Origin of the sequence: Blautia acetica, assembly GCF_038739805.1 — a bacterium.
Classification (GTDB): Bacteria; Bacillota; Clostridia; order Lachnospirales; family Lachnospiraceae; genus Blautia.
The window spans coordinates 1-56,739 of the sequence record NZ_JBBEWO010000013.1 but is presented as its reverse complement, the minus strand read 5'-3'; the positions used below and the strand labels follow the sequence as shown (position 1 = coordinate 56,739).

Annotated in this window: 63 protein-coding genes and 4 pseudogenes (1 of these 67 only partly in view); 7 read left to right on the top strand and 60 right to left on the bottom strand. The window is 44.7% G+C overall.

Annotation, left to right across the window (positions count from 1 at the left end):
• The 46 genes and pseudogenes from WBS51_RS09935 to WBS51_RS09710 form a co-directional block, all read right to left on the bottom strand.
• On the bottom strand, positions 1-148 hold the 5' end (the start) of the coding sequence (locus WBS51_RS09935; RefSeq protein WP_173699557.1) for an MmcQ/YjbR family DNA-binding protein. It extends 212 nt beyond the left edge of the window; 148 of the gene's 360 nt are visible here — the first part of the coding sequence; it begins with the start codon at positions 146-148; the stop codon falls past the left edge of the window.
• A gap of 149 nt (positions 149-297) precedes the next feature.
• The gene (locus tag WBS51_RS09930) at positions 298-1,992 is read right to left on the bottom strand and encodes a lysozyme family protein (RefSeq protein WP_101880119.1); all 1,695 of its coding nucleotides are present in this window, start codon (positions 1,990-1,992) and stop codon (positions 298-300) included.
• Positions 1,993-2,014: 22 nt separating this feature from the next.
• Entirely contained in the window at positions 2,015-2,362 is a 348-nt protein-coding gene (locus WBS51_RS09925; protein ID WP_009247997.1) for a hypothetical protein, read from the bottom strand.
• A gap of 16 nt (positions 2,363-2,378) precedes the next feature.
• Positions 2,379-3,176 carry a DUF6674 family protein gene (locus tag WBS51_RS09920; RefSeq protein WP_187007468.1) on the bottom strand — a complete coding sequence of 266 codons (798 nt, stop codon included), beginning with the start codon at positions 3,174-3,176 and terminating at the stop codon, positions 2,379-2,381.
• Between the two features lie 71 nt (positions 3,177-3,247).
• Positions 3,248-5,578: a VirB4-like conjugal transfer ATPase, CD1110 family gene (locus WBS51_RS09915; RefSeq protein ID WP_207726551.1), complete on the bottom strand. Its 2,331-nt coding sequence runs from the start codon at positions 5,576-5,578 to the stop codon at positions 3,248-3,250.
• Positions 5,571-6,017: a PrgI family protein gene (locus tag WBS51_RS09910; protein WP_187007467.1), complete on the bottom strand. Its 447-nt coding sequence runs from the start codon at positions 6,015-6,017 to the stop codon at positions 5,571-5,573. Before WBS51_RS09910 ends, WBS51_RS09915 begins: the two co-directional genes overlap by 8 nt.
• A gap of 36 nt (positions 6,018-6,053) precedes the next feature.
• On the bottom strand, positions 6,054-6,893 hold the full coding sequence (locus WBS51_RS09905; RefSeq protein ID WP_009243204.1) for a hypothetical protein: 840 nt from the start codon (positions 6,891-6,893) through the stop codon (positions 6,054-6,056).
• A 63-nt stretch (positions 6,894-6,956) separates the two neighbouring features.
• On the bottom strand, positions 6,957-7,325 hold the full coding sequence (locus WBS51_RS09900; protein ID WP_187007501.1) for a glutamyl-tRNA amidotransferase: 369 nt from the start codon (positions 7,323-7,325) through the stop codon (positions 6,957-6,959).
• 8 nt (positions 7,326-7,333) lie between these two features.
• Positions 7,334-9,070 (bottom strand): VirD4-like conjugal transfer protein, CD1115 family, encoded by a 1,737-nt coding sequence (locus WBS51_RS09895; RefSeq protein WP_442327277.1) that lies wholly within the window; start codon positions 9,068-9,070, stop codon positions 7,334-7,336.
• A 23-nt stretch (positions 9,071-9,093) separates the two neighbouring features.
• A complete protein-coding gene (locus tag WBS51_RS09890) occupies positions 9,094-9,372 on the bottom strand; it encodes a DUF4314 domain-containing protein (RefSeq protein WP_187007466.1) in 279 nt (92 codons plus the stop codon).
• 18 nt (positions 9,373-9,390) lie between these two features.
• Entirely contained in the window at positions 9,391-9,702 is a 312-nt protein-coding gene (locus WBS51_RS09885; RefSeq protein WP_187007465.1) for a hypothetical protein, read from the bottom strand.
• Between the two features lie 85 nt (positions 9,703-9,787).
• Complete coding sequence (locus WBS51_RS09880; RefSeq protein ID WP_342694077.1) at positions 9,788-10,738, bottom strand: ArdC-like ssDNA-binding domain-containing protein; 951 nt, start codon at positions 10,736-10,738, stop codon at positions 9,788-9,790.
• 4 nt (positions 10,739-10,742) lie between these two features.
• Positions 10,743-11,546, bottom strand: a complete 804-nt coding sequence (locus WBS51_RS09875) for a PcfB family protein (RefSeq protein ID WP_120092967.1) — start codon at positions 11,544-11,546, stop codon at positions 10,743-10,745.
• A gap of 14 nt (positions 11,547-11,560) precedes the next feature.
• Entirely contained in the window at positions 11,561-12,835 is a 1,275-nt protein-coding gene (locus WBS51_RS09870; RefSeq protein ID WP_187007463.1) for a relaxase/mobilization nuclease domain-containing protein, read from the bottom strand.
• Positions 12,836-13,144 carry a plasmid mobilization protein gene (locus tag WBS51_RS09865; RefSeq protein ID WP_064786699.1) on the bottom strand — a complete coding sequence of 103 codons (309 nt, stop codon included), beginning with the start codon at positions 13,142-13,144 and terminating at the stop codon, positions 12,836-12,838.
• Between the two features lie 21 nt (positions 13,145-13,165).
• The gene (locus WBS51_RS09860; RefSeq protein ID WP_187007462.1) at positions 13,166-13,528 is read right to left on the bottom strand and encodes a DUF3789 domain-containing protein; all 363 of its coding nucleotides are present in this window, start codon (positions 13,526-13,528) and stop codon (positions 13,166-13,168) included.
• A 126-nt stretch (positions 13,529-13,654) separates the two neighbouring features.
• Positions 13,655-13,981 (bottom strand): DUF7768 domain-containing protein, encoded by a 327-nt coding sequence (locus WBS51_RS09855; protein WP_009248017.1) that lies wholly within the window; start codon positions 13,979-13,981, stop codon positions 13,655-13,657.
• 81 nt (positions 13,982-14,062) lie between these two features.
• A complete protein-coding gene (locus WBS51_RS09850; RefSeq protein ID WP_009248018.1) occupies positions 14,063-14,869 on the bottom strand; it encodes a DNA-methyltransferase in 807 nt (268 codons plus the stop codon).
• A gap of 18 nt (positions 14,870-14,887) precedes the next feature.
• On the bottom strand, positions 14,888-15,922 hold the full coding sequence (locus WBS51_RS09845) for a hypothetical protein (protein WP_291681178.1): 1,035 nt from the start codon (positions 15,920-15,922) through the stop codon (positions 14,888-14,890).
• Between the two features lie 99 nt (positions 15,923-16,021).
• A complete protein-coding gene (locus WBS51_RS09840) occupies positions 16,022-16,819 on the bottom strand; it encodes a hypothetical protein (protein WP_342694076.1) in 798 nt (265 codons plus the stop codon).
• Between the two features lie 5 nt (positions 16,820-16,824).
• Positions 16,825-17,796 carry a DUF3991 and TOPRIM domain-containing protein gene (locus WBS51_RS09835; protein ID WP_009248021.1) on the bottom strand — a complete coding sequence of 324 codons (972 nt, stop codon included), beginning with the start codon at positions 17,794-17,796 and terminating at the stop codon, positions 16,825-16,827.
• On the bottom strand, positions 17,796-18,956 hold the full coding sequence (metK, locus tag WBS51_RS09830; protein WP_009248022.1) for a methionine adenosyltransferase: 1,161 nt from the start codon (positions 18,954-18,956) through the stop codon (positions 17,796-17,798). Before metK ends, WBS51_RS09835 begins: the two co-directional genes overlap by 1 nt.
• A 96-nt stretch (positions 18,957-19,052) precedes the next feature.
• A complete protein-coding gene (locus tag WBS51_RS09825; protein ID WP_009248023.1) occupies positions 19,053-19,367 on the bottom strand; it encodes a type II toxin-antitoxin system RelE/ParE family toxin in 315 nt (104 codons plus the stop codon).
• Position 19,368: 1 nt separating this feature from the next.
• A complete protein-coding gene (locus tag WBS51_RS09820; RefSeq protein WP_009248024.1) occupies positions 19,369-19,671 on the bottom strand; it encodes a type II toxin-antitoxin system RelB/DinJ family antitoxin in 303 nt (100 codons plus the stop codon).
• A gap of 603 nt (positions 19,672-20,274) precedes the next feature.
• On the bottom strand, positions 20,275-21,057 hold the full coding sequence (locus WBS51_RS09815) for a class B sortase (RefSeq protein ID WP_031476124.1): 783 nt from the start codon (positions 21,055-21,057) through the stop codon (positions 20,275-20,277).
• Positions 21,035-25,426, bottom strand: a pseudogene (locus tag WBS51_RS09810) (SpaA isopeptide-forming pilin-related protein). The gene WBS51_RS09815 and the pseudogene WBS51_RS09810 overlap by 23 nt, the downstream one beginning before the upstream one ends.
• Positions 25,427-25,480: 54 nt before the next feature.
• Positions 25,481-25,978: a gamma-glutamylcyclotransferase family protein gene (locus tag WBS51_RS09805; protein ID WP_009248027.1), complete on the bottom strand. Its 498-nt coding sequence runs from the start codon at positions 25,976-25,978 to the stop codon at positions 25,481-25,483.
• A gap of 10 nt (positions 25,979-25,988) precedes the next feature.
• The gene (locus tag WBS51_RS09800; RefSeq protein WP_114002307.1) at positions 25,989-26,948 is read right to left on the bottom strand and encodes an amidoligase family protein; all 960 of its coding nucleotides are present in this window, start codon (positions 26,946-26,948) and stop codon (positions 25,989-25,991) included.
• Positions 26,949-26,954: 6 nt separating this feature from the next.
• Entirely contained in the window at positions 26,955-28,940 is a 1,986-nt protein-coding gene (locus tag WBS51_RS09795; protein WP_342694075.1) for a recombinase family protein, read from the bottom strand.
• A gap of 54 nt (positions 28,941-28,994) precedes the next feature.
• On the bottom strand, positions 28,995-29,186 hold the full coding sequence (locus WBS51_RS09790; protein WP_002596259.1) for a hypothetical protein: 192 nt from the start codon (positions 29,184-29,186) through the stop codon (positions 28,995-28,997).
• A gap of 70 nt (positions 29,187-29,256) precedes the next feature.
• Complete coding sequence (locus tag WBS51_RS09785) at positions 29,257-29,487, bottom strand: YdbC family protein (RefSeq protein WP_002596258.1); 231 nt, start codon at positions 29,485-29,487, stop codon at positions 29,257-29,259.
• A gap of 45 nt (positions 29,488-29,532) precedes the next feature.
• A complete protein-coding gene (locus WBS51_RS09780) occupies positions 29,533-30,387 on the bottom strand; it encodes a ParB/RepB/Spo0J family partition protein (protein WP_002596257.1) in 855 nt (284 codons plus the stop codon).
• Positions 30,388-30,395: 8 nt separating this feature from the next.
• Entirely contained in the window at positions 30,396-31,361 is a 966-nt protein-coding gene (gene mobV, locus WBS51_RS09775) for a MobV family relaxase (RefSeq protein ID WP_002596256.1), read from the bottom strand.
• 517 nt (positions 31,362-31,878) lie between these two features.
• A pseudogene (locus WBS51_RS09770) lies at positions 31,879-32,911 on the bottom strand (AAA family ATPase).
• 154 nt (positions 32,912-33,065) lie between these two features.
• A pseudogene (locus tag WBS51_RS09765) lies at positions 33,066-33,540 on the bottom strand (RNA polymerase sigma factor).
• 83 nt (positions 33,541-33,623) lie between these two features.
• Positions 33,624-34,049: an RNA polymerase sigma factor gene (locus tag WBS51_RS09760; RefSeq protein WP_000323895.1), complete on the bottom strand. Its 426-nt coding sequence runs from the start codon at positions 34,047-34,049 to the stop codon at positions 33,624-33,626.
• Positions 34,050-34,143: 94 nt separating this feature from the next.
• Positions 34,144-34,653 carry a sigma-70 family RNA polymerase sigma factor gene (locus WBS51_RS09755; protein ID WP_105116765.1) on the bottom strand — a complete coding sequence of 170 codons (510 nt, stop codon included), beginning with the start codon at positions 34,651-34,653 and terminating at the stop codon, positions 34,144-34,146.
• Positions 34,654-35,143: 490 nt separating this feature from the next.
• On the bottom strand, positions 35,144-35,314 hold the full coding sequence (locus WBS51_RS09750) for a cysteine-rich KTR domain-containing protein (RefSeq protein ID WP_004614788.1): 171 nt from the start codon (positions 35,312-35,314) through the stop codon (positions 35,144-35,146).
• Between the two features lie 54 nt (positions 35,315-35,368).
• Entirely contained in the window at positions 35,369-37,288 is a 1,920-nt protein-coding gene (gene tet(O) / locus WBS51_RS09745; RefSeq protein WP_000691758.1) for a tetracycline resistance ribosomal protection protein Tet(O), read from the bottom strand.
• 366 nt (positions 37,289-37,654) lie between these two features.
• On the bottom strand, positions 37,655-38,029 hold the full coding sequence (locus WBS51_RS09740) for a TnpV protein (RefSeq protein ID WP_342694074.1): 375 nt from the start codon (positions 38,027-38,029) through the stop codon (positions 37,655-37,657).
• A gap of 51 nt (positions 38,030-38,080) precedes the next feature.
• The gene (gene dcm / locus WBS51_RS09735) at positions 38,081-39,280 is read right to left on the bottom strand and encodes a DNA (cytosine-5-)-methyltransferase (protein WP_342694073.1); all 1,200 of its coding nucleotides are present in this window, start codon (positions 39,278-39,280) and stop codon (positions 38,081-38,083) included.
• Between the two features lie 50 nt (positions 39,281-39,330).
• Entirely contained in the window at positions 39,331-39,840 is a 510-nt protein-coding gene (locus WBS51_RS09730; RefSeq protein WP_009248030.1) for a hypothetical protein, read from the bottom strand.
• Between the two features lie 156 nt (positions 39,841-39,996).
• Entirely contained in the window at positions 39,997-40,272 is a 276-nt protein-coding gene (locus WBS51_RS09725; protein WP_021651985.1) for a hypothetical protein, read from the bottom strand.
• A complete protein-coding gene (locus WBS51_RS09720) occupies positions 40,269-41,177 on the bottom strand; it encodes a ParM/StbA family protein (protein ID WP_021651984.1) in 909 nt (302 codons plus the stop codon). Before WBS51_RS09720 ends, WBS51_RS09725 begins: the two co-directional genes overlap by 4 nt.
• Before the next feature lie 110 nt (positions 41,178-41,287).
• A complete protein-coding gene (locus WBS51_RS09715) occupies positions 41,288-41,605 on the bottom strand; it encodes a DUF5720 family protein (RefSeq protein ID WP_044961788.1) in 318 nt (105 codons plus the stop codon).
• Positions 41,606-41,666: 61 nt separating this feature from the next.
• A complete protein-coding gene (locus tag WBS51_RS09710; protein ID WP_044961786.1) occupies positions 41,667-42,068 on the bottom strand; it encodes a hypothetical protein in 402 nt (133 codons plus the stop codon).
• Between the two features lie 118 nt (positions 42,069-42,186).
• Between WBS51_RS09710 and WBS51_RS09705 the strand changes: the two genes are divergently transcribed.
• Both WBS51_RS09705 and WBS51_RS09700 read left to right on the top strand, forming a co-directional pair.
• Positions 42,187-42,423, top strand: coding sequence for a helix-turn-helix domain-containing protein (locus WBS51_RS09705; protein ID WP_044961784.1), 237 nt, complete (start codon positions 42,187-42,189; stop codon positions 42,421-42,423).
• 212 nt (positions 42,424-42,635) lie between these two features.
• The gene (locus tag WBS51_RS09700; RefSeq protein WP_021651980.1) at positions 42,636-42,890 is read left to right on the top strand and encodes a helix-turn-helix domain-containing protein; all 255 of its coding nucleotides are present in this window, start codon (positions 42,636-42,638) and stop codon (positions 42,888-42,890) included.
• 149 nt (positions 42,891-43,039) lie between these two features.
• On the opposite strand, the gene WBS51_RS09695 is transcribed toward WBS51_RS09700, so the two are convergent.
• The 6 genes from WBS51_RS09695 to WBS51_RS09670 all read right to left on the bottom strand — a co-directional run bounded on the left by WBS51_RS09695 (position 43,040) and on the right by WBS51_RS09670 (position 47,636).
• Positions 43,040-43,897 carry a macro domain-containing protein gene (locus WBS51_RS09695; protein WP_021651979.1) on the bottom strand — a complete coding sequence of 286 codons (858 nt, stop codon included), beginning with the start codon at positions 43,895-43,897 and terminating at the stop codon, positions 43,040-43,042.
• The gene (locus tag WBS51_RS09690; protein ID WP_024852766.1) at positions 43,894-44,502 is read right to left on the bottom strand and encodes a hypothetical protein; all 609 of its coding nucleotides are present in this window, start codon (positions 44,500-44,502) and stop codon (positions 43,894-43,896) included. The genes WBS51_RS09695 and WBS51_RS09690 overlap by 4 nt, the downstream gene beginning before the upstream one ends.
• A 391-nt stretch (positions 44,503-44,893) precedes the next feature.
• Entirely contained in the window at positions 44,894-45,403 is a 510-nt protein-coding gene (locus WBS51_RS09685; protein WP_302702677.1) for an ABC transporter ATP-binding protein, read from the bottom strand.
• A gap of 7 nt (positions 45,404-45,410) precedes the next feature.
• The gene (locus tag WBS51_RS09680) at positions 45,411-45,989 is read right to left on the bottom strand and encodes a sensor histidine kinase (RefSeq protein WP_173750121.1); all 579 of its coding nucleotides are present in this window, start codon (positions 45,987-45,989) and stop codon (positions 45,411-45,413) included.
• A gap of 100 nt (positions 45,990-46,089) precedes the next feature.
• Complete coding sequence (locus WBS51_RS09675) at positions 46,090-46,695, bottom strand: M48 family metallopeptidase (RefSeq protein ID WP_302702678.1); 606 nt, start codon at positions 46,693-46,695, stop codon at positions 46,090-46,092.
• A 194-nt stretch (positions 46,696-46,889) separates the two neighbouring features.
• Complete coding sequence (locus WBS51_RS09670; protein ID WP_291683739.1) at positions 46,890-47,636, bottom strand: N-acetyltransferase; 747 nt, start codon at positions 47,634-47,636, stop codon at positions 46,890-46,892.
• A gap of 108 nt (positions 47,637-47,744) precedes the next feature.
• Between WBS51_RS09670 and WBS51_RS09665 the strand changes: the two are divergent.
• The 3 genes and pseudogenes from WBS51_RS09665 to WBS51_RS09655 form a co-directional block, all read left to right on the top strand.
• Positions 47,745-47,921, top strand: a pseudogene (locus WBS51_RS09665) (recombinase family protein); the annotation flags it as partial.
• Between the two features lie 97 nt (positions 47,922-48,018).
• Positions 48,019-48,747: a hypothetical protein gene (locus WBS51_RS09660; RefSeq protein WP_173750119.1), complete on the top strand. Its 729-nt coding sequence runs from the start codon at positions 48,019-48,021 to the stop codon at positions 48,745-48,747.
• A gap of 155 nt (positions 48,748-48,902) precedes the next feature.
• The gene (locus WBS51_RS09655; protein WP_226853448.1) at positions 48,903-49,286 is read left to right on the top strand and encodes a CHC2 zinc finger domain-containing protein; all 384 of its coding nucleotides are present in this window, start codon (positions 48,903-48,905) and stop codon (positions 49,284-49,286) included.
• A gap of 84 nt (positions 49,287-49,370) precedes the next feature.
• Here WBS51_RS09655 and WBS51_RS09650 read toward each other — a convergent pair whose 3' ends face one another.
• The 4 genes from WBS51_RS09650 to WBS51_RS09635 form a co-directional block, all read right to left on the bottom strand.
• Positions 49,371-50,369, bottom strand: coding sequence for a zf-HC2 domain-containing protein (locus WBS51_RS09650; RefSeq protein ID WP_173750118.1), 999 nt, complete (start codon positions 50,367-50,369; stop codon positions 49,371-49,373).
• Entirely contained in the window at positions 50,362-50,787 is a 426-nt protein-coding gene (locus WBS51_RS09645) for an RNA polymerase sigma factor (RefSeq protein ID WP_244092066.1), read from the bottom strand. The genes WBS51_RS09650 and WBS51_RS09645 overlap by 8 nt, the downstream gene beginning before the upstream one ends.
• A gap of 199 nt (positions 50,788-50,986) precedes the next feature.
• A complete protein-coding gene (locus tag WBS51_RS09640) occupies positions 50,987-51,286 on the bottom strand; it encodes a carcinine hydrolase/isopenicillin-N N-acyltransferase family protein (protein ID WP_226853446.1) in 300 nt (99 codons plus the stop codon).
• 117 nt (positions 51,287-51,403) lie between these two features.
• Positions 51,404-51,931 carry a PadR family transcriptional regulator gene (locus WBS51_RS09635; RefSeq protein WP_173750116.1) on the bottom strand — a complete coding sequence of 176 codons (528 nt, stop codon included), beginning with the start codon at positions 51,929-51,931 and terminating at the stop codon, positions 51,404-51,406.
• Between the two features lie 125 nt (positions 51,932-52,056).
• On the opposite strand from WBS51_RS09635, the gene WBS51_RS09630 reads away from it, so the two are divergent.
• Positions 52,057-53,418: an MATE family efflux transporter gene (locus tag WBS51_RS09630; RefSeq protein ID WP_173750115.1), complete on the top strand. Its 1,362-nt coding sequence runs from the start codon at positions 52,057-52,059 to the stop codon at positions 53,416-53,418.
• 325 nt (positions 53,419-53,743) lie between these two features.
• Here WBS51_RS09630 and WBS51_RS09625 read toward each other — a convergent pair whose 3' ends face one another.
• Complete coding sequence (locus WBS51_RS09625; protein ID WP_004611575.1) at positions 53,744-53,959, bottom strand: helix-turn-helix domain-containing protein; 216 nt, start codon at positions 53,957-53,959, stop codon at positions 53,744-53,746.
• A gap of 78 nt (positions 53,960-54,037) precedes the next feature.
• Between WBS51_RS09625 and WBS51_RS09620 the strand changes: the two genes are divergently transcribed.
• Positions 54,038-54,346, top strand: a complete 309-nt coding sequence (locus tag WBS51_RS09620; protein ID WP_226853444.1) for a hypothetical protein — start codon at positions 54,038-54,040, stop codon at positions 54,344-54,346.
• A gap of 56 nt (positions 54,347-54,402) precedes the next feature.
• On the opposite strand, the gene WBS51_RS09615 is transcribed toward WBS51_RS09620, so the two are convergent.
• From WBS51_RS09615 to WBS51_RS09605, 3 genes are all read right to left on the bottom strand, one after another.
• Positions 54,403-54,777: a DUF3795 domain-containing protein gene (locus WBS51_RS09615; protein ID WP_291681933.1), complete on the bottom strand. Its 375-nt coding sequence runs from the start codon at positions 54,775-54,777 to the stop codon at positions 54,403-54,405.
• Positions 54,778-54,815: 38 nt separating this feature from the next.
• Complete coding sequence (locus WBS51_RS09610; protein WP_016439130.1) at positions 54,816-54,959, bottom strand: hypothetical protein; 144 nt, start codon at positions 54,957-54,959, stop codon at positions 54,816-54,818.
• A 218-nt stretch (positions 54,960-55,177) separates the two neighbouring features.
• Positions 55,178-56,509, bottom strand: coding sequence for an IS4 family transposase (locus tag WBS51_RS09605; RefSeq protein WP_302702681.1), 1,332 nt, complete (start codon positions 56,507-56,509; stop codon positions 55,178-55,180).
• Positions 56,510-56,739 lie beyond the last annotated feature (230 nt).

Sequence of the window (56,739 nt, the reverse complement as noted above, 5' to 3'; positions counted from 1 at the left end):
GTCTGGATTTTTCAACCTGCATTAACACCGCATACCATTTTCCATTCTTATGCCGAAGCACTGCACTTTCCGGTGATTCCTTCCATAGATATTCCGGAACGGTTCCGTATTGTTTCTTCACATATTCATAAATCTCTTCCCGTTTCAAACATTCCACTCCCCAGTTCTTCTATTTTATCAATCTTACGATTGTACTTTTCAGATTTTAACAGGCAGGACATCTGCCCTGCCTTCCTTTCCTATTATAGCATTGTTATTCAAACTCTACAATTCCATCTATCATTCATTTTCCTGTTTCTAATAAACTACCATTCCATATCCCATAATGGAATCGGAATTGATCGCATAGTTTCTCTCTCTTACCGCATCCCCTGAGTTTCCTTCTATGGTATAGACGGTTGTTCCGTCACAGCGTTCCACGATTCCTACATGGTCGCACGTTCCATCGTGATCCCAATCAAAAAAAATGATCGCACCGGGACTTGGCATACTTCCAGCCCCCTGCCATCTTCCTTGGTTCTGAAACCAATTCTTTCCATCTGTACAAAGGGAGAACTTGGGTACAGCGCCGCTTTGAATGAGTCCTGCCTGGTCTGCACACCAGGACACAAAACAGGCACACCATTCCTCCCTGCTGTCAAATCCATACCACGACCAGAACTTCTGGCCGCCTTCGTTCCCCAACTGGCTTTTCGCAATGGTTACGAGCTGCCCATTTCCAAAAAGTCCGGCAAACAATCCCCCGCCAGAATAATACCGAAGCACATGGGGGACATACTCCGGATCGCCATACCTTGGCCAACCATGGGCGGCTGCCTGTTCCTGGGAAAACTGCAGCGCATTGGCTTCACTATAACCGCCATGGTTCCGGATTGCCCATGAGATGTACCCATTCCCATAATTATAGCCCTGTAAACTAAGTTTTAGCTTGTCCATATCCTGTGGACTTTCACATCCGGCTTCCCGGACACAATCTGCATAATACTGTACACCCACCTTGATAGAATAGTCTGCATCCTGAATCGCACCGGGCGTATTGGGATACTGGGTATTATACGGACACTCGCTGGCCTGCATGGGATCCGTTCCCCTGCCTCCGCTTTCCTGCATCATGATGGCTTGAATGACAGGCACATATTCCGGGATTCCAAATTCACTGGCATACCGCTGGATCGCCGGGGTATGGGCCAGGACTTCCGCACTCAGCGGCTCGCTGCTCTGGGAACTCCCGATAAACGCAGTACCGCCAATGATCCCCACAATGAGGATCAAGATCACAAATACCGTACCGCCTCCTGCCATCAACGCTGCAAACGCTGCCTTTACTGCATGGGCCGCTGCTTCCGCCATGGCTTTCAATCCCTTGGCAGTTGTTTTTGCAGTCTTGGCACTTTGCTTGGCTGTCTGGACAGATCGCATGGCAGCCCGTTTCGCTTCCCTGGCTGCCCTCATGGATTGGAAAGCCTGCTTTTTTTGTAAGAGTGCCTGGGTTTTCACCTTTTGGGAAGAAACCGGGGAAGCTTTCACCATACGGGGCGCTGTTTTTACTGTCCGGTTTCCGGCCTCCTTGACTGTTTTCTCTGCTTCAGGTTTGATCTTGATGCTCCTTCCGGCTCCTGTGCGCCCTTTCTTTGCCCTTGTCTGTCCAGATGTTCCACCGCTTCCTGTTTCGCTGTCCAACGTGGCTGTAACGGATTCTCTTTGCCTCTGCTCTTTTATCTTCTCATAAGTTTTCACTGCCAACTTCTTTCCACCACGATAGGCAGCCGAAGCGCTTTCCTTTCCAGCCCGCTGTTCTGCCCGTTCTATCCGGTTTCCGGCGTATTCCACCGGAGATTCCTCTCCGGTTTCTCTTCCCACCTTGTCTGCCGCCATCCGGGATTTCTCTTTCGTTTCCAGCATGGCAGAACGCACCAGTTCTTTGGGAAGCCGGGAGGCAGGATTGCGGATCTTCGGGTTCTTATCCCGTACCTTCTCTTTGATGTCTTTCAAACACACACCTCCCTGTATCGCATTACCGTTCCCTACTCTGTTTCTTTTGTCTCTTCTGCTGTTCTTCCAGCTTTTCCAGTTCCCTTACCGCTTCCTGAACCAGCGGATGATTGGCATAATAGGGAACATAGGACAATAACTCTTTTCCCTTCTCCCCGGTTGCTAATGGATATTCTCCCTCGTTATACAGCGGATCGTCTGCATGGTGGAGAGAGAACTCCAAAGACGGAACCATCTGAGGGGAACGCTTGCAAAATCTCTGGTAATGCCGGAACGCCTCTTTTAAAGAAGTACATTCGATGCATTCTCCCATCCCATGGAACTCCCCGCACTCCGAAGCAAGAAAGGTAATGGTTGTTTCTTCTTTCATAGCTTTCACCTCCCCTTTACCGGATCGCTGCCTTCTGTTTTTCTTCTTTTCCAAGCTGACGGGGTGCTGTTTCCTGCCGAAGCTCCTGCAAGGTATCTTTTAAAGATGCCTGTTTTCCTTGTCTTTCTTCCAGCTTCCCGATCTGCTGCTGCAATCGTTCCGTTTTCTGTTCCAGCTTATGGATGCTCCGCATGGATTGAAATAACACCTTCTGGGTTTGAAAGATGATCCCCTGTTCCGGATTTCTCTCTGTGATCTTTGCGGTATCTTTTCCGTTCATTTCCAAAAATGCGTTTTTCAGATGCCCTTTGGCAGCGTGCAGTTCCTCCGCCATACTCCCCAGACGGTCAATCTTCTGATCCATCGACAGCATGACCGTATGTAAGGAAGACTGTAGCTTTTGCAAGCCTTGGGTAAGGTGCATTCCTTTTACCGCAGAAGCAAGGGCATCTTTTCCCTTTTCTTTAAAATCAAACACTGCCTGTTCTGCCCGTTCCACAAACTTTCGTTTCCATTCTCCCACCTGAAAGTGAAGTGTTTGCACCTGATGTTCCGCCTTCTGGATCGTGTTCACCGCAAAGAGCTTGACCTTGCTTTCCTGCATCACGCCCAGCTGCTTCTTCACCTCTCCCAGTTCCTTCAAGACGGTTCCGAGCTGTATTTCCATAGTGTCGATATGATCTGCCATGCGGATCACATCCCCTTTTTCCTGTTCCATGCCCTGTTGTTCCAAAAGCTCCAACAACGCCCGGATACTGTCCTGCTCCCGAAGCGGTCCTTGTATTTTTGGAATCTCTACGCTTTTTTCTTCCATCTACATTCCCTCCTTCCCAAAAGGATGCTGCCGAAAAACGTTCAGCAGCACCCGAAAAGATATCTTTTTTACTAGCATTCACCGGGCTTCGTTGTCATCAAGCGGTACAGCTTCGTGTTCTTCGGGAAACTGTTTTCAAATGGCACCAGATTTCCAGAACAGCGGATCAGACCTTTCCCTGCGCCTACATTGGTGATATAGGATAACTGGTTCTCGGAAATATTCAAAAGGGAGGCCAGTTCGTCCCTGTCTGTGGTCGCCTGGTTTAAAAGGATCAAAAACTCACTGTTTGCCAGCATCAGTCTTGCCGTATCCGACTTCAAAAGTTCCTCTACATTCTGCGTTAAACCTGTGACAAATCCATGGTATTTACGGATCCTCTTGTAGAGACGGTAGAAAAAATCTGCACTATACTGGTACCGGAACAACAGGTAAAACTCATCGGCAAAGATCCAGGTGGTCTTTCCTTTCTTCCAGTTCTGGATCACCCGGTTGAAGATGCTGTCCAAGGTGACCAGCATTCCCAGGGGCATGAGCTGCTCTCCCAGTTCCCGGATATCATAGGCAATGATACGGTTCTTCGTATTTACATTGGTTTTCTGGGCGAAGGTATTTAGACTTCCGTTGATAAACAACTCCGAAGACAAGGCAAGCCCCCTGGCTTCCTCTTCCGGCTGGAGCATGAGCTGTCGGTACAGATCTTTCAAGGTCGGCACTTCGCTTTTATAACCGCTTCGGATATATTCCCGGTACACATCTGCGGTACAGCGGTCCAGGATGGATTTTTCCTTGGCGGACAGATTTCCTGCCCCTACTAACTGCTCAAACAAAGACAGGATAAATTCCGACTTCTCGATCAGCGGATTCTTGTCATTGCCATAGGCGGAGTCCATATCCAGTGCGTTCAGATGGGTATGGGACGTTGCAGAAATGGAGATCACTTCCCCATTCAGCGCTTCCACCAAAGAACCGAATTCCGACTCCGGATCTAAGATCAGGATGTCATCTTCCGTAGACAGGGCAAGGTCCACGATCTCTTCTTTTGCGGAGAAACTCTTTCCCGAACCGCTGACACCCAATCGGAAGGAGTTTCCATTCAATAACTTCCTCCGGTCTGCCACCAGCATATTTTTGCTCACCGCATTCTGCCCATAATAAATACCGCCCGGCTGCATGATCTCCTGAGTATGGAAGGGAATCAGCACTGCGGTGGATTCTGTTGTCAAGGTACGAAGGGCATTGATCTTGCGGATGCCATAAGGCAGTACCGTATTGAGTCCATCCACTTGCTGCCATTTCAAGGTTGCCATCTGACATAAATGCTTTCTTGCCACCGACAGGATGCTCTCCGTATCCGAATCCAACTGTTTCTTGCTGTCTGCCATATGCACCATGGTGAGGATACCGAACATCATCCGCTGATCTCTGGTGGTCAGGTCATCCAGCATCTCTTTGGTTTCCTTCCTTTGCAGTTCCATATCATAAGGCACAATGGCAGAAAAGTTATTGTTGGCATTCTGGCGTCTCTGCCAGTTGGTCACATTGGTCTCCACGCCAAGCAGAAGGTTCTGGATCTCACGCACCGCTTCGTCTGTGGGTACCGGGAGGATATCGATGGACAGCATCAAGTCCCGGCTTAGATCGCACAGCTCCGAGATCATGTCATCCTTGACATAACTGGCATAATCCTGCATATACAAAACCCGCCCGAACCGTTCATTGATCTTGAAGCAGTCTTTGGAAAATTCCATGGACTGGGGACAGATCCAGTCCTTAAAGCTGCTCCCCTTTTTGGCAAAAGCCTTCATATCGAAAGGAAAGCACTGGGGTTCATCTGCCCGGAAGAAATCCCGGAAGATCTGTAACCTCTGTTCCGCATCCAGTTCTTCCCCAATGGAGGACAGCTTGCTCAGATGGGTGATGATATCCGTTCCCACACGCGCAAAATAGGTTCTTGCCTCATCGATGTTCTTTTTATGGACACTGACCGTCAGATACCGTTCCTGATAGATGCTGTTGTTGGTGCCACTGACCTTGGATAGCAGCATTTCGTTGTATTCCTTTCGGTATTCATCCAGCCCGTCCTCTTTCATCGGCAACAACAGAGAGGCTTCAAATTCTTCTTTATTGATCCTTCTGTTATTTAAAGTGATCTTTGCCGCCGCACCGGAATCTAAGGCATTTAACAGTTCACTGTAATCCAAGAACATTTCTGTCTTATCCTCTTTGCTTGCGATGGCATAGTTGATATCGGAAAACCGGAAGGTCTTGGAAAACTTTGTCCCAGACTGGAATACCCCATCCGGCCAGATCCGCTGGATCGGGATCGCCTGTTGGACAGACCTTGGGACTTTGAACTTCTCCCGATCCATTTTCAATGCCTGTTGTAAGGTTTTAATCAAACGCACCACTCCTTCCCGTTTTCTTTTTCTGTTTCATCCGTTTCTTCCTTGCCCGCTGTTCTCTTTTTTTCATAAGGGCTGCGCCATCCCCCTGGCTCTTTTCTCCCAAAACCAGCGTTTCTTCCATGCAGGCATGGTACAGATCTTCACTTTGAAACAGCAGGCGCTTGGGGTATAAAAATTCGGACTTGATATACGCCCAGGCAAACTGCTCCGCATTCATGCCATGGTACTGGAAGAAACCACAGGCTGCGAATGGGGCAGCCCCTAAGATGCACAGCCACCCGGTCATTTCCTGTCCCACATACTTTCCCAGGCCAAAATAAATCCCTACCGCCACAGCGATGGCAAGCAGGGAGAAAATACACTGCCGCAGGTTCAGTCCCATAAACATGGATTCCTGATAGTTGCGGATCTCTTTATTCATTTTTACTTCCATATACTTCTATCTCTCTTTCTTTTATTTGTTTTGTTCCTACAATCCCATCATTTCTTTTACGATCCGGTCAGATGCTTTCACCGCACCCACCAGCACCAGCAGGTTGAACACCAATTCCCCTACATAGTTCCACACAATGGTCACTGCACTTAAGGACGTATCCCCAATGGCCGGCGGACTGGCAGAATAGACGGAGAAAATGATACAGGCCAGTGCAATGATCGCCCCTTCCAGACACACCCCTGCATAGGACTTGATGAAGTTCTTTCCCACCGACTGGGAGGGTTCTCCCGCAAAGGTGGAAATGGGGATGGGCGCAATGGCAGTATACATGTACAGCTTGAACATCCTTCCATATACCGTAAGGATCATGATAAAAGACAGCACTGTGATCAAAAGGCTTCCCAGCAGCGTCACGATCCACAAGGGGATGGATTCCAGCATCCCTACCGCTTCGATCTTTTCCACGATCTCTGCCGGAAGCTCTGTCACACCCCCGTCTGCCATTCCCGACTGTGCCATGATGGTCGATACGATCCCCTGTACAATGGAAAACAGGGCGGTCATCAATTCCATGCCATACATGATGGCGCCTTGTGCCAGTGCAAACCGGATAAAGGCTTTGAGGGCATGTTCCGGCTTTTTCATGTCTGTAAAGCTGCCACAGGTCTTGACGATCCCGGCTGCAAAAAACAGTACCAAAAGTCCATACCCAATGGCAGTCAGCGCCCCGTTGATCCCGGTGATGACACTCCAGATCGTCCCGCCCTTAAAGGATTCCGGGCTTTGGGTAAGGAGCGTCCAGATTTCTGCCAGCTTCTCATTCCAGGTGTTCAGTGCAGAGTTTAAGTTCTGCACGATCCAGTTATCACTCAAACAGTCTCACCTCCTTTGCCGGGGCAGGAAGATGTCCTCCCTGCCCGCTTCTGTCTCTTCCCGCTACCCAACGATCAGATCCAGGATCTCTTTTGCAAAGGTGATGATGACACCGCCTGCCAGCGTCAGAAACCCGTTGGCTCTCTGGCTGGGATCATGGCTCTTTAAGCTCAAACCTACCTGCACCACACCAAATCCCAGTAAGATCAAGCCGATAGCTCGGATCAGGGAGAAGATAAAGGTGGACAGGTTATTGATGACTGACAGGGGATCTCCAGCTGCAAGCACCGGGATGCCTCCTACCGTCATAAACAGCACCAGCGCTGCATACGCAGCAAGGGTACGCTTTGGTCCTCTGCCCATAGGCATCGGTGCAGTGGCATGGTTTGTTGTCTGTCTCTTTTTCATTTCATTTCTTTTCTTCAATGGCATTCCTCCAATCAAAAAGACTGCTCCCTGCCGAGGATCTCCTCAGCTGAGAGCAGTTCATAATCATCCAGTCTCCTGGTATCAATGGTTACATCTTCATGGGACAGGGGAGCCTTCGCATAATCATAAGGCGGCGCCCCTCCGTCCTCCGTATATTTCACATTCACATGTTTATGCAGATCATATTTCTCATCCAGAATGGGGCGTTCCCCACGCACCAGAAGCACTGCCTTCCGGTTATCTAAAAGGCGTACTTCATCGGGGGTTAAAAGTTCCCTTCCGGACTGCTGGAAATTCACAGAATAGCTTCCACTCCTTCCCTTGGTCTGCCCATAGGTATTGGTATCCAGTGTTTCTTTCCCCAATAGTTCCGAGACATATTTATGCCCTTCTTTTTCATTGCCGCCCAGATATAAAAATTCATCGCAATTCCCTATGAGACTTTCCCAACTATCCTTAAACAAGGCTTTCATCTGCGCAATGTTCTGGATGATGATGCTGCAGGAAATTGCGCGCGACCTCATGGTTGCCAGAAGCTTGTCAAAATCATCCGGCAGCGCCACGTTTGGCCACTCATCCATGATGCAGTGTACCGGGATAGGAAGTTTTCCATGGTATTTCCGGTCCGCCACATAGTAAAGGGTTTGAAAGAGGTTACTATAAATCATGCCCACCAGATAATTGAGGCTGGTATCCGCATCCGGGATACAGCAAAACAGCGCCACCTTTTTCTCCCCGATGCTGTAAAGATCCAGTTCATCGGTACAGGTCAGATTGGCGATCTGTTTTAAATTGAACGCAGCCAGACGGACGCCTACGGAGATCAGGATGGACTTTGCGGTCTTTCCTGCCGCCTGCTTGTAAATGGCATACTGCTTGACTGCAATGCTTTCCGGATTGCGCATCTCCAAACGTTCAAACAGGATATCCAGCGGAGACTGGTATTCCTCATCGTCCTCTTTCACCTGGGCAGAACCTAACATTTCCATGATTATGGAGAAGTTCTGTTCCTCCGGCGGCGCTTCATGCAGAAGATACAGCATGAGCGCCTGCAGCAAGGCAGTCTCACTTTTCTCCCAAAACGGATCTGAACTCTGCGCCCCCTTCGGGGTAGTATTTCGGATCAGGTTATTGATGAGCTTTAACACATCCTTATCATCCCGCACATAGGCAAAGGGATTGTAGCAAAAAGATGTCTCCGGATTGATCAGGTCAAACACCCGGACTTCATATCCTTCCCTCTCCAGCAGTCCTCCGGTTTTCCGAAGAAGCTCTCCCTTAGGATCGGTGACCACCATGGAACAGTTGCACTGCATGATGTTGACGACGGCGTATGCCCGGCTTTTTCCCGCACCGGAACCGCCCACCACCAAAACATTTAAGTTTCGTTTGTGCTGATAGCAGTCCAATCCCATGCGGAAGTTCTGGGTTAAAATGAGATTCTGGGTGTACCGCTTGTCCCGGTAACGCTTGCAGATGGAAGCTGCATCGCCCCATTTGGCAGAGCCATGCTCCACCCCTCTTCGATAATTTCTCTTCTGGGAATAATAAATACCGATGCCTAACACATAGGCGATTGTGAATGTGAACATACACCGCAGCGTGTACGGTGTATAAGAAATAGAAAAAGGCTGATCCAGTTTTTCGGTCAGCACTTGTAAGATCTGTAACAGATTGGTATCCGGTTTTATGGCACAGGCAGTGATGGCGCCTGCCCACCAGACAACGGGCAGAAACAGCAGCCACACCCAAAGGTCCACACGTTTCCATGCTACCTCTGCCGGCTTCTCTCCTTCTTCGCTTTTTCACTCTTTGGCACTTCGTTTGCTGGTCCGTCTATCCTATGAAAAGAATCCTCTCCGGGGATCAAGGCAAGGCTTCGCCCATTCTCCCAATGCATGTGAATCTGCCCGGCATCATCAATATATGCTACCGTTCCTTGTAATCCCGGCGGCATCCCCGGCTCGTCCATAAAGTCCAGGCAGAGCCTTGTTCCTTTCGGATACCGCTTTCGTAATTGTTCCACTTGTTTTTGATCGTATATACTCATAGACATCCCTCCCTTCTGTTACCAGAAGAAGCGCCTGCTGGTGTGTGGTTTCATGACCTTTAAGATCACGCTGTCAATGCCGTCGCTGTACCTGCCCATGGCAAGATACTTGTCCCGCAGCCGGTTGAGGGCATTGCGAAGTTCCCGCTGTTCCTCACTTGTAATGGGAAGCCTTTTCTCGGAAAGCTCATAGGCTCGGACTTTCTGCAGCATGGCTTCTGTCTCTGGGTGAACCGTTCCCCTTTGGCTCTGAGCTACCAGCTCATCTTTGAGTGCCACCACAAACATATTTTTCATGATGTTATCCGTTTTTAAATAGTAATCTGCCATCCCCGTTCCCTCCTATCTTTGTTACACCCAACATACCACAAGAACCCTGCAATAGCTATCCCAACGGCGGAACTTTTTTAAGAACCTATCGCTCCGGCTGCTTCTCTTTTTTCCCCTTCTTCAGTGTCTGCTTTGGCGGTTCCTCAAAGGAAAAATCATCCTTAGCAAAAGCCTGTTCCTGTTCCCCGAAGTTCCGTTCCATATGGTTGCGGATGGTATAGGCTGCCTGCCGCACATCATTTAAAAAGCCACGCAGTTCTTGGGAATCTTTCTGCCCATTCGCCTGCATTTCTGCCACTTTTCCAAACTGGAAGCCGGACACGTCCGCCCCATACCGCTTGCCTACCACATAGGCTGCACAATAGGCTTGTGCATTCACTTTCTTTCTCATATAATTTCCATCATGCTGATCCAGGGCGGCACAGGCCAGTTCCCGGTTCACTGCATGGAATGTTGTATTCGCCTCCATTCCGTTTCGCACATAGACGGTACGCTGTTTCGGGATATACTGTGCCGGAATGCCCTCCGGCAGATTGTCTGCGATCTGCATCCGCACTGGCTGATCCTTTAAGACTGCATGGATCAGTTCTTCCATGGAACGCTGTGGACGTTCCTCCAGCGGTTTTCCACTCATCTGGCTGATGTCAAATCCTTTACCGATGGCATAGCCTGTCCGCATCTCCCCATCTTTTTCATATTCCGTACTGACCATATAGGTGTAGCCATGCACCCCGGATTTCGGAGAACGGTGTTCTTTTTTCCAGTAATCATAGGATTTTACCACCGTTGCCTCTGGATTCTGTCCGTAGATGAGCAGAAGGTTGGGTGTTTTCTGCGTATTGCACTGCGCCATAAAATCTAAAAATCCCTTTAAAGAATCCCCGTTTTGGAACACCGCCTGTGCCTGGGCATCTACCTCTGCCCACACCTCTTCCCTCTGCTGTTTTTTCATGGCTGCATATTCTTCTTTTGATAACTGCTGTTGTGGAGTTTTTTCTTCCCCTGCCCCACCAGGGATCATGTTCGTTAAATCCATAGCCTTACCTGCCTTTCACTTTCTTCTGTTTCTTTCTCTGCTGATTTCTCGGTTTTCTCCGGCTCTGCTGTTGCTTCTGCCGCTGTTTCTGTTCCGTTTCAATCTTTTTTAATTCCTGCCGGACAGATGGTTTCTCCCCTTTCCAGCTAGTTTCCTGCCCGGAAAAAGAACCGCTGCTGTGCGAGGAAGGTCCGGACAGATTCCCTGCCTTCTCCGCCTGGGTAAAATTTCCCTCCGAAGGAGAGACTTCCCCTACATCAAACAGATGCTCTTCTTCATCCAGTTCAAACTCAATGGTCCCTTCCGGCAGCACCACCTTTTCGGTCTTTACCGGAAGTTCTTCTTTTGCTTCGGTTTTCTCGGTAAACTCTGCATCGATCACACGCTCTCCTTCCCGGACTGACGCTTGTTCCACAACCGCTTCCCCGGCTTCGGATTTTACAAAGTCCAGGTTCATCTTGTCCAGCACCCGGTTCACCTTTGCCGCATCATCGGCAAACACCATGATCTCGGAAAACTGGGGGTTCTTCTTATCCCGGATGACCACATACAAAAGTCCCCTGGATTTGGCTTCCCCTGCAAACTCCCGCAGCCTGTCATGGGGAATGGTGAAAAATTTCATTGCCCGCTGTTCCTTTAACATCCGAAGCAGGTTGGTCTTTCCCCTGGTCTTTTTCTGGTCCTTCATTACTGCAACGATCAGCACCGCCAGATTCTTTGCAATGCTCCCGCTGATCCGTAAGGTATGTTCCATGCCTTCCATGGAATACCGGACGATCTGATCTGCCGCATCACCACCATAGTTCATACGCTCTCACCTCCTTACCGCTTCCGTTCTTCTTCCCTTCGCTGTTTCCCGGACGATTCCTGTACCTGCTCTTGTTCCTTTGCCCGTTTTAACCTCTCTTCCATCTCTTTCGACTGGATCTCGATCTGCTGGCTCAAACGGATCTTTTTCCGAAGTTCTTTTAATTCCCCGTTGATCTCCTGAATCCGCATACCGCCCGGTTCTTTTCGATATAGCGTTCTTCTCTCCTTCATCAAGGAAAGCACCTGTTCCTCCAAAGGTTTCCGGTATGCTGCCAGCTCTTCCCTGGTGTTGATCCCTTCTTTTTGCAAAAACTCCATCTGCCGGATGCGCAGATCCAGTTTTCGGATATCGGAACGGACCGCATAAGAAATCCGTTTCGGCTTCTGCTGAAGCACTCCCATCCGATACAGATAAGAAAAATACAGCTTTTGAAGTCCGGTAAGTTTCCTCTTTGGAAACTGCACCTGTGTTTTTCCATACACCTGTTGGATCTTTGGACGCAGGATCTTCTCCCGGATCTCTGCCTCCCCATAGCCATTTCCCAAGGAACGCAGACGGACATACCTCTCCATATCCGGCGTCTTTAATGCCGGATACTTCCGGTTCAGCTTCCAGGTATAGCCCCGCTTCTCCATTTCTTTTACAAACTGACTCCAGGAAAAGCTCACGCCAATGGCATCCCGGATATCCATGCGGATGGCAGTCCTCCAGGTAGGTTTCCCTTCTGCTTCTGCTTTCCACTGGGCATAGTGCATGGCTTTCCCCTGGTTCGTCTGGATCACAGAAAGACCGTATTTCCTGCATAAGTCATCCGAAATCCGGCGCACTTCGGTAAAATAACTTTTGGCATTGCTGTGGTATTTCTTCCCATCCGCCATGCTCACCGAATTCCATACCAGATGATTGTGGTAATGACTGGTATTCAAATGGGTGGTGATCACCACTTCAAACTGCCCTTTCAATAACTGCTCTGCCAGTTCCTGTCCGATCAGATGTGCCAGTTCGGGGGATACTTCCCCTTCTGCAAAACTCTGCACCAGATGATAGCCCTGTACCCCGCCTTTCTTATGAAAGCGTTCTTTGGTCTTTACCATGTCCGCATAGGCATTTTCACAGGTACACCCCATGGCATCCTCAAAAATGGTCTCTTCTGTTTTTTCCCGGTTTAATGCATAATCAATGGCTTCTTCCAAAGAGCCGGCGCTCTTGGTGGTCTTCGTCCGGTCCTTCACATAGTCGATGGAACGCTCCAGGCGGTGGACGGGGAGGACGCTGGTATATGCCATCTACCATTCCTCTTTCACCAGACGCCAGGTCTCTTTGGAAATCCGGAGCATTTCCTGTACGCTGGCTTCCCCTGCCATCCCGGTACCATTGGCAACATGGGCAAGCTGGTTGGCATTGTTGCAAAGCCCCGCAATCTTTCGAAGAAGTTCTGTATGATGCTCACAGGGCTTTGTCTGAAGCTGTGCGCCTAAGATCAGGGAACGTAAAAATTCCTCCCTGCTTAGTCCACTCTTTGCCACCTGTCCGTCCAGATGCCGAAGTTCCTTTGCATTCAACCGTACCGGAACCACATGGTTTCGTTTTCTCATTTGACCACCTCCCTTTTTCTTTTATGCTATCTGTAAGGGATACACCTGGATTCCTCTGCGCTCCATCTGCCAGAGGAATTCCCCGATCTCCCAGACCTGCCCATTCACATCCACCAGCTTTTCGTCCACGAAGCGGCAAAGTCCAATCTCTTTTGTTCCGTCCTCTGCCATCATGCAAAGGCTTTCCTCATCCAAAAGGGAGAACCGCTCCAACCCTTCCATATCTCGGAAATGGATTGTTTTCCGTTCTCCCTGTTTCTGTCTGCGTATCCGCATCTGTTCCATCTGCTGATCTTCCCGCTTTCCGGCAACCACACAGCACATCAGTCCAATACCAAAGGCTGCGCCTGCCATTGCCCCAAGCGCCATTCCTGCAAAAAACATGTTTCTTCTCTCCTTTCTCGACTGCCGGGGGATTGGGGTTCTCCCCAAAGTGCGTTTGGATATCCAAACGCTATGCTTGCAAAACCAGTTCCACCGATTTCCATCGACTCCCCCATGCAGAATCGATTATGCTTCCTTTTCTTTGATCTTGATCAATCCATCTAATGTGGTACAAATGATATGCAATCGGTCTGCGGTACTAATATCTGTGTTCATCGTTCCGGTGACTTCTTTTCCACAGACCACCACCATCCGACACCGCTTTAAGATCAAGTGGGACATCCGGTTGTATGCCTGCAAATCCTCAGCTTCCCCTTCATCCAGAAAAGGAAGAAATCCAAACCTCGGACAAATGGGAACATATCCCAACTCATAAATCTTCCGGCAATATCGCTGCACCTTCACTCTGCTTTCTTCTGCCGGACAACACACATAGGCCATCGCCTGTTCCATCGCCTCACCCCTTTCCTGCATCCAGGTGGATGCACTTTTCTTCTTCTGAAACAAAGTTGGACATCCATGTGGATGCCCTTGCTATTTCTCGCTCTCTTCTTTTTCCTTTGCTTCCAATGCAAACTTTACACGGTCACTGCCCAGCTTATAATAAGCATCGGTCACTTCAATGCCTACTGTCTCATAGCCTTCTTCCACCGCCGCAAGGATGGTTGTTCCTGCTCCGGCAAAGGGATCTAAGATTCTACCACCCGGCTCACAAATCTGAATGACATCTTTCATCAGCTGCAACGGTTTCTCTGTCACATGAATACGGTTCTGGGGATTTCCATAACGGAACACACCGGGAAGACAGGAAACCGGGCGGTTGATTGGCATCGGGCCATTACTGCCCCACACAATATACTCAGCCTGCTGGCGAAAACGTCCTTTCTGCGGACGAGAGTTTCCCTTATCCCAAACCGCAGTTCCTCTCCAGATCCAGCCTGCCCACTGGAGTGCATCGGTAATAGAGGGATATTGTCTCCAGTCAATAAACAGGCAGATTGGCGCACCAACTTTACAGGCTTTCCGCGCATCGTAGAGCCACTCTGCCATCCAATGGGTCCAGGAACGCTGATCCTTGTTATCCCCATCAAAATCCGGCAGTGCATTCTCTGCCTTCATACTGCTGTATTTCTGATTAGTCGTGCGGTTTCGCTCATTCTGTTTTGTTCCCCCAGACGCATAAGGCGGATCGGTAATCACTGCATCAAAGATCCCCGGCTGAAATGCTTTCACCAGTTTCAGCGTATCTCCATGTAAAATTGTCCAGTTTTTCCCTCCGGTATATTCCTCCGGGTATGTTCCTTCTTTCAATAAGTTCCCTAACTGCAGGGTATTTTCCATAGGCATCATCCTTTCTTATCAGCGCTCCGGCTGTTTTTTACTTTTTGTTTTTTTCTTGCTTTCATTCACTTTATGAATTGAATCACCTCCCCTGAAAACTAACAGCTCCTGTGTCTGATTCTCCACACTCCGGCTTGGCAGAACATTTCCTCTCACCAATACTTTCCCGCATACATTTCCAAAAACCAAGCTATTTCCGAGAATCAAAGGTGCATCTCCTGTTTCCTTTGCCGCAGTAATCTTGGCAAATCCTCGAATGTGTGCCATATTCCAAACCTCTCCAGCTAGAATACGGCAGGATTCCTCTGCAATACTCGTTTGATACATCACTGCAGTTCCCGTAAGAAGGGCATCACCCTTGGCAATCGCTTCTTGGAACAGTCCTGCACTCCTTTCCACTACCGCACGTTCACAGCAGATAGCCTGGTCATAAATCCAGCATGATCCTTCCTGGGAAAGATTTTGCTCATATTCTACAAAGCCACCCAAGGTTCCTTTGGGAACCGCTTCATTTACGTCTACCAATGCTCGGATTCTATGCAGCCATGGAAATTGTGGATGGGCTATGGAAGTGATTTCATATTTCTTCTGCGTTTCGCATTGGACTTCTTTTTGAGAGAACTTTTCTTTTGTATCTACTGAAAAATCAAAAACGACTTCTCCTTCCTCTACGGAATAGGTACGAATACGTGAGGTATCAAAAATTCCCCCTTCGTACTGCCTGCTGAGAAAGTTCTGGATCGCTTCCAGTTCCTGCTGTGTAAGAGGCTCTATTAATGCAAGGCTGGCACAAACATACAAACCATCTTGTTCTTTTTTCACCTGGATATCGAGGTTCTGCACTTTCTCCTTTACAGAATCATCCGCATCATAGTAATCCATCAGATTGAATGATGCCGACTTTTTTCTGTAATACAATTTTTCCTGCTCCAGTGCCTCTTGGATGGCAGTTTCATAAAGAACAAGATCCTGTCCCTTCAAATCTACAGATTCCCCTTCTTTTGTGGCAAGCCATCCCCACACAGGACTCCATAATTGCAATCTGTTTTCCATAAGACCTCCCTTGTCAGTGTTCTGGCTGTTTATTCTCTTTTCAATCTGTTTCTGCTATTTTTTCTTCCCACATCTCCTTTGATGTGACAAAAGATAACTTCATCGGCATTCTTCCTTCCCACGTTTCTTTGGGGGCTTGGTATCATTCTGAGAAGATGCACTCAGTTCTGTTTCCACATATTCACTGATGATATGAAGTGCCTGAGAATAGTTCTCTGATTTCTGGACACGTGCAATCATTTCTTTTGCCTCTTGTCCCTGCCCATTTTCCTGAAGCAGTTTACTTGCCCTGGCCATAACCGCAAACACATTTCCATCCATTCCCAAAAGCTGCATTTTCAGGCGTTTCGGAACATTTACCGGATTTTCTTGTTTCTCCGACTTTTCTTTTGAGACTTCTGATTTTGCCTGTTGAAATTCAAAATCTATGGGGCGCCAAAAGTGTATACACAGTTCACCACCCTCTACCGGAATCTCCTGCTGTTCAAAGCCTTCTCCCCATCCATCACTATATTGTCCGGTGAGATATTCACACAGTTCCGATAATTCTTCCGCCTCCAGATACTCTTTCAATTCTAAAGTTGTACAGCCATATAACACACCATCCGATTCTTTCACCGATGGAACTGCGGACACTACTTTTTCTTTAATGGCAGCACTTCCGTCAAAATAATCCATCAGATTATCGGTCCTATCATCGTCATGTCCGACACGGTTGTATTCTGCAATCTTTTCCTGAATCACAGAAGCATACTCCGTTAAATCATCTCCTTCAAAAAATACCTGCTCTTCTTCAAAGTCATTGTAATCCTCTTCTTCCCAATCTTGTTCCATCTCATTGGGAAGAAAGGTTCCTGTCAGCGGTGTCAATAATTCTATTTTGATCGTATCTTCCATTTGCCTCACCTGCCTCTTTCCTTTTGCTGTTTCTTCTGTTTTTCCACCGCCTGTTTTGCCAGGTCTCCATAGTCTGCACCTTCCATCTGTGGTAAGTTACAAACTACGGTATATTTTTCCTCATACTGCTCTTTTAACTGCGCACATGCCCATCGCCCGGCAAAATCGTTATCGGTGCAGAGCTCAATTTCTGTTACCTCCGGATGCTCTTTCAGAAAATATTCCAATGCATCCGGGCGCTTCATCTTTTTTGTTGCTCGTTCCGCGCCTTCTTTCGGCGCTGCGATTCCACCCAGAGACAGGCGATACTTATCGGTTCGTCCATCTTCCAGCGTCATATGGGCAAGGGCATCAATACAGGCTTCATACACCGCTACCCGATGGCTTTTCCCCAAAGGCGGAACACAAAAGCTATACTGTTTGTTGCTTCCTTCCTGTTCCATTCGAAAGCTCTTTCCCCGGCTGTCATAAATCCCACGCAGAAACGCATACTTTGCTTCTCCCTGTTCATCCATGCCAACAAAAACAGCGTTATGGTAGGGGGCGCTCTCATACAGGATTCCCAGCTGCACACAATAATCCAGTACCTCATCCCGGATTCCCCTTTGGTTCAAATATCTCCGTACCCGGTAAAAACTGTCGTTGGGGAAAGGCAGGGAAAAGGGCTTCTTCCTGGGGGCTGGTTCTGCTCTGGAAACATACACAGGCGTCTGCTCACACAAGATTTTTACTGCTTCCGTATATCCCATGCCATCTACCTGCATCAAAAACCGGAGAGCCGACATTCCACCAATACCCCTGGACTTCCAATGCCATTTGCTGGTAATCTCATTGATTTTGAAACTGTCATGGTCCTGAAGCTGCCATTCATTTCTTGTCCGTGTTTTTTTCAATCTCCCCGGCTGGTATGTCTGCAGATACTCGTAGGCTCTCACCTGCTTGGCTGCCTGATATTCTTCTTCAGTAACCCAAGCCATCAGATCACTGCATTGCGAAGAGCCTCGACCTTATCGGTGCGCTCCCACGGAAACTCTTTTCTTCCGAAATGCCCGAAGGCTGCAGTCTGTCGGAAAATAGGACGGGTAAGGCGCAGGGTATCCACGATCTGCTTCGGAGTCAGCCCAAACACCAGCGGGATTGCCAGCTCCAGACAGTCATCCGCACACACGTTTCCCGTACCAAACGTGTCCACCTGCACCATAACTGGCTGTGCCACTCCGATTGCATAAGCCAAAGACACTTGACACTTGCTGGCAAGCCCCGCAGCTACGATATTCTTGGCGATATATCTAGCCATATAGGCTGCTGAACGATCCACTTTTGAACAATCCTTTCCGGAAAATGCACCACCGCCATGGGGAACCATGCTTCCATAACTGTCTACCATCAGCTTCCTTCCAGTCAGCCCCGTATCTGCATCCAGTCCTCCACAGACAAAACGCCCCGATGGATTGATATAAATCTTGGTTTCCTCATCCGGTGGCAGGGGACGAAGCGCCGGCAATAACACCTTCTTTCGGATCTCCGCTTCCAGCTTTTTCAAATCTTTTTCTTCCGTATGCTGGCAGGACACTACCACACTATCCAGTCGGACAGGCTTCCCATTTTCATATTCTACGGTCACCTGGGCTTTCCCATCCGGTAAGATCCCCTGAATATAAGAGCTTTGTCTGCAGGCAGATAATTCCCGGACAATCCGATTGGCCAGCACCACAGGCATAGGCATGAGCTGCTTCGTTTCATCACAGGCATATCCGATCATCACACCCTGATCCCCTGCCCCTTGGAACCAGTCTATCTGATTGTCAGACACTCCTTCCCTTCGTTCTTTTGAAGTATCGACTGCCCCTGCAATATCGGGACTCTGTCGATGGACAAAAGTGTCCATTGCAATCCCTTCACTGGAATAACCCACGTCAGACAGTACTTTTCGCACAACTGCAAACACATCCGGTTCATAGGTGCTGGTGATTTCCCCTGCCACAATGATCGTTCCTTTCGTAGCAAGCACCTCACATGCTACTCTGGACTGTTCATCCTGTTTCAGACACACATCCAAGATTGCATCTGCAATCTGGTCACACAATTTGTCCGGGTGTCCTTCTGTTACTGCTTCTGCTGTATAAAATTTTCTCATATGAATTCCCTCTCTTTCATGCAAAAAGGCAGGACACCTTCCTTTTTACGGGAACATATCCTGCCTGATGTTTTATATATTGTTTAATTTTCTCATTTAACCTTTTAATCGGCTTTCAATATCTGATGCACTATACAGTACATCTGTTACAATCACCTTATCTCCCTGGATTACAAAAAAGACCGAATAATTGTCTACCAACAATCTTCTCATCTCTTTGCTTCGTTCCGGCTCTGATTCCATAATACGGATTCTCTCAGCCATAGTATCCAATGTTAAAATAGCGTCTGCAATCCGGTTGTATTGATCCATCGCATTTTCTGGTGCCTGAAGAACATAAGCGATGTGATTATATAACTGCTCCATATCAGCCAATGCTTCATTTGTAATCTCAACCGTATAGTGTTTCATATCAATGATTCTCCCTGAATTTTGCGAACGCTTCTGCTGCATTTTGCACTCTTCCTGCAGCTATATCATTGTAACCTTTTTCCAATTTCTGATGGATTTCTTCTGTTGTCATGGCATCTGCATGAATCGATACTGGTGCTTTTGGTAAAGAAACAGAAAATGGAATTCCACCTGTAAGAGAAATTTGATTCAAGTACATATCAATCGCTGTTGACATAGGAACACCTAACTGAGACAATACTTTTTCTGCCCGCTCTTTGACAGTTGGGTTTACTCTTAAGTTTAATGTTGCTGTTTTTTCCATGATCACACCTCCTTGTTTCTTATATTGTAACGCTTTTGTCGTTACAATTCAAGCACTATTTCTCACATTTTCTAAGTTTTATATCCGATTTTACATTTTCATTATACTCTCAGATTTTCGCTTAAAAAACACATTCCAGATAGATGGCAGATACATCCAGATAGCTGCAAAAGTCCCAGTCTTTAAACACTTTCTGACACTACATCACGCCACATTTCGTTGTACATCCTACATCCTCGAACACTTTTGTGTATGATGGTACTGTCCTTTTCATGCAGCCCTGTCTCATATTCTGCACTTTTCGGGTGCTTTCAAACACTTCCCGGCAACTTCAGTTCCAAAAAGCCACCAAAGAGCTGGAAAAGCGCCCATCTTCGAACACTTTCCCAACACTACAAGACTACACAAGCCGCCACGATCCGTTGCACATCCATTAACTTCGAACACTTTTTGTTCCGTAGTGCCACTTCTTACCTGCAGCTTGTCTCATATTCTGCACTTTTGGGGTACTTTTGAACACTTTCTGACATTACTGACTCCGAAGCGTACTGGAGATATCCAGAGACCGGAAGAAAGTTCCCACTGTTGAACACTTTTTCCCCTTTAAGCTCCTGTTTTTACTGCCACAAGGATGTTCCGGGCTTGTTTCCACTCATAAGAGCAGGTCACCAGCGTCAGAGTTTTCTCACAACCTATGCCATCTACCCCTGTTTCAAACAACGACAGCGCTTTTGCCTGCGCTACATAAGCCTCCAATTCCTGTGGACTCTGAAAAGATGTCCTCTGGAAGTCGAACATGGACACATCGGCTTTCAAAACTGCCGCTATCCGGTACTCCTCCATCCCTCCCGGTGTCTGAAAGAACACCCTGGGATGTGCTTTCCAGTAATCATAGGAGGCGTACTGATCCAGATTCCCGAACATTGCCCCGCTGTTCATGTTGTGACCGTAGATGGTCAGATTTCCCGATTCTCCCAGAATACAGTCTGCCTGGAGGAACAAACTTCCATTGATGTCGTAGTTTCCCCGGTAATCCCTCGGCAGATAATACTCCGGTTCTTCCGGGCTGCTCTGCAGTACCGGATAATCGATGCCACTCTCCTGGATCGTAAGCCAGCCCCGAACATCCGGATACTGACTCTGGAGGGAGCGAAAGTCAACGGCAGGCACTTCCAGTTCTCTTCCAGCCTGTTCTTCTTTTTGTGTTGGAGAGCCCCCGCCCGGAGGAAATTCCTCCGGGAAGTGGGATTTTAAGTCCTCCACCAGTTCCCGGTTCTGCCGGGGGATGATAACAAAATCATAATAAAGCAACGCTGCACTCATTATGCAGATGACACACAACATCACCTGCAGAATCCACAGCCTACTCTTCTTTTTTCGTTTCATCTGCTTTTTCTGTCTTTCCATGTTTCTTCTTATAAATCATGGTTGCCATGAGTCCGGCTGCTGATGCTCCCAGGAGAACAAACAGCAGGATTGGTTTCCAGTGGTCATCCCCTGTCTGCGGTACACCCGGTGTTTCCGGTGTTCTTGCATCTTTCATTTCCACCTTCTGGATTTCCATGGTATCTTCCAATGTGAATTTCACATCTTCTGCAATCTCATAGCCTTCCGGCGCTGTGATCTCACGCAGAGTCAGCTCTTCCCCTACCGGAAGTTTCTCTGCCAGATGAGGCTTTCCATCCGTTACCCACTCTTCCAGAATCTCACCCTCTTTATTTAAGATCTGCAGCTTGGCACCTTCCAGTTCCTCGCCTGTGGTAATATCCGTCTTGGAAATTTCCACTTTGGAATAATCATCCTTCATCTCCACCTTGGTCACACTGCCATCTTCTTTTACTTCAAACTCGATATCTTCTGCAGATACATAGCCCTCTGCATAAGGCGGCAGTTCTTCGTGAAGGATATACGTTCCTTCTGGCAGTCCATAAACTACGTGTGGTTCTTTTGCACTGATCCACTCTTCTACGATGTTGCCCTCTTTATCGATGATCTGAAGCTTCGCGCCTTCCAGTTCTTCCCCGGTTGTTGCATCGGTTTTCGTAAATTGGCTCTCAGTCGGCTGGTTTTCCACTTCTTTTGTCAGCTTGATTTCTGCAAGGTTCTGGTCTGTGTAAGAGGCATCCATCTCCCAGATTTCTTCATTTGGAAGATATCCCGGTTTTCTCACTTCCTCTTTTACATAATATTTCCCATGATAGAGGTCGCTGTCAAAGGTAAGCTGTCCCTTCTCATCCGTTGCTTTCTTCTCCAGCAGAGTGTCCTTTTCCACAAGAACCTCACCCTGCTGGGAGAGGATATCTTCTTTGGCATACAATCCAAAGATCACGCCTTCCAGCTTCTCTTCTGTGACTGCATCCTTCTTTTCTACAGAAATGGAAATCTTCTGTCGCTCATTTTTATAAGCAACCCCTTCATAAACAACTGCCTGAGTATCATCCTCTACGGTCAGGGTAAATTCTTTCTGTTCCGGGTTCAATACGAAATGGTCACCTGCCACCGTTTCTTTCAGATAATAAGAACCCAATGGAAGATTATTTACCACTGCCTTTCCTTCTGAATCGGTCACTAAAGTTGCCACCAGATCGTCTTTTTCATAACGGATGACCGGATTGCCTTGCTCATCCTTTGCTCCGTCCGGGGAATAAATGGTGTCCTTGGCATACAGTTCAAAGGCTGCCCCTTCCACACCGGATTCTTCATATACAAAGTCATGGAACACCCCAGTATCGGTATCCTCTCCGGTCACTGCATCTTTGATCTTTCCTGCCAGTCTCTTTGCCTTTGCAAGCAGGGAATCCCCCTTCACTTCCACTGGCTGTTCCCCGGTTTTGGTCAGTGTCAGGCTTCCCACCTGCTCATCGTTTGGCTGCTCGACTTCCACGATGACTGCCCCGGTATCGGGATCGATCTGATGGGCGGTATCGGAAGAAACCGTGATCACGATTCCCTCTTTCGGGTTCTCTTTGTAACTGCCTTTTCCGGTCACTTCCAATGGAGAAATTACTTTTTCCCCTTCATACAAGGAACTCTCATATCCCTGTCTTACAAACCCTTCCGGTGCTTTCACTTCTTCGATCCGGTAAGTAGAACATTTCAATTCTTCCGGTGTTACCAGATAGCCTTCCTCATTGGTCTTAAAAACGCTGATGGTCTCTTTCTTCGGATAGAATACCGTCTGCTCTACATATTCCTCTTTTTCCATGTCAAAGATTTTATAGGAAGCTCCTGCTTTTAAAACCGGATTGCCTGTCTGTGCATCCTTTTTCACGATTTTTAACAAAAACTCAAACGGACGGTCATCGAACACACGCCATACCATCGGTTCTCTGCTGTCCTCATCAACCTTCACCAAAAACGGATCGATGGCTTTCAAGTTCTCCGGTACGGTGCTTTCCTCTACCACATAAAGACCATACGGAAGCTCCGGACTGAGAGCATATCCTTTTTTATCTGTAATAAGCTCCTGTACTGGGACAGCCTTGCCATCCACATAGGTCACTGCCACCTCTTCCTTACTGAAATCATAACCTCGGAAATCTTCCGCAGTAAACTGATCCCCATTGGATGGCTGTAATTCCCCACTCTCTACTTTGGAAAGGCTGCTGATCAGATACACCTTAAAACCTGCTCCTTCCACAAGGTCTGTTTCTGTCTGGTCTCCATCTTCGCTGATCTTGATCAGCTGGAACGCCTGCTTTTTCACCTGTTCCTGTACCGTCAGGTCCCTGGTTACCTCTGCCACTTCCTGTCCTTCGTAAGCAAGGTCCACCTCATACTCTGTTGGATCTACCGTATAGCCTTCCGGCGGAGTGATCTCTTTCACATACATTTTCCCCAGATACAATTTGGAAAAATCTAAGGTACCATCCTCCTTGATCACGCCCTGTGCGATGAGGCTGTCTTTTTTGAACAGAACCCCCGTCTTTCCATCCGGGTGGACGATATCCTCTCTGGCATACAGACCATACACAGCCCCGGCAAGGGAACTATCTCCCTGGGGAAGAAAAGCCTGTGTCTCCTTATCGATCTTTTGGATATGGACAGCACCTTTCACCCTCTCATCGGTTGCTGAGATGGTGACCGTCTTTCCGGCTTCCACATCCACCTTATGGATCACATCACTCTGTGCATACTTGTCTGGAGCCTTGATCTCCTTCACATATACTGTTTTGATGGCTGCCTCAAAATAATCACTGACTGCTTTTCCCTCTTCCCCGGTGACTGGCATTTCCATCAAAAGATGCTCACACTTGCTGTCTGTATAAATGCCATACACTGCACCGTCTAAAGGATTCTTGGTATCCGCATCCTGTTTGAAAAGCTCGATCCTTGTCATCTCCAGCCAGTCTACCGTAAAACTTACCGGATTGGCTTTCTCCGATTCAAAGACTCCAATGTCCTGATTGCTGTTTCCTGTGGATAATACCAGCGTTCTCCAGGTTTCCCCTACAGAACCATGCAGTTCCCCGGAGGAATAGTTTCCGGTATGAAGCATTGGGGCAGTCAAATAAAAGGTATCCCCGCCATAGATCTTCAGCGCACCATTCTCTGCGGAAGTTCCCTTTGTCTTGTTATAAATGGTGATGTCTTTTGGTACATTGACTGAAATGTAGTTTCGGTGATCCCCGGACAATGTGATATCCGGTGTTTTCTATACATTTCCATTTCGGACTGCTTTTACAGAAGTCTTGGAAAGGGAGATTTCCCCCTTCGGCGGCTCTTCCATAGCAAACAGGTGGTCAATATAGGCGATCACGCCTGCGTTTACCAGATCTTCATACTTACATCCTGTAAATCCTGCCTCACCTGCATAGGCATAGCTGGCTGCGATGTGGGTATATACATATTTCTCTTCTGCACTTTTCCCGGACAGATAACTGCCTGTAATATCCCCGGCGCCGCCATAACCATAATACAGCACCTTCTGCAAGTTCTTATTGCTGTCCAGTACCTGTGCCACATAGTCTCCACTCGGCGGTGAGGAACGATGGGATTCCAGACAGTAAGCGATCTTTCCATTGACCGTAAACCAGCAGGTTAAGTAATTTCCAATATAACTTGGATAGTAGATGGTCTCCCCTTTTTCCAGATGTACGGTTTCCTTTGCTCGGAACGTGTTTTCCGCACCGGAAAGCATCATCACTTCCCCATCCTCAATCTTTTCTTCCAGTTCCCTTGCTGCCTGTGCATCCGCATCTTCCCCGGATACCGTCACTTCCACATCCGGGATCTCCTGCACAGGCGTCTCCGAATCTTCTTCAGAATTCGTATCCTCCTTCTGTTTCTGACCGCCATTTTCTTCTGTATGAGCCTGCCCTTCCGTATCCGTCAGGATGATCTTTCTGCTCACAGAATAGCTGTCACGCGCATCCTTTGGCACAACCCAGTAGGTTGCAATATAGGTTCCTGCCTGGTCAGGGTGGTAGCTCCCTCCATCTTCCGCTTCGATACGTTCCAAGGTAACATCCTCTTGTTCTGAATTGTAATGGATACCTTCCATACAAGTCTCTGCCATAAAATCCTTGTCGGAAATATCTTTCGTGATATCTTCTGCTGTTACCAAATGTTTCGCAGCTTCTGAAGCTTCCTCTGTCTGTTCCGTTTCAGATATTTCTACGCTCTCCGTCACTGGCTCTGACGGATTTTTTGTTTCTGCCGCATGGACATCCGCTAAGTTCCCAAGCGGACTAAGACCCATGAGCAGTGCGAGCCCAAAGGCTGCAAGTCTTGTTTTGATATTCCTGCTCTTCATTGCATTCTCCTTTTTTCGTTAAAAATACCGCAGAGGATTTCCCCTGCGGCGTTGTTATCTACTGACTTCTGTTTTCTTGTGACTGGCTTTTTTCTTTCCCACTTCCTGTCTTGTACGCTTTAGCGCATCGGTCACAGATCGGCTGGAAATCCCATTCTGATGGCAGCCTTCCACGATTCCCATAAAATAAAGATCCGAGGGGATGGCAGGCTGATCCTTATAGGGTGCATTCATGGTATATGCCATGACTTCCCGTTTCACACCATCCTTTCCCTGAACAAGAACAGTCTCCTTCCCATACAGGTGGGGATACCCTTCATAAAAGTCCAGGCTTTTTTCACACTCCGGTGTGATCTTCCAAAGCACCCCTTCCACCCGGCTGCCCTCTTCCGGCAAAATAGTGGCAACACCGCATCCTTTCCCCCTGCCACAGAAGGTCAGGCGGTATCCCTCCAGCTTGACCTTCTCCACTACGGAAGCTGCCGGACAGCGGTACGCCATCTGGTCTAAGTTCATGTTGCTGCCATAGGCAAAATAATAGGATTCTTTCATCTCTTACCTCCTAACGGGCATCCTCCGCCCGATGATTTCGATTCAAACATTCATAGGTACTGCGGTCATATCTCCATGCCCTGTCACCCTCCAGATTGGCAAGCAGATGTTCCCGGACATTCTTATATTCCGGTCCAATGAGCCCCAGCCGCAATAAAAAGGTACGGAAGGTAAATGCCGGATTCTCTGTGATCTCCGTTTTCCGCATCTGGGTGCATTTCTGATTGATGGCCTGGGCAGAGATGGCAAGAGCCAAAGTGATATTTGCCCGCACTTTTCCTGCATGGAGGGTACTCTCAAAACATCTCCACTCCAAAGTTCCTTTGGAAAACACTGCATGAAGGTTCAACGCATAGTACCGGGTATCGTCATAATGATCATGGCTTCCATCCCTGCCCCCATACCATACCCGTTTCAACTTTTCCATGGAAATGGTGCTGTTTGGCATCCGGCGGATCTTCTCCAGCACAATGGGGCGTACCTTCTGGCAATACTCCTGTTCCCTTGATGTCTGCACCTTCAATGCCTTAAACAGGATGTCCTCTTTGGAATACATAATGGTCATGGCATTTTTAAGGCTTCTTGGGGTGTGATTGGAAGCATCCACATGCACATGCTGCCCGCAGGATGCATTTACCTTCGCCCCATGATGCCTGAGACACCGCACCACTTCCTGCAATTTTCCCATTTCTCCATAGGAAAGTTTCGGACTGACCATCTCGGTGCTGTATTCTCTTCCGGCAGGAACCATGCGTCCACGCTCCCTGCGTTCCGTATAGATGCTCCCATCATACATGAACTTCCATTTCTTTCCTTCCTGATCTGTCACAGACCAGACCCCATAATATCCACCGTCGCAAACTGCCCTTGTCCCAAACAGCTCTGCTACTTTCTCCGCAGCCCTCTGCCTGGTGATCCCTGTCATCTCAATCTCTGTACCGAAATATTGATCCTGAATTCCAATTGCCATACTGCCTTACCTCTTTGTCTTTTCATCCTCTGCCCGGATCTCTGTATCTGCCTGCCGAAGAAGCGTTCCGATGGCTTCGATCACGTTGACGGTCACTCCATTTCCAGCCTGTTTATAAAGCTGGCTGTCCGAAGTCAGTCGGTCATTTTTTGCGGACAGTTCAATACATGCCTGTCTGTTTCGCTCCCTGCTCCTGCGTTTGCTCTCGTTTGATTTCTCCCTCTGTATCTTCTTGGCACAAGCAGGACAATACTTCGATATGCCAGAGCGGGGAACATATTCAACACCGCACACCGTACAATTCTTAGGCTTTAACGCAGTCCACCGCTTTGTCGGTGTGATATGTAATTCACCGACAAAGCCGATGAATTTATAATAAATCTTGATTTCCTGCCGCACCATTCCGTCTGTAAGTTTCTCACGTTCCGAAACAAGTATCTTGTCTATAAGTGCGTTTATGATGGTTGCGTCCAGTTCCTTAATGCCTTGATAGTTGCGGATTAGGGAGAGGAAATCACGGACACCCTGCGTCTTCTCATAGCTGTCGCTGAGCGTTTCCGTTACCTCTTTCAGCCTTGCTTCAATTTCAAGCTGTTCTTTCTGGTATTTTCCCGACATCATCTCAAAATTCCGCTCGGTAATACGCTCCATCACCTTATCTTCATAGAGTGAGGAAAACAGCCTGTCCAGTTCTGCAAGGCGTTTGTTCAGTTTTCTTTGCTCCTTTTCCAGTGCCTTTGCCTTGCTCTGGTCTGTTTCCGTGAGCCGCTTTTCAATCGCCCTCACTGCCTTTTCATCATTGACTGCCATATCCGCAAATCGGTTGATGTCGGTGAGGACAGCGTTGAACAAGTCCCTCGCTTCAATGCTGTGTGCGGTACACATGATATTACCGTATCTGCCATAATTATTGCAGGAATATTGTACGCAGTCGATGATGTCGGGGCGTTTCCTCCTGTTGGCACTCATAGCCCGCATCGCATAGCCGCAGTCCGCACACTTAATAACGCCTGCAAAGATGTTCTCAAAGCCGCCCTTGTTTTCTGGTAATCTGCGGCTTGTAATAAGCTGCTGTACGGTATCAAATTCCTCCTGCGTGACTATCCCCTCATGGGTGTCTGGTATCACTTCCCATTCTTCGGGCAGCTTAGAGGGGCGTTTCTTGCTTTTCATGTTGGCGGCAATCCGCTTGTAGCCTGCAAGGTTTCCCGCATATATCGGGCTTCTTAAAATGCCCCTTACGCTGTTCTCGCTCCAAATATAACGGTTCTCCTCATTCTCCTCAAAATACCTCTCATAGCCTGTTGCCCCCTGCTCCGCCGCATAAGCGGCGGGGCGTAAGATATGCTGTTTGTTGATGTGCTTGCGGATTTTGGCGATTCCGTTGCCCGCTAACGCAAGGTCAAATATTTCCCTTACCACATGGGCAACTTTGTCATCTATCAGCAGATGGTTGTGGTCGGCGGGGTCTTTGACGTAACCGTATGGTGCTGTCGTCCCCATGAATTTCCCCTGCTGAAACCTCGCTCGGTACGCCGATTTTATCTTGACCGACACATCGGCGGAATACATTTCGTTTAGGATGTTGCGGAAAGGCGTGATGTCCATAGCGGATTTATTGAGCGTGTCCACGCCGTCATTGACCGCTATATACCTCACATTATGCTCTGGGAAAAACACTTCCAGATACAGTCCGCAATCAAGATAGTTCCTCCCCAGACGAGATAAATCTTTCGTGATAACGCAGTTTATCAGACCGCTTTCAATGTCCTTAATCATGTTCTGGAAACTTGGTCTTTGGAAATTTGTACCAGAGTAACCGTCGTCCACATACGTTTTTGCTAAGTGCCATCCCTGCTTTTTCACATAATCCGTGAGGATGGATTTCTGTGTCGCAATGCTCGCACTCTCGTTATCCGTGCCATCGTCTTTTGACAAGCGGCAGTACATGCCGACTTCATAAATCTTGTTCTCCATTCTTATTCCTGCCATACTGTAAAACCTCCATATCTGTCCTATCTGTTTTCATGTTCCATTGCGTACATTCTAAGCGGACAGCCCCTCATTGTCGAAGGTGTCGCCCTCGGCAATCTTCTTCCGAATATCCTCGGAAATAATCGGGATAAACGCTTCTGTGACTGTCTGCGTGCCGACATATTCACGGCTGATTATCATCTGAACTGGTGCTTTCGGCACGATACGCTTTCTCTTTTTATCTGCTTTCTTATCCTCGCCCATACTTAAATCTTCCTTTCCAGACAGGGCAGGAGAACGTCTGGAAACGCCCCGCCCTGTCAATCAGATACCATCAATCCCCGCTGTTTACTTCTTTCTGTAATGCTTCAAGGAGTGCTGCTGCTTCATCAGCGTTCAACGTGATACCCTTTCCGCACTTCTCACGGTTCGGGGAAAAGCTGCGGATGTCATATTTCGGCTCTCTTCCGTTCCATGAGATAAGATTGATTTCTTTTGTGTAGCCGCTGTCGCCCTTAGACAATACGGCGATTTCCTTTACAATCTCATACTGGATTTCTTTCATTCTTCATACCTCAATTTTCTGCATTTACCTCCCGAAAAGAGAAGATTAGCGGCTGTCCCTGCCCCGTTTCCTCTGCAATTCACGCTCCAAAAGTTTAATGATGGTTTCCTCCATCTGCTTCGGCGTTGTGTTCTTCGGAAAATACTTTTTCAGCTTGCTTGTGTTGATTTTCAAGGTTTCTTTCTGGTTTCCCTTTTCCTCCGTCATAATTGCAAATATCGTATCCATGTCAAGCCGCCCGCTCTGGCTTAGGCTTTTCATCCGCTGTGCCTGTGAGAGTGAGGGCGTTGCTTCTTCGCTCTCCATCGTGGCAAAGAGGTTTTCCTGCTCGTCTTTCTTCAAAAAGGACAGTTCCACCGCAGGCGTGAGGGCGATTTTCCCCTCGTCCACCATCCGCAAAATCGGCGGTATCAGTTCCGTCAAACGGATAAATCTTTGTACGGTCATCCTGCCTACGCCGAAGCCCTGTGCCACCTTGTCGTCCGTCCGCAACTTCGTCACAACTTGTGACGAGGTTAAGTCTGTGCGGAAACCCTGCCGCTTCATGGCTTCGGATTTCATCTTGTAGGCAAACGCCCGCTCTGATGGCAGGATATTCTCACGCTGTAAATTACTGTCTACAAGGGTGATGATGGCTCGGTCACGGTCTAAGGGCAGGACAAACGCAGGCACGGTATTTATCCCTGCAAGTTCAGACGCACGGACACGCCGCTGCCCTGCAATCACTTCATAGCCGTTCCCGTCCTCTTTCGGGCGTGTGATTATCGGCGTGACAATGCCAAATTCCTTGATGCTTTCCGCTAATTCTGACAGCGTTTCATCCTCTGCCACATGAAACGGATTGTCGGGAAACGGGTACAAGTCTTTGGTCTTTAACACCTTAAAATCCTGTTTCTTCATTCACATATCTACCTTTCTTTCGCTCTGCTTTTATGGTTTTTCTGCAATTCTTCCAACACTTCGGGCGGTATCTTTGAGAGCAGCCGCCCCATCTGCTCGTTGGTTCTCTGCAACTCAAATATCTTCTGGTTCGCTTTCTGCACCTTTAGTTCCTGCTCATACTTTTCATCACGCATACGCCCCGCATAGTCTGATTCCTGCCCGATTTGCTCCTTTAGGCTATTGATATAGGCACTCTGCTTACTGATTTCCTTTGAGAATTTCTCCACGTCTGGGAGCCATGCCGCAATCAGTTCCAGAGCCTTGTCACGCTTCTTCCCTGCATTAAAGGCGTTGATGTCGGACAGTGCAGACACAATTTCCTCATACTGTTTATCAAGCCTGCCGCCCAACTTATAGAGCCATGTGGGGACATGTTTCCGCTTCGTTTCCATTGAGGACTGACCTCTTTCAAGCTGATTCCACCGTGAGGACATCCGCTCATGGTAGGCGGTCTGCCATTCGGACAGGCTCTTTTGATTGCCTAAAATTGTTTTGGCAGACAGCTTATTGTCTGGTGTAATCGGCACAAAACAGAGGTGCATATGCGGCGTTCTCTCGTCCATGTGGACGACTGCGGAGAGGATATTTTTCTCCCCGACACGCTCTGAAATGAAATCCAGAGCCATCGTAAAATACGCTTTCTGTTCTTTGGGCGGCAGGCTGTTCATAAATTCTGGCGAAGCCGTGATAAGCGTTTCCACCATCATCACGCTATCTTTCCTCGTCCTGCACCCTGCTTCGGCTACCATGCGGTTAATCTCTTTCTTGTAGGTGTACCTCGGCGGATTCACAAGATGGTAGTTATCTTTCGAGCGTTCCATATCTATATCTGGATTGCTTTTATAGGCTTCTTTTTTACGCTCGTTGTGGCGTTCGCAAGCCGCAACGCCGCCCGCTTTGCGTTTCTGGAAACGCAGGATTGCATAGGGCATAATTCATCATCTTCCTTTCTTCGGCGGGTAAACTGCCCTTTGGGTGACAGCGGTGACGGCGGTGACAGCAGTTTTGGGATACCCCCTGCCGACTGCCGCAACTGTCACCCTCACCCCCTGCATGACGGTCATGTCGATGATGACGGTGTTTTTGGGATACCCCCCTCGCAAGAGCCGTCACCGTCATGCCGCCATTCTTTTATCCGAAGCCGTAAGGCGTAGGATAGCAGGGCACAGCCCTGCCTTAAGGGAGTCCAGAGGGAACGTCTGGCACACGACTTTGCAGGGCAAAGTGTAGTGTGTTACACCCTGTAAACGCAGTCGGAAAAATCGGAATGATTTTTCTGACCGCAGGGGTGGTTTTACACGACCGAAAAGGGCGAGTAAATCTCACGCCTGCATTTTGCGTTTACGGGGTGTTCTCCCGTAGGGATGACAGCGGCAGGGTATCCTAAAATCACTGTCACCACCGTCACTGCTGTCACCCGCAGGGCAGAGCCGCCAGCTTTACATGGCTTTAAGCGTCAATGACAGTAACAGGGGGGTATCCTAATATCGCTGTCACCACCATCACCGCTGTCACCCGCCCTCCTTGCAAGGGCAATCCGCCTGCCGTCTTTCCTGCGGCTGTACTGGTAGCAGATACGGTTCTCGCTTAAAAATGTGGTGCGGTATTCATTCAGCCATTTCGTAATCACCGTGGGTATGGTTTCCGTTTCCCCCATAGCGGCTAACAGTTCCGTTGCCGTGCCTATCCATTCTTCCTTATCCCTCATAAAATCCACCAACCGAAAAAGGACATCTGGTATCGTTTCTTTCGCAAGCTGCTCCTGCGTTTTCCGCTCCACAAGCTCCCAACGGCAATCACGGAAACGCAGCGTGTATTCCTGATAAGGCGTGTCCCTGCCCGTCACATACAGCTTGGCGGTGTCAGACGCACGTTTCTCCTTTTCCAGAACAAAGGTAGCGTCCGCACTCCCCGTTAATCCTGTCGTCCCAGACACCTTGTTGAACACGTCGCTGTCATTCTGCTTTCGGATGTGGTGTACGACAATGACCGCCAGAGAGTGCCTGTCGGCAAAGTCTTTGATGAGGGAGATGTCCCCATAGTCGCTTGCATAGGCATTGTCTTTTGAAGCTGTACGGACTTTCTGCAAGGTATCAATGACAATGAGCCTGCTGTCTGGGTAATCTTTCAGATAATCTTCAAGCTGCACGATAAGACCGTCTGACAGCTTGCAGCTTGCCACGGCAAAGTGGAGCCGCCCGCTTGCTTCGTCCGTCAAACGAAATAACCTGTCCTGTATGCGGCAGAACGTGTCCTCAAGGCAGAGGTAAAGCACATCGCCCTCCATTGTCGGCATATCCCATAAAGGGATTCCCTGCGACACGCATAAGCATAGCTTCAGCATGAGCCAGCTTTTGCCTATCTTCTGTGAGCCGCAGAACAGCGATAAGCCTGTCGGGATAAGGCTGTCCACCACAAAGGATGGTTTCTCAAGCGGTTCATAAAGGAGCGTTTCGGCGTTGACTGTCTGTAACTTCTGCATGGCTTTCCTCCTTTCGGGCGGTGTCTTTGTTTTCGTTGCACATAGGCGTTGACCTCCTTAAAAATAGATTTACTCCCACGGAAAAAAGTGAGAGTATGTAATGCCGCCAATCCCACACAAATAAAAAACAGATTTCTTTTTCGGGCGGTGTCGGTCACGGTTGGAGATATTTCTTCAATTTCCGCCTTTACTTTCTCCTTTGCAATCGCAACAGATTTCTGTATTGCCGAAGCGGTGCAATGCTCCATAGCGGCGATTTGGTAAAAATTGAACTCATACTCGTAGTAGAGCAGGAAACGCCGCCTTTGTATCTCTGGAAGGCTCCCAACCGCCTTATAGAGCGTTTCATTCCGTTCTTCCTCAACCATGCGTTCATCAAGGCTCTTAGGCACACGCAACGCCCGTCTGTAAAGGGTTTCGTCCCATACCTCGTTAAACTCCCTGTGCCGCTCGTCCCATTAGAAAAGATTCCTGTTCCTGCGCTCCATCTGCCGAAACTCCATAAAGAACTGTTCCGACACTTCCAACTCGTGGGATTTGCCCTGCCCGTCCTTAAAGCTGATAAAATACCTTGTGCCGCTTTCCGTGGATTCCTCCCGAAGCGTGTATGCCTTAACCCTGTATGCCATCCTGTTGTCCTCCTGCAAAAAATGAGTGAGGGGATTTCCATCCCTCACCCAGTAGCCCGCAGGATGGCAGGCTGTTTTAGAAGCTATAAAATTTTCCGCAGCTTCTTCCGCAGATGGTCTAACCTCGCATAGATGGCACCAGTCGTCAAATGCACAAGCGGGGCAATCTCCTTTGTGGAATACCCCTGCATTTTCAGCAGGACGATTTTCAAGGTACGCCCGTCCACCGTGACTAATACTTGATAGAGATTTTCGCTCTCAATCTCTTCCAGTAACTCCGCAACCGTACCCACTTCCGCCTGCCGCTCCCTGCCTGCCATGTCCTCAAGATATTCCGCAACGTCATTCGTCCATCGGTAAAACCGCCTGTTGGAATTGAAGTCTGCCCTGTCCGCCATGCGTATCTGCTCAATGGTCGCTTCATCAACGCCGCACTCACGCAGCAGCTTTTCCTCCGCTTCTTTCCAGATACGCCATTTCCTGTCCTCCCGTCCGTGGTTGTATGCCATTCTTACTTCCTCCAATCAGAATTGATTGAGAGGGCAGAGAAAAGCCCCCTCATCTTCCCAAAGGAAAAAACAAGGGGGCTGAACGCCTTAAATTTTAATTTTCTATTATCTTTCTTAGTTTTATTAGGATTCTGGCTTTGCGTTTGTTTACAACGCTCTGGGTTATGCCCAACCTCGCCCCGACTTCACGCTCGGAAAGTCCGTCAAAAAAGATTGCCTGTATCAGCTCCTGTTCACTATCCGACAGCAAAGGCAGGGCGGCTTTCAGCCTGTCCACCATGACCGCATTGACAACGGTTTCTGCAATGTCCACCGCTTCATCAGTGATAAAGTCCAGAGGATTCCCCTCGCTGTCCGTAAATCCGTCGAGAGATAGCAGTCTATTCTTTGTATCTAATTTTTGCAGATAACGCCACCGTTCCTTGTCACGGTAGAAGTCTGTGTATTGCTCCCTCACGACTTCAAGCAGACAGCCTTGAATGGGGATAAACAGCTTGTCCATATAGGTCTGGTCGGATTCCCTGCAACGGCAGAACTCCGTGTAGGATAATTCCACATAGCCGCCACTTTCTCTGATATATACCTTTCTTGGTGCATATTTCACCATAAATACCTCCCATCTGAATTTTTGAAATGTAAAAAATCCAGATGGAGAGGCGGAGAACGACACCGCATATCAGAAACAGCCCTACGGCACTTTCCAACAAAAATCGACAAAAGAAAAACCGCAAAGGCTCTGTGACCTTTACGGTTATAGGAAATAGTAATTCTATTGTATGGAGATTGTACTTCTACTTTCAAGGTGAGAAGTACCGTTGCACTGGCAGAAATTTTTTTAACTGGTTTCCTGCCGTTCTCTGATATGCTATGTATTGATAAATTTTGCTTCGTATGAGCAGATAGATAACTGCCCGAAAAAAGGACATAAAAAAATCCCTCCAAATTTAAAAACAAATTCAGAGGGTAATTTAGGGTATAACAAAATAACCCACCCGAATATCGTTTTTTTTATTTGGTGAGTTTGTTCTTTCAAATACGAAACAAAAAGAGCCGATGATTCGTGAATTGTTCCACAATTTCATCGGCTCTGCGTCTTAAGCGTCTGGCTCTTTGATGACAGTTATCTTCAAGTTGTCAACTTTAATCAATCTTTCTTGTCTGCATTTTGGACAATAAAGGGGATAATTCTCCAAAACAGTGTCCTTCCTAATTTTATTACGGGTTTTGCTCCCACAAACAGGACACAATATCCATTCGCATTTCATCATAATTAGTCTCTAATCCTTTCAAATCTCATTTTATATGACTTTTGCAAGCTGTTAAGCTAACTTGTGGAACATATGCCGAACCTTATCTATACGGCTATTCGGGCGGCGGGGTTGGCAAATAAATTTACCAATAGCTGGCTGGTATCCTTTTAACTCTGTCAAGCAGACTCCCTGCCCATTTGTGAAATAAGTTAAATCGTTCCTGTATTCTTGAATACATCTAGCAGGGATTTCTCCTTTCAGAATGACCTCGTCATTCTTTATCTGAGTACTTACAATATCTGCACAATACCTTGGAGCATCATGATACGCCCGTGAGAGATATTCCTGCGGTGCATAAATTTCAAAGTGGAGATATGGCTCTAATAGTTCTGTCCCTGCTTTTTTTAAAGCCTGCTCCAATACGATAGGGGAAAGCAGCCGAAAGTCTGCGGGGGTACTTACAGGACTATAATACAATCCATATTCAAAACAGATTTTACAGTCTGTCACTTTCCATCCATACAGCCCCTGCTCGCAGCCATAAAGAACCCCCTCCATAACCGCATTTTGGAACGATTGATTTAAATATCCAAGTGAAACTCTGCTTTCATACTGCACTCCGCTTCCAATAGGGAGCGGCTCTATGGACAACCCGACAGAAGCCCAGAAAGGATTTGGCGGGACTTCTATGTGGATGGTATATTCTGCTTTTCTAAGCGGTCTTTCCATATATATAACAGTAGGCTCTTTTATTTCTGCCTCCACATGATATTTTTCCTCAAGGATGGCACAAATGACTTCCATCTGCACATTCCCCAAAAAAGAAAGTATAATCTCATGCGTTGTAGTATCCACATAATATTTTAAAAGAGGGTCGCCATCTGAAATTTCTGTAAGTGCCCCAAGCAATATTTCCCGCTGTTCAGATTTCTTTACTGCAATCGTTGTTTGGAGCATAGGGAGAGGATTTTCAATAAATTTTCTCTGCGGCAACAGTATTTCGTTCCCCAAAATACTGTTTAGCTGCAAAACATCATTTGGTAAAATTACAATATCACCAGAGCAGGCTGTATCGGATGAATATAATTCACCGTTTGTCGGAACACACATCTCTGTGATTTTTATTTTCTCTTTTTCAGATATTCTAATAACATCCCTCAAATGCAATGTTCCGCTATATATACGCACATAAACAAAACGCCGCCTTTTCTCTGAATATTCAATCTTAAAAACCTGCCCGCATAGTTCAGATTGACCTTCAGGCGTTGATGAATAAAATTTACTGGCAATTACTTCTATAAGCTGCCGAATCCCCAGATTGTTTTTAGCGCTTCCGTGATAAACGGGAAATAACGTTCCGTTTTGGAATCTCCTGTTTTCTTCCTGTTCCAGTTCTGACATTTTAAACGGTTTCCCTGACATATATTTCTCTAATAGTTCATCGTTTCCCATAATTACCGCATCCCACTGTTCCATATCGTCATTGTCCGTTACATTTATATGGGGATGCTGCCCAACCTTTTGCTTCACTATAATTTCCGAAGAAAGCTTTGCTTTCATTTCCCGATATACCATTGGCAAATCAATCCCCTCTTGGTCAATTTTATTGATGAAAAAAATTGTCGGAATCTTCATTATCTGTAGTGCATGAAACAGTATACGGGTCTGTGCCTGTATGCCATCCTTTGCAGAAACTAATAATACTGCTCCGTCTAATACGGATAAAGAACGGTATACTTCCGCCAAAAAATCCATATGGCCTGGCGTATCTATAATGTTGACTTTTACATCCTCCCACTGAAAAGATGTCACTGCTGTCTGGATAGTGATTCCCCTTTGACGCTCCAAATTCATTGTATCTGTCCTTGTTGTGCCTTCATCTACGCTCCCTAGTTCTGCAATTGCACCACTGGTATACAATAAACTTTCCGTTAATGTTGTCTTTCCTGCGTCAACGTGAGCCAGAATGCCTAAGTTAATTATTTTCATGTGATTTTCCTCCTATCAACACCCAAAAAAGGGCATAAAAATACCCAGTGATAAATACTCCTATCACTGGGTAAATAACTCCAATAGCCCCAAAACACTTATATGTTTTCGGGCATATAAAATTACATGATAAAAGTATTCTTAAACTGGGTACAAAAAACTAAGCCCCATATTAAAAGTGAAACGAGACTGCTACTTTTTGTTCCCACTATCAAATTGACAGTTTATTTAAGAATACCTTGCCGCATATTTATTAACTCCTTGTATAATACTGAATCTAATTATATTCCTTAACCCTTTATTTGTCAAGCTGACAAACTAAAGCAGAAAAAGCGGCAGGATTTCCCCCTGCCACTAATCATCTGTTTATGCAAAAATAATTTCCTTTTCCACAATCTCCCTCGCACAAGCCCTTATGTTATTGAGGCATCCTGTCCATTCTAAGGCGTTTTCTGCCTTTAGCTGTTCCGTTATGCCCTGTGCCTGTTTCATACCCTCTATGAGCCTTTCAAAGCGTTCCTGTGCCTGTCTGTTGATGTCGGCAAGGTAGGCGTTTAGCCTGCCTCTTGTAAGAAGATTGGTGTATGTAACTTTACGGTACTGTTTTAGATAATCTAAATGCCGTTGCCCCCAGATGCCTATTGCCTGTTCTTCTTCGGCGGGTACAGTTAAGCACGGTATCAAATAATCCCCTTGCCTTTCGTATTTGCCGCCCAGTTCCTCAAATAATGATTTTGCCATTGTCTGTTACCTCCACATTCTTTTTTATTTTGAATGTCCGCAAAATCCGTCCTACATCTCCTGTTCTATGCGGTCAATCTGCCAGTCATAAAAGCCCTGCAGCCGCAGACACTCCCTTGGCACCAGCCTCCGGATTCTGCCCCGATAGGTAACTCCATGCCGGTCTGTGGCAGTAATGGTGAACATCGGCTCTTCCGGCTTCTTCATCCTCCGGCCATTCTGCCGGGTTTCTTCTCTTCCCGGATTCAGCACTGCCCTGGCACCTTCCTCTTTTAAGACACCGGAACATTCCCCTTTGTGATTATGGATGCCCGATTGTCTGGTATTCAGACACCTGCAATGTTCTGTGACAAGAGGCGGCGGAGATAGATCCACAAAATGAAGCGTTCCCTGCTGGATTCCTGTGGTAAGGGTATGGGCGATCTGATGCCCCACACGCCCTCTTCTGGTGTTCAGTCCTGCATATCCTAAGTCAATGCTGTCGCCTGGATACGCCATCTTATATCCCTGCTTTGTATTCTCCTTAATAGGAACACCCACTTCATACAACCCTGTCTTACCACCCACACCTCCGGCTCCGGAAGTCAGGGTACAGCTTAACCCTTCGGCTTTGTAGATCCGTTCCCCTTGCCTTCCTGTCTGGATTTGTACAAGAGGCGTTCCATTTGCTGTTGGGAAAGGTAATATTTTTCCGGCACATCGTTGATCAAGATATCCGACAATATACACCCGTTTTCTGGATTGGGGGACTCCAAAATCCTTGCTGTTAAGCACTTTCCATTCCACACCGTACCCCAGCTCAGATAACGTACTGAGGATGGTGTGAAACGTCCTGCCTTTGTCATGCGAAAGCAGTCCGGGAACATTTTCAAGGATGAAATACGCAGGTCGCTTGTCTGCAACCAGTCTGGCAATCTCGAAGAACAGAGTTCCTCTGGCATCTGCAAATCCTTCCCGCTTTCCGGCGATAGAGAATGCCTGGCAAGGAAATCCTGCACACAAAAGATCAAAGTCCGGCATTCGTTCAGTTTCGATTGTTCTTGCGTCATTGCAAAACCACTCCCCTTCTGTGTCGAACAGCAATCGGTAGTTCTTATCCGCATAAGCATCCACCTCGCAGTGTCCCACACAGGTAAAACCGCCTGCACGTCTTAACCCTTCCCGGAATCCCCCGATCCCGCTGAATAAATCAAAAAATCGAATGGTTGCGGCTATCAACCTCCTTTGCTGAATAAAAAAAACAGGCGGCATGGTTTTTCTCCCACACCGCCTGCTGGTTTTATAGTTCTATTTGTTTGGCATTATGCGATCTCTTCGGTTTCTTCCCCGGATTCCGGAATCTCTTCTTCCTCTGCATCCTCAGAAATTTCTGCATCCGCCTCTTCCTCTGCGGCTTCCACTGTTTCGGTTTCCGCTTCGGTAGTCTCTTCTTCATAGACATCTTCCGCAGTTTCTTTTGCTTCTTCCAGTCTATCTGTTTCTGCGTTTTCTTCCGGCTGTTCCAGTTCCTTCCATTTGGCTTCTACCTCTTCCACCGCTTTTTCGATGATGCGGATGATAAAATCTTTCTGTTTGATGCCTTCCTTTGTGACTGCCCATTTGACTCTCTGGAATAATTCCTCTGTGACCTGTACTGCTAATGTTCTTTTTTCCATGCTTTCTTCTCCTTTGTTCTCCAGTCTGTTAAAGTGTTCTTCGATCACCTGCCGGATAAAGATCTGTGTACTTGTTTCCCTTTCTTCGATCTCGGCTCGTACCTTCTCATGTAATTCCACCGGGATCTTTCCGCATATGTTCTTCATCTCTGCCATAAGCGTTTTCCCCTTTCGTTTTGTTATACACAACATACTCCAAAATTTGAAAGAAAGCTATTCACAATACCCACTAAAGAATCCATGTCAAATGTATGCAAAACCCAAGCATATCCAACAATGCCATACTTTCCTTGCCCATAGGCCTCACCCCCTTTACTCCTGCTCCATCTGAAATAAAAAATCCAGCATCTGATCTGGAATTTCTTCCTTTTCACATGCTGGCAATCGTTCCATACTGCCACTTTTCAATTCTTCCCGAACCGTCTCCTGAATCAGTTTCCGCAAAGTTTCCCGCTCTTCTTTTTCCAAAATCACATCCACCAGATACTGATTCCTCTGTCCTTTTGGAACTTCCATTAAAATCTGCCACGCTTTTTCATGCTCCGGGTTCTTAAGGTTTGGGCGAAAGGAAAAGACCGGGCGGCTCACAGCGTCCTCATCTGCCCCACAATCCGTTCATATCCGGCTGCGTTGGCATGGACGTCTGTGAGGTAAATCGGGCGACACAGGAGGTCCTGGGTGCTTACACGGTGCTGGAAAATAGCAGCACCGCCTCCCATGAAAACGGAAGGGACTGCCCGCAGATCAAAGCCTGCCTCGGTGATCGCAGACAGTATCTTTTCAATGTAAAGCCTGCCCTGTTTCTCAATCAAAGACACAACTTCTGCAGGCATACTGCAGGGCTTTCCATTCAGAACACGCTCGATCTGTGTCTCCGTTACGGACAGCCCGGTGTTTCTGCGCACCTGCTCTAAAATCTCATCCATGCAACGGATAACACCCAGTTCCAGGCTTCTGCAGGTAGCCGCATTGGGAACCGCATTATCAAGACGCATCAAATCTACTGTCCAGCCTCCAATATCCACAAGAAGAACAGAGGGTTCATCTTTTAAGTATTCCGGATAAAGGGCTAGTGCAGAGTACCCCTGGGGGAACAGTTTCACATCCTCAATCTGGATTTCATAGCGTTCCCCCTCGTAGAAAAAGCGGACAGGCTGTTCCTTCCGAAACAGATATTCCTTAAATTTCTGTTTTTCCCTTCCAAACCCGGCAAGGGGAAGTCCGGCTGCAAGAACAACCTTGGCAGTTTTCTCCCCTTTTCGTTTCCGAATCTCCTGTGCCAGTGCAGCCAACGTCAAAAGATAATAATTATCATTGGCAGTCTTGTCCTTCACTAAAGTCTGCCGCCCCGTCCCACACACATAATAAGCACCGCCGTATTGGAGAACATTCTGCATGGTATAAGGTTCATAGGTGTACCGCATCAGTCCCGTTGGGAAACACACCTGTTTTGTTTTAATGGCATAATATCCGTGGTCGATTCCAATGATCATTGCTTACCACTCCCTTCTTTCTCGCTCTATAGAAATTTCCGGTGAAAGAGCTCCCGGACTCGGAGCTATGCTCCGGCAAAGATGTTTTCTTTTCCAGCCTGTTAAGCTTCCTACTCCTGGTCCCGGACAAATGCCTGGGCTGGAAGATAATGCAGCGTTCCCTCTAAAACAAGCGCCTGCTTTTGAAATCGCAGGACTTCCTGATTCTGCAGATCGATCAGTTCACGGTACGCTTCCTTTGTCAGGAAATAGCGATGATACTCTCCCTTTTCCCCGAACCATTCCTTTTGCTCCAACAACAAAAACTCCACCATATATCGGGTATCCGGTGCAAAGCGTTTCTCACACAGTATGGCATCACCCTTCACTGCCTTCACACCTTCCGATTCCCTGGCTACTGCCAGTAACTCATGGATACTGATACTCACGTTTCCTATCACCTCCCTTCGAAATCTTTTCCCTAATTTTCTGCGAAAAAAAGACAGGCACCTATACGATGTCTGTCTCTGTGGGATCTACCATCCCTTGTTCCTGATATTGTTGTTTTATAATTTGTTCCAGCTGTTTCCGAATTTCCTTATCCGGTACCTGGATGCAAAATTCCCGGATCCATCGCTCATGCAGATGCTCATCTGCTTCTGTCGACTCCCAAGACATGATGCTACAAGTCTCATCATATAGCAATTCCAACTGCCGAAACTGTTCGCCAAACTGTCCTGCATACTCATTCCAGATTTCCAGGTTATACAAGTTTAGCCCTAAAAAATCTGTCACATACGTCAGCCTGTCCAAGTCTGAAAACGTCATCTTTTCTTTTCCCAATAAGATTTCCCTGTCACGCTTCCCGCATAAAAACAGGAAAGCAAACCGTTCCATATCCTTTTGGTGCATACCCATCACCCTTCTTGTAAATAATTCCTTATTACGAAACATTATAAAAAGTGAACCCAGTAAAATCAATATAAAGTTTCTTTATTGCGAAATATTATGAAAATGTGAGGACTTTATGATGCAGAAAATCAGACCAGATATGGATATCGGCAAAAATATACAATCCATCCGTTATGCGAATAAACTTACTCAAGATCAGGTCATTGCAAAATTGAACCTGATGGGAATTTCTATGTCCAAAAGCACCTATGCCAAGCTGGAAACCAACCGCATGAACATCAAGATATCGGAACTTGTTGCCCTTGCTAAAATCTTCCATACCGATATCAATGCGTTCTTTTCCGGACTTCTCTAAACCGGAAAAGCAGTCACTTCTTAAATTTTCTCTGGTACGATCACTTTTTTCTTATTCTCTCCGTTTTTCTCCAACTAATTCTCTCATTTTATTTTGGTATATTTGTCTCACTTTTACAACCGATTGTATTCCTAATCCCATGTAAAATCAATAGAAAAAGTGCAAAAAGTGAGACAACCCTGCCAACACTATTTGCAGGAGAGATTAGAAATATGCCGAAACCGAAAACATCCACCGGGGAGAAAAACCTGATCAGCCAAAGGCTCATTGAGCTCCGCCGTCAGCATAATATGTCACAGAGGCTCTTAGCCTACCAGCTTCAGCTGAATGGGTATGATATGGATAAAAATGTAATCACCAGAATTGAGACTAATAAGCGCTACGTCACAGATGTAGAATTAAAAGCGCTTACTGAAATTTTTAATGTTTCCTATGAGTATCTCATCGAGGGAAAAGAAAAGTCATAGCACTCTTTGACCAGAGACTATGACTCTTCTTTATACTAACTCATTAATTGTACAATAACCAACTCTCAAATTTTTAATCTATATTCAATGAAAATCCTTGATCATATCCTTACTCAAGAAATTTAACAAATAATGTTCTTTTTATCACACTATATTTGAGAATCAATTTTATTTAGCGAAAAATCTCCACTCTTTTTACAGATTATCCTTAATTTATGCGGCAATTTTATTTTATGAGAACTTAACTTATAAGACCAAATCATCATATTAAGTAATTCCTGTTGAGAAATTGATGCCCCCGATCCGCCATCAAAACGAGTTAATCCTGATCCTAAAATAGGTATACATACATCTGTCTGCCCATAATATGTATCTATTTCCTCCCACAATATCGTCAGACATTCCAAATATTCATCACGTGTTAATCTCCCCAATCCCTTTTTATCTAATTTAGCAAATGCCAATAATAAGTCATCTCCATTTGGCACTATTCTGCCTGACTCATACCTTTCCTTATTTTGATACTTCGATCTGCTCTTGATAGGATTTAGTTGCGAACCAGATATTAATGATTGAATATTTAAATTGGGGTTGCTCTTTAAATATTGTCCACAAATAGACGTTGGTTTTATATCAGCAGGCGCATCTCCTACCTTTGTTGAAAAACATTCATCAAAGGTAATTACCTTCTTACATTTTTTTATTTTAAGCAAATCACCGTATTCAACTGTAATCTGATAATTATCCCCCTTCATGCTAACTTTTTTTCGTAAACATAGATAGATTCCATATATAACTGCTACAATCCCCCATACAAGCGCAAAAGCCAACATACGATTTATGATAATATTAATTTCTGAAATATTTATATAAATCCACGCAAATTGTTCAAAAGATTCTTTTGGAATCAACGTAATCTTTTGAAAGACAGCTTCTGGAACAAAGGTAAAAACTGCTGAAATAATTGCAAAAGCATATGCTGCACTCTTTTTAAATAAATTACTCAAAAACCAAGCACCTCTTTTATATACGAGTAATCACCTACCTTGTCCCCTAAAATATTTTTAGTCCAAAAAGGTCTCGCTTCTTTTTCATACGCTTTCATATAAGAAGGAAGCCAGGTCGATTCTTTCCTTGATGAATTATAAACTATAATAATTTTTTTATTTCGTTTTTCAGCTTGTTTAAATTCATGTTTCAAATATGAGTATGAATTAATGCATCCTACATCATCATTTTCACCTGGAGTAGATGTAAAAGCTACTTTACAAGGCTTCGTTCCATTTGTATTCTGCTTATAAGGTGTACAACTACACAAACTTTGACTATTGTTTACCCTTCTACAAGAACTCCCCGCTGTACGTAATGCTGTTTTATCCCCAACCACAAATATAACTGCTGATGAAGCATTAATTTGAGCATTAAACTCTTTTTTCAAATCACATATTCGACAATCAGAATCTTTTGATACACTTCCAGATGCCACTTGAGACATATCAATAAAATCAACTTTATGAAGATTATCCTGTCCCCATTTATTTAATTCTTTCACAACTTCACGATCTCCATCATTTTCAGAATAGTCTGCACTTATGTATACTTGTTTACTCATATATGTGTCCTCCCAGTCTTCATCGTTATTAGCACTCAACCAGGACGAGTGCTAATGATATTGTACCACTAATTAACTGTTATTACAAGTAACTATTTGCTAAAAATTCTTGACCTTTCTAACCAATATCCTCATTCAAAATATACCTTAAACTTCATTAAATCATAAGTACTTAATAACTTCTGAAATCCGAGATAACATATCCAAAATTAAAAATCATAAACAAGAACTTTAATTTAAAAAACCTGCTACAAGGATGTCTTTCCTCATACCAGATATCAATACTTTCTTCCTACTCCATACACATTTTTTCTCATTACTTGTGTATCATGTACCTATATTGTCATGTAATTCTACTGTGTACACGCTATGTACAGTAAGCACATGGGGTTCAGTTTACATCTGCCAACACAATCCCGCTTTTCAGCATCAATGCCCTGGCAATGCCCACTCTCTGCTGTCCTCCTCCGGATAATTGATGAGGATAATCATTCAGACGCTTATCCAACTTTAAAAACCCTGTAATCTCCTGAAAAAATACCCAGTCCACAGCCTGTTTCCCCAGATTTACAGAAAACAGAATATTCTCCTGCACTGTAAGGGAGGGTATCAGATTATAACTCTGGTAAATGAAGCCGATTTTACTCCGCCTGAAAACCGCCAGCTGACGCTCCCTCATGCCCTGTAATTCTATACCATCCACTGTTACGCTACCACTGTCCGGGTAATCCAGACCGCCAATCATGTTGAAAAGAGTGGTTTTTCCGCTTCCGGACGAGCCCGTAACCGCTGTAAATTTTCCTTTTTCAATCTCCAGATTTACGCCGTCTAAAGCTTTTATCCGGCCTTCTCCCTTTCCATAATACTTTTTCAAATCTTTTACTGTGATAATACTTTCCATGTCTTCCTTATGTCCTTTTCCCGTCTTCCATTCCGCTTAATAAATAGACAGAGAAGGTGCTTCCCTGTCCGGGCTTTGATTTTACGGTAATATACCCCCTCTGTTTATTCAAAATCGTCTGGGTCAGATACAGTCCCAGCCCCACACCCTCCTGGGCAGAAACCTCCTCTGCCCGGTAAAACCGCTGAAAAATATCGTTGTAATGTTCTTCGGCAATCCCAATACCCGTATCCGTAATGTCCACTCTGGTGTAAAACTGCCAGGGATGCACGCTGATACGGATGCTTCCCCTTTCCGGAGTATATTTCACGCCATTGGACAGTATATTTTCCAATGCCTCCAGCGTCCATTTTTCATCATACTTTGCCGTAATTTCCCCAACACACTCCAGGTCTATCTGCAGTTTCTTTTTCTCTGCCGCCTGCCACACATCCTTCACGGCCTGCACCAACGTATTGTGCAGATTCCGTTCTTCTATATGCATGGAAAAAGTTCCCGTTTCCAGACGGGACATCTTTATCAGCGACTGCAGAAGAAATTCCAGCTTATCCACCTGAAATTCCAGCGTATGGGCAAATTCGGACATACAACTCCCTGAAACAGGTCTGTCCGGTCATCCGCTCTGCTATGAACCCCCTCTTCCATAAGGTGGTTTCTGGCAGAGACGCCCCTCTGCCTTTTTATTCTTATCTCACTTCATTTTGAGCAAGTCCATATTCCCCCAACTGTTTCCTGCACTCCTGAAAATCAGGGAAATACCGTCCTACTTCTGTCCAAAACAAAGAGGAATGGTTCATGTGACGGCGGTGCGCCAGTTCATGTACCACCACATAGTCCAAAAGTTTTTCCGGAAGATAGTATAACTGATAATTAAAGTTTACATTTCCCTTAGAACTGCAGCTTCCCCACCGTGTTTTCTGATTCCGGATGGTGATTCTGCCAACCGTAACTCCCATAACCTCACAATAATATTTTACCCGTGCGGCTATTTTCTCCTTTATCTGTTCCCGCTCCTTTGCCGTAAGCTGTGAAAATGGCAGTGCATTCGTAAACCTTCTGTAATCCTGCCTTTTCCCTGCTAACTTCCGTTTACAAAGAATCCACTCCGTATGCTTTTCTAAAAAGGTTTCTAATCCTTTGTCGGAAAGTCGGTATGGAACTCTCGCAATCACAGACGTATCCTGTCGAATTTCCAGACCAATACTCTTTCTGTTAGAGCGAATCACCTGTATGGGAATGATTCTCCCCTGCACTTCCATTTTGATTTCATTTATCTTAGATTTCTTTACCATTTTGTATATCGCTTTCTCTATGCTCTGCTGTAATCTCTGATCTTGCTAATTCCTTTTTCTTTCAGTAGTTGGTGATACAGAATGATAAGTATAAACCATTTTATACCACTGCTATCAATTTTAATGAAAAGGAAAAAGCAGACAGTCACATCAAAAACTGTCTGGCACAAACTGGAAAATTCTGATTTTCCAATTTATTTTGCCAACAACTTTAAAAATCTTTTATCATTCATCTGTTCATTTGTTAAATATTCCCCGTTATAAAACAGGGCATAAGTTGTAATCGGTGTCGGTGCGTTCTGGGCTTGCTCTTTACTTTGCAAATGAATAGCTTTAAACTGTACGCCCTTTTCTTTTGCTATTTCTTCTACAATAGGAACATATTTCGCATTAAATGGGCATTGGCTGGTATAGTACAAAACATATCCCATTTCATCAATGCGAGGGTGCTTTGCACACACTTTGAATTTAGGTAACGAAGTATTTTTATCAAATGTTAAAAACCATAACTGAATACCATTATCGGCTTCATCACAAACATCAAAACCTTTGTGTTTTAAGAATTTGGGGTCAGCTAAAAATGTTTTTTTCTTTTTGGAAGATAGAATACATAACCCTTTTTTTCCTTTTATTTTACTATCTTCAATGCACGCATTTAATAAGTCTGTTGAGTATCCATGCCCCTTGAATGAACCAGCCACCCAAAGACAGTTAATATACATATAACCATCTGCAACAATAGGGTTCCAAGCGTTTTCTGCAGGAATATACTCAACAAAACACTTTCCTCGTTCTTCGCTCTTTAGGAAAACTAATCCTTCATCAAATCGTTCTTGTAGCCAAGCCTTTTTTGATGATACTTGGATATCATTGTTATTTGAAATCGCACAGCATATATGCTCTTTGTCTATATTTTCGTTGGTTACTCTAATATATTCCATAAAAACACCTCATTTCTAAATTCTTATTTGTATATTTCTTTTATATTATCATATTCTTTAACATCTAACACCAGTTATTTTGAAAAAAAGAGGGGATATCACTGCTTGTATTTGCAAGTAGGTTTTGTCACTGATATTATCTTTAGAGAAAAGGAAGTTCGATTTATAGCAATCAATAATGGTATTGACAGTGACCGTCAAGAAAGCAGTGAGTTCGCACCATTTCTGAATATTATGAATGAGTGGTTTGTCAGAGACACAAGCAAGAAAATTTCTTCCATTCTTTGGATCGATGAGGTATAATGCGGTTATGAGAAAAACCATAGAATGAGAAACAACCATAGAATGAGAAACAACCATATAGCAGAGGAGATTGTGTAGTATGAAGGAACAGAAGAAATCTTCCTGGGGAGCGGCTCTGGTGTCGTTTTTTAAGGAATATTTACTAAACTTTTCAGGTCCGGGGCATCTTGCATATGATGAAAATTTAACCCATGAAGGAAAAAGAAAGAAAAAATATATCTGGAGAGTGCTTCTGCTGTTCATTGCGGCAGTATCAGCTTTGCTCCCTTTTATAGCTTGGAATATGTTTGTTCCAGATGTGCTATGGGCAAAAATAGTTACCGTTGTGATGTGTGAAGGCTATACTGTTTTTATAGTAAGCATGGAGATTCTCGAAGTAAAGGATGAGTTAAAGGAAGATATGTTAAAAATAGGGGAATATAAAATTCCTTCCAAAGGAAGTATTTCTTTGTTTAAAGAAATTGATTTTAAGATTGTTCAAACAGATTATTCTTATACAATATTGATTTCTAAGAAACCATTAAGATGGCTTTATAAGAAGTTCCATGTTACAATCTATGGAAGACATGGAAAAGTGAAAAAGATTGAATTGGTTCGAGCAGACAAAAAATATTCTATGAAATATGAAACAATGAATGATACGGTTTTAGAAAAGTTGCGAGAAGAAAATAATAGATTTTTAAGGAAATGCTTAGGCACTCCCAGTAAAAAGAGTATGACAGGTGTCGAATATCATTATGAGTGGGGACAAATACAATCGTTCTATGATAATCGTTCTTGTCAAACAGGAATCGTAATTATGTTTTAAAATAAGGAAATTAAATCTCCACAGCTTTACTGAGCAGGAAATCTGAAAAGATTTCCTGCTTTTTTGCTCCCAAAATTGAATATGGAACTCTAAGGCACTTACTGTTTTCACTTTGAAAATGACAGGTGCTTTTTTCGTTTCAGGAAAGGAGTCACATGAATGTATTTGAAGTTGTAAAAGGAAATGTTACTGCCCGACAAGCCGCAGAAGCCCATGGCTTGAAAGTCGGTCGCACAGGCATGGCGTGCTGTCCGTTTCACTCGGATAATTCCCCCAGTATGAAGCTGGATGAACGCTATTACTGTTTTGGCTGCGGAGTGACCGGAGATGCTGTTAATCTTGCTGAAGATTTTGGTCTTAACTATGACAGCCGACAAAAGCCCCGTGTCCGCCCTCGTATTCGTAATCCGACACCGGAACAGAAATATCAAAAAGAAGAAAATCATTGTTACAAGGTGCTAACAGATTATTTTCATCTTCTTAGGGAATGGGAAAAAAACTATGCTCCCAAACAGCTTAGAGCAGAGCGAGAAAGGTAAGGTTTATAATACTGACCTTTCAAGTCCTCTGCTGTATCATGGTGCTGTTGGCTACGCCTTGTTCCTTGACCTCACTACTTCACATCACTTTAACCGTTTTCTCTTCATATTGATAATTCCATATACTAATAAGCCACCGCCTACTATACCTCCAAAAATTAAAATTAGAGTATAGACATTTGCATTAACGCAAATATTAGTTGACCAATCAGAAAAATTAGTTGAAAGAATTGTTAATTGCTTTTTATGTTCCGCAAAATATGCATACACATCATTTGTAAATGCCATCCAAATACAACTTATGATTAAAATTATTCCCGCTTTTATCCATACATTTACCGGAAGATACCTTGCTACCAAGAATATAAGCCATACTCCTGTCATAAGAATAAGTGAAACTGTATAACCAGTTCTCATTCCTTCTATATCTCCCGAATGATTGCACACTTCAAAAATCGTAAGAAAAAGCCACAAGGTATCCCATGTCAATGTAATCAACGCCTTTTTATCAGACAAAATTGGTGGCAATGTGATATTCCTAATTACCAATGGAAAAAATACAATGGACAATCCAAAAATCGTTGGTATCGTCCACAAAACAAATTCTCCCCCTCCATTCATTCGGTCTACAAAAAAGAATATAAGAAGTAACGCTATTACGCTGGCTAATATACTTTTTGTCATTCTTCTTTGTGTAGAAAGGAGTGGTACAACTGACAATGATGCTACCAACAACATAGAAGCCGTTAATACCGCAAACACTCCTAAGCCACCACCACTACTCATTGATACAATAAACGTAATCACAACTGGAACCATGAGTATTAGAGCTATCATAATTCCTGCCTTGTATGCCATATTTCTTTCTTTTTTTGCATGCCTCTCTAATATACCCTCTGCTTCATCTTTCATAACTGTATCAATCGTAGTATTTCTCAATGCTTCATATGTTTTTTTACATTTCTCGCAAGTCATTAAATGCTGTTCCACCATTTTTTTACTAGCCGAAGTACAGGCATTGTCATAATAAAGCGGAAGTAAATCTTGCACAACATCACATTCATTAAATTTATCTTTACCCATTTTCTACCATCCTTTCCTGAATTTTCAATCTTGCCCTATGATAAGTAACTCTTGCCCAGTTTTCAGTTTTTTGAAAAATCATTCCTATTTGTGAAAATGATAATTCTCCAAAAACTCTCAACTGAAATACTTCTTTATAGGGTTCTTGCAGTTCGTGAAGAATCAAATGAATTTGAAGAGCAGTATCCTTATCCTCTGTTGCTTTCTCTATATCAACAGTTGATGTTGAAACCGCTTCATCTAATTCCGATAACTTTGTGTTTTTTCGACATTCATCAATCGCAAGATGTTTTGCAATTCCACATAACCATGTAAGTTCACTAGAATTACCTTTAAATTGTTTTTTCGCCGTCATCGCCTTAAAAAATGTATTTTGAGTTATTTCTTCTGCACAAGACGGATTTCTTATGATTGTCATAACATACGAATACACTTGCATATAGTATGAATGATATAATTTTTCGTAGTCCAGAACTGCTCACCTCCTTCTTTTCATAGGTTAGTCGAAAAAAAGATAGTTTCGTTACAAATATTTTAAAATATTTGTATTTTTCTTGCAAATTTGCGATGCAGATTTTATAAAAGAAATCGGTAAAGACTTGGTAGAAAACTGGTGATCATTTGGTACGTTTTGCGCATAAAGAAACAGCGCTGATTACTTTAATCAGTACCGCTTCTTCCGTTGTTCTACACTTTTCCAAAAGATACCGAACCAATAACCCTGCATTGAAACCGGCTTTACGAACTTTGGGATAATATTTCTCATAAACTGGCAGACACTGCATTGCAAACTTTTTTCGTTCTTCTGTAATCTGAAACGTATGTTTCTCATGAATAAAATTTCCATGTTTTCTTAACATTTCTCCCCAGTCAAAACCAGTTTGATAATGTGTATTTTTAAATCTCCCATGATACATTCTTACACCTGCTTTTATGATTTTTCGTCTGTAAGATCTTACATATTCATAACCTAACAGAATAAAAAATTCTTGTCAATGAAATAAAATTTGTATTCAAAAACACACGACTTACCACTAAAGCAACGACTTTTTCAAATCAGCAATCCATGCCTTAATTGCTTTTGCTAACGTAAGCTGCTGATGAAGGACCGCCATACCTGTTGCTGGAACATCTTCCGCTTTTTCTTTCAATTTCAGATTATCTTCTAAATAGTTTAAGAGAATATCTGTATTCATTTCTATTTCATCTAAACAGTCCCGTTGCTCTTCTTTGGTCATACTCTCTAAATTCACAATGACTGCATTGAAATCTAAAAACATATGAATCGGCTTTTTAGAAAGCTCATGCATCAGTTTTTTAAACTCCGCCTTTCCACTTTCCGTTAACGAATACACTGCTTTTTCCGGCATATTTCCCTCCTTTTCCATTCGGCTGGAAATGAACCCTTTCTGTTCTAACTGAATCACTTTTTTGTAAATAGAAGGTGTGCTAATCTTTACCCATTTTGAGATGTTCCGATATTCCACCAGTTTCTGAATGTCATATGCACTTAATTCCTCTTTTTTTAACATTCCTAACACAATTAAGTCAATGGTCGCCATTTGTTTTTCCTCCTTCCATCTTGACAACTACTGTAAATTATAGTAGTATAACTTTTGCATTTCAATTACTATATTTTATAGTAGTATATTTTATATTATATGTCAAGTGAAAGGAGTTACACGTTATGAACAATCAAAAGCAAAAAATGGAATTACTCGGAAATGCACCTATTCCAAAAGCACTCTTGGCTATGGGAATCCCAACCATGATTGGAATGCTGATTAACGCTTTGTATAATCTTGTAGATGCGTACTTTGTAAGCGGATTAGGTGAAAGCCCAATGGGGGCAATTTCTATCGTTTACCCTCTTGGACAAGTTGTTGTCGGTTTAGGATTACTATTTGGAAACGGGGCAGCATCCTACATTTCAAGACTACTGGGACAAGGGAAAGACGAACAAGCAAATAAAGTTGCAAGCACTTCTCTTTATTGCAGTTTGTCCGTAGGGACAGTTCTCATTCTTTTCTGCGTTGTATTTCTAGAGCCGATTTTAATTCTTCTCGGTGCAACCAAAAGCATTCTTCCTTACGCAATGACCTATGCAGAAATTTACATTATTTCTTGTATTTTCAATGTATTTAACGTTACCATGAACAACATTGTCACAAGCGAAGGAGCTGCTAAGACTACAATGTTCGCCCTGCTGATTGGAGCAGTCTTGAACATTGCTTTAGATCCGATTTTTATCTATACCTTTAATTTGGGTGTTTCAGGTGCAGCCATTGCAACCGCAATTTCACAGATTATATCTACTCTCGTTTACCTGTACTACCTTTTCAGCAAAAAAAGTATTTTTCGTTTCCGCTTAAAAGACTGTTCCTTTTCCAAAGAGATTTTTTCAGAAATATTCAAAATCGGAGTTCCTACGCTTGTATTTCAACTATTAACCAGTCTTTCCATTTCTCTGATTAACAACGCTGCCGGTGCTTATGGAGATGCTGCCATCGCCGGAATGGGTGTCGTCACCAGACTCGTTTCTATGGGAAGTCTGACTGTATTCGGCTTTATAAAAGGATTCCAGCCTATTGCAGGATATAGTTATGGTGCAAAGAAATACCATCGACTGCGTCAGGCAATCAAAACCTCCATTCTTTGGTCAACCATTTTTTGTATTGTTGTAGGCTTCGCATTTTTCCTCTTTCCAACACCAATCGTCTCACGGTTTACAACCGGAAATATAGAAATGATTCACATCGGAACCAGTTCCTTACGAATCAACGGTATTACTTTTATGCTCTTTGGATATTACACAGTATATTCCTCTCTTTTCCTGGCATTAGGAAAAGGAAAAGAAGGTTTCTTACTTGGGGCATGCAGACAAGGGATCTGCTTTATCCCTGTTATTCTCATTCTTCCCTCCATATGGGGATTAAATGGAATTTTATACGCACAGCCAATCGCTGATGTCCTTTCTTTTCTCATCAGTCTGTTGATGGCTCTTTCTCTTCATAAGCAGTTAAAATTATCTGAAACTCAAATAAACTAATTTATAACACCAAAAGCGGCACCACCCTGTCTGTGATTTTCTCAATGCCCTGCAATGGACGGAACGGAACGCATACGCTTCTGTCTGCACCGCTTTCTCCGTTCTGATACTACTTAAACATAACGCCCAATAATAGACAAGAAGACTTGCAAGGTTTCTGGCCTTTCAAGTCCTCTGCTGTATCATGGTTCTGTTGACTTTGTCCGTTCCGTCAAGGACTGCCCTAGGTTGTATCGGCTTCGCCTTGTTCCTTGACCTCACTACATTTTCCCTATTTCTTGACACAACAAAAGCCTGCACGAACTTCCTTCAATCCGACAGGCTCTTATTCTTTCACATACTCTATCAATTCTTCTATTCCACAATCCAAGTAACTGCACAGTTTACAGATTAGTTGTGCGTCTAATCTCTGAAATTCATTTCTGCAATAGCGATTGAAATTAGACCTCGGTATATCCAATTCTTTACAAATGGTATTCTTACTAATCCCTTTTTCTTTCAGCAGTTCCTCTATGTGAAGTTCCAAATGTCCATACTTCATTGCCTCACCTCTACATAAAAGTATATTCAATAAATCTTTATGTAGTAATTCACTATATAGTAACAGAGGTATGTCAAAATGAAAAAGAAATTATTATTTTCCACTATTATTCTAATCTTGCTTGCAGGTATTCTCTATTACATTAGCTTGCCCGATTATCTTGTATTTAACAGTATGTCATTCAGCAATGGGGCTAATCGTGATACCGAACTACAAGTTATTGTATATCAATACTGCAATATTGATGAAGTGATAGCGGAAATTGAAACAGAGCATAATCAAATCAATGGAACTCCCACTACTCTTACAATCAATCTGCACCACTCTAAACTGTCTTTTCACAATGGATATAAACCATTCTATACCACTCCTATCAATTATGATTAAAAAGAGAAAAGCAGACAGTCTCATCATCAAACAAACTGTCTGCTATAAACTGGAAGTTATCTCACTCCTGTTAAGATAAAATTCATTAGCTGCTCTACATCATCAAAATCATCATAATCTCCGTTGATGCCATCTCGATGATACACAACTCCATTTTTCTCATTTCTCTCTAAACAGTCCAAAAGCTTTTCTTCTCCATATTTTTTAGCAAATAAAGTAAATGTGTATGGTTTGATTTTGCCCAATAATCCTTTCTTGCAATTTTCTTCACACTTATAACAATGTGTCAATTCTTTTTCAATTGAACATTTTTTATTCTCGCAAACATCATTATCTGGGCAACCATTTGAGCCACATCCATTACAATCAGCATTTTCTGTGCATAAGCAACACGCAAGCCCACATCTGGCAATTCCTAATTCCCTTTTCATTTGCACACCTCCGCAACTTTCAGTTTATATCGCTTCTCTCAGTCTCTATGTCCAATTAGCTTGCAAACCATTCTTTTAATTCTTACAACAATTCCTCCAACGCCTCCCAGTCTTGATAATAAGATGCCGAGAGCAAAAAATATCACTATAACAGTAGCCATATCCAAATAATTTTCGCCCATAGTTGGTCTCCTTTACAACTTCCACTTTGTATATTTCTTCTATATTACCATATTCTTTAACATCTAACACCAGTTATTTTCAGTCATGACCACCCGCTTAGCGCAACATCATAAACTTAAGAGGAAATTATTCCTATATCCGTTACTTTTTCAGATATAAGAATTATATTTATATTAAAAAAGTCCATACTTTCCCCAATGGAATTGTATGGACTTTTTTAAAAACTATTTTTTTGATTGTTTTTATATTTATTTGAAAGATTCTTTTTCCGTTCCTTTCCAGGCAGATTTCTTTGAGGCAAAATATATTCTTCCATTTCTGTTTGCAGTTTAAAAAGCAATTGTCCTCTTCTTACAGCATTTTTTTCAAGGATTAGCTTTATCATCTGTTCTTTAAACAGTCCTATGGCAATATTTTCATTTGTGTGCATAGGATATTTGCTGCCTTTTTTACGACCTCTTACAGATACCTCCTCATCGGCTTCTTTGCGTATATCCTGCAGTATATTATATACCAACACTTGTGCACGAAAATCCTGATCTACATAGATGGTTGATTTTCCTGTTACACTTTCAAACTTCATTTTATTCTTAAGTGTATGATATTTCTTCTCTATTTCCCATCTTTGATAATATAAATCCTCCAGTTGTTTCTGAGAAAATTCAAAGGGGAGATTCGTCATAAGTGTCAATTCATTTCCAGAAGGAAGCATAGAGGTCATGATTCTCGTATTCGTATACCCTTTTTCTTTCATACGCTCTAATCTCTCCGGATGCTTTTTTCTTATTTTCTCTAATCGCTGATAGGTATGCCGTAAAATAACCGTTTCGTCAGTCGATTTCATATTTCTACGCTCAAATTTATAATCATTGGAAAAAATGCGGAATAAGTAATTGATTTTTTCCGTTTCCAGAAAATCAATAAATTCCATAGATGGATATCCCCTGTCAAAAATAGCTAATACGGGCTGTTTGATATCTATATGCGTTAAGTGATGAAGATTTTTCTTGGCAAGCTCCGTTTCGCTGGTAGAAATATGTGAAATTTCAATATCCAGATAAAAATGATTCAAAATATCATACATGCCACTTACAAGCGCCCGCACCTGTCCAAGTTCTGAGTGTTGATTATTACTTTTTCCAAAACGCTCCCGGTTCTCTGGTGAATTCGGCACTTCCGCTTTACTTCCATCAATTGCCAGTAACAAAAATCCATTCCAGAGCCTTGGTTCAGAAGAATGATAGAAATCAGCCATATATTCATCATTCAGATAAGAAAAAACTTCAGGATTAAGACGCTTTCGCTGTTGTAAATACCCTTGTTTCGACATTTTCATGGAAGGAACATCCTTTTGTATAAAATAGTTTCTCAATTCTAGTGTAGTAGTAAGCCCTTTTTTGGAAAGGCAACACAGTAAGATATCTTTTAAAGGCATTTTTCTGTTTCTTGAAAAAGTATTACTGTTTATTTTTCTTGCCCGCTCTGCCAAAGCAGGATCAGACAGTTTTTCAGAAAGTTTTTGGATTCTTTCAATATAGGTACTCCTCATATGCACCCCTGCTTAAATTTTATCATAAATAAAAGAACCTGCCTATCTCAAAGCAAATTCTCTTAAGTTTATGATGTTGCGCATAGCAGGTGGTTTATTTCATTGCTGACACAGTCATGACCACCCGCTTAGCGGGTGGCATGTTCTCCCCCTATAAGGGGATATTACCTGCTTGCGCCCGGAAGGCGCACTGAAGTCTGCTAACTGCACCACATTTACAGCTGCCCCCA

What these genes read in the sequence shown, in the direction of transcription:
- WBS51_RS09790 (WP_002596259.1), bottom strand. Translation starts at nt 29,186, where the DNA reads ATGGGCGAGGATAAGAAAGCAGATAAAAAGAGAAAGCGTATCGTGCCG.
- WBS51_RS09825 (WP_009248023.1), bottom strand. Translation starts at nt 19,367, where the DNA reads ATGAAACACTATACGGTTGAGATTACAAATGAAGCATTGGCTGATATG.
- WBS51_RS09670 (WP_291683739.1), bottom strand. Translation starts at nt 47,636, where the DNA reads ATGGAATATATTAGAGTAACCAACGAAAATATAGACAAAGAGCATATA.
- WBS51_RS09660 (WP_173750119.1), top strand. Translation starts at nt 48,019, where the DNA reads ATGAAGGAACAGAAGAAATCTTCCTGGGGAGCGGCTCTGGTGTCGTTT.
- mobV (WP_002596256.1), bottom strand. Translation starts at nt 31,361, where the DNA reads ATGCCCTATGCAATCCTGCGTTTCCAGAAACGCAAAGCGGGCGGCGTT.
- WBS51_RS09820 (WP_009248024.1), bottom strand. Translation starts at nt 19,671, where the DNA reads ATGGAAAAAACAGCAACATTAAACTTAAGAGTAAACCCAACTGTCAAA.
- WBS51_RS09605 (WP_302702681.1), bottom strand. Translation starts at nt 56,509, where the DNA reads ATGAGGAGTACCTATATTGAAAGAATCCAAAAACTTTCTGAAAAACTG.
- dcm (WP_342694073.1), bottom strand. Translation starts at nt 39,280, where the DNA reads ATGCCGCCTGTTTTTTTTATTCAGCAAAGGAGGTTGATAGCCGCAACC.
- WBS51_RS09910 (WP_187007467.1), bottom strand. Translation starts at nt 6,017, where the DNA reads ATGGAAGTAAAAATGAATAAAGAGATCCGCAACTATCAGGAATCCATG.
- WBS51_RS09780 (WP_002596257.1), bottom strand. Translation starts at nt 30,387, where the DNA reads ATGAAGAAACAGGATTTTAAGGTGTTAAAGACCAAAGACTTGTACCCG.
- WBS51_RS09645 (WP_244092066.1), bottom strand. Translation starts at nt 50,787, where the DNA reads ATGACAATCATAAGAAATCCGTCTTGTGCAGAAGAAATAACTCAAAAT.
- WBS51_RS09625 (WP_004611575.1), bottom strand. Translation starts at nt 53,959, where the DNA reads ATGAAGTATGGACATTTGGAACTTCACATAGAGGAACTGCTGAAAGAA.
- WBS51_RS09890 (WP_187007466.1), bottom strand. Translation starts at nt 9,372, where the DNA reads ATGAGTATATACGATCAAAAACAAGTGGAACAATTACGAAAGCGGTAT.
- WBS51_RS09875 (WP_120092967.1), bottom strand. Translation starts at nt 11,546, where the DNA reads ATGAACTATGGTGGTGATGCGGCAGATCAGATCGTCCGGTATTCCATG.
- WBS51_RS09750 (WP_004614788.1), bottom strand. Translation starts at nt 35,314, where the DNA reads ATGAAATGCGAATGGATATTGTGTCCTGTTTGTGGGAGCAAAACCCGT.
- WBS51_RS09840 (WP_342694076.1), bottom strand. Translation starts at nt 16,819, where the DNA reads ATGGAAGATACGATCAAAATAGAATTATTGACACCGCTGACAGGAACC.
- WBS51_RS09610 (WP_016439130.1), bottom strand. Translation starts at nt 54,959, where the DNA reads ATGGGCGAAAATTATTTGGATATGGCTACTGTTATAGTGATATTTTTT.
- WBS51_RS09815 (WP_031476124.1), bottom strand. Translation starts at nt 21,057, where the DNA reads ATGAAACGAAAAAAGAAGAGTAGGCTGTGGATTCTGCAGGTGATGTTG.
- WBS51_RS09630 (WP_173750115.1), top strand. Translation starts at nt 52,057, where the DNA reads ATGAACAATCAAAAGCAAAAAATGGAATTACTCGGAAATGCACCTATT.
- WBS51_RS09795 (WP_342694075.1), bottom strand. Translation starts at nt 28,940, where the DNA reads ATGGCAGGAATAAGAATGGAGAACAAGATTTATGAAGTCGGCATGTAC.
- WBS51_RS09730 (WP_009248030.1), bottom strand. Translation starts at nt 39,840, where the DNA reads ATGGCAGAGATGAAGAACATATGCGGAAAGATCCCGGTGGAATTACAT.
- WBS51_RS09615 (WP_291681933.1), bottom strand. Translation starts at nt 54,777, where the DNA reads ATGAAAAGGGAATTAGGAATTGCCAGATGTGGGCTTGCGTGTTGCTTA.
- WBS51_RS09785 (WP_002596258.1), bottom strand. Translation starts at nt 29,487, where the DNA reads ATGAAAGAAATCCAGTATGAGATTGTAAAGGAAATCGCCGTATTGTCT.
- WBS51_RS09880 (WP_342694077.1), bottom strand. Translation starts at nt 10,738, where the DNA reads ATGGATTTAACGAACATGATCCCTGGTGGGGCAGGGGAAGAAAAAACT.
- WBS51_RS09835 (WP_009248021.1), bottom strand. Translation starts at nt 17,796, where the DNA reads ATGGCTTGGGTTACTGAAGAAGAATATCAGGCAGCCAAGCAGGTGAGA.
- WBS51_RS09855 (WP_009248017.1), bottom strand. Translation starts at nt 13,981, where the DNA reads ATGGAACAGGCGATGGCCTATGTGTGTTGTCCGGCAGAAGAAAGCAGA.
- WBS51_RS09920 (WP_187007468.1), bottom strand. Translation starts at nt 3,176, where the DNA reads ATGGAAGAAAAAAGCGTAGAGATTCCAAAAATACAAGGACCGCTTCGG.
- WBS51_RS09925 (WP_009247997.1), bottom strand. Translation starts at nt 2,362, where the DNA reads ATGAAAGAAGAAACAACCATTACCTTTCTTGCTTCGGAGTGCGGGGAG.
- WBS51_RS09710 (WP_044961786.1), bottom strand. Translation starts at nt 42,068, where the DNA reads ATGCACCAAAAGGATATGGAACGGTTTGCTTTCCTGTTTTTATGCGGG.
- WBS51_RS09685 (WP_302702677.1), bottom strand. Translation starts at nt 45,403, where the DNA reads ATGGAAAGTATTATCACAGTAAAAGATTTGAAAAAGTATTATGGAAAG.
- WBS51_RS09805 (WP_009248027.1), bottom strand. Translation starts at nt 25,978, where the DNA reads ATGAAAGAATCCTATTATTTTGCCTATGGCAGCAACATGAACTTAGAC.
- WBS51_RS09885 (WP_187007465.1), bottom strand. Translation starts at nt 9,702, where the DNA reads ATGGCAGATTACTATTTAAAAACGGATAACATCATGAAAAATATGTTT.
- WBS51_RS09900 (WP_187007501.1), bottom strand. Translation starts at nt 7,325, where the DNA reads ATGCCATTGAAGAAAAGAAATGAAATGAAAAAGAGACAGACAACAAAC.
- WBS51_RS09650 (WP_173750118.1), bottom strand. Translation starts at nt 50,369, where the DNA reads ATGGGTAAAGATAAATTTAATGAATGTGATGTTGTGCAAGATTTACTT.
- WBS51_RS09870 (WP_187007463.1), bottom strand. Translation starts at nt 12,835, where the DNA reads ATGGCATATACCAGCGTCCTCCCCGTCCACCGCCTGGAGCGTTCCATC.
- metK (WP_009248022.1), bottom strand. Translation starts at nt 18,956, where the DNA reads ATGAGAAAATTTTATACAGCAGAAGCAGTAACAGAAGGACACCCGGAC.
- WBS51_RS09800 (WP_114002307.1), bottom strand. Translation starts at nt 26,948, where the DNA reads ATGGCAATTGGAATTCAGGATCAATATTTCGGTACAGAGATTGAGATG.
- WBS51_RS09675 (WP_302702678.1), bottom strand. Translation starts at nt 46,695, where the DNA reads ATGGTAAAGAAATCTAAGATAAATGAAATCAAAATGGAAGTGCAGGGG.
- WBS51_RS09680 (WP_173750121.1), bottom strand. Translation starts at nt 45,989, where the DNA reads ATGTCCGAATTTGCCCATACGCTGGAATTTCAGGTGGATAAGCTGGAA.
- WBS51_RS09635 (WP_173750116.1), bottom strand. Translation starts at nt 51,931, where the DNA reads ATGGCGACCATTGACTTAATTGTGTTAGGAATGTTAAAAAAAGAGGAA.
- WBS51_RS09620 (WP_226853444.1), top strand. Translation starts at nt 54,038, where the DNA reads ATGAAAAAGAAATTATTATTTTCCACTATTATTCTAATCTTGCTTGCA.
- WBS51_RS09845 (WP_291681178.1), bottom strand. Translation starts at nt 15,922, where the DNA reads ATGGAAAACAGATTGCAATTATGGAGTCCTGTGTGGGGATGGCTTGCC.
- WBS51_RS09705 (WP_044961784.1), top strand. Translation starts at nt 42,187, where the DNA reads ATGCAGAAAATCAGACCAGATATGGATATCGGCAAAAATATACAATCC.
- WBS51_RS09740 (WP_342694074.1), bottom strand. Translation starts at nt 38,029, where the DNA reads ATGGCAAAATCATTATTTGAGGAACTGGGCGGCAAATACGAAAGGCAA.
- WBS51_RS09865 (WP_064786699.1), bottom strand. Translation starts at nt 13,144, where the DNA reads ATGAGAAAACGAAACCATGTGGTTCCGGTACGGTTGAATGCAAAGGAA.
- WBS51_RS09700 (WP_021651980.1), top strand. Translation starts at nt 42,636, where the DNA reads ATGCCGAAACCGAAAACATCCACCGGGGAGAAAAACCTGATCAGCCAA.
- WBS51_RS09860 (WP_187007462.1), bottom strand. Translation starts at nt 13,528, where the DNA reads ATGTTTTTTGCAGGAATGGCGCTTGGGGCAATGGCAGGCGCAGCCTTT.
- WBS51_RS09640 (WP_226853446.1), bottom strand. Translation starts at nt 51,286, where the DNA reads ATGTATCATGGGAGATTTAAAAATACACATTATCAAACTGGTTTTGAC.
- WBS51_RS09760 (WP_000323895.1), bottom strand. Translation starts at nt 34,049, where the DNA reads ATGGCATACAACCACGGACGGGAGGACAGGAAATGGCGTATCTGGAAA.
- WBS51_RS09850 (WP_009248018.1), bottom strand. Translation starts at nt 14,869, where the DNA reads ATGGAAAATACCCTGCAGTTAGGGAACTTATTGAAAGAAGGAACATAC.
- WBS51_RS09655 (WP_226853448.1), top strand. Translation starts at nt 48,903, where the DNA reads ATGAATGTATTTGAAGTTGTAAAAGGAAATGTTACTGCCCGACAAGCC.
- WBS51_RS09690 (WP_024852766.1), bottom strand. Translation starts at nt 44,502, where the DNA reads ATGAGTAAACAAGTATACATAAGTGCAGACTATTCTGAAAATGATGGA.
- WBS51_RS09720 (WP_021651984.1), bottom strand. Translation starts at nt 41,177, where the DNA reads ATGATCATTGGAATCGACCACGGATATTATGCCATTAAAACAAAACAG.